This is a genomic window from Enterobacter sp. MGH 33 (genome assembly GCF_000534535.1).
Taxonomy (GTDB): Bacteria; Pseudomonadota; Gammaproteobacteria; order Enterobacterales; family Enterobacteriaceae; genus Enterobacter; species Enterobacter hormaechei_C.
Genome location: NZ_KI973212.1, coordinates 1715181 through 1772079, shown reverse-complemented (window position 1 = coordinate 1772079; position 56899 = coordinate 1715181). Strand labels below are relative to the sequence as shown.

At 57.4% G+C, this 56899-nt stretch carries 53 protein-coding genes, 2 pseudogenes and 1 riboswitch (1 of these 56 running past the window's edge); of the genes and pseudogenes, 29 read left to right on the top strand and 26 right to left on the bottom strand.

Translation table 11 applies throughout. From position 1 onward, the window contains the following. Positions 1-68: 68 nt before the first annotated feature. From glnH to ybiO, 4 genes are all read left to right on the top strand, one after another. Positions 69-812, top strand: coding sequence for a glutamine ABC transporter substrate-binding protein GlnH (gene glnH / locus L379_RS15525; protein WP_003858455.1), 744 nt, complete (start codon positions 69-71; stop codon positions 810-812). A 93-nt stretch (positions 813-905) separates the two neighbouring features. Next, on the top strand, positions 906-1565 hold the full coding sequence (gene glnP / locus L379_RS15530; protein ID WP_003858462.1) for a glutamine ABC transporter permease GlnP: 660 nt from the start codon (positions 906-908) through the stop codon (positions 1563-1565). Continuing rightward, positions 1562-2284 (top strand): glutamine ABC transporter ATP-binding protein GlnQ, encoded by a 723-nt coding sequence (gene glnQ, locus L379_RS15535; protein ID WP_032653044.1) that lies wholly within the window; start codon positions 1562-1564, stop codon positions 2282-2284. The genes glnP and glnQ overlap by 4 nt, the downstream gene beginning before the upstream one ends. A gap of 120 nt (positions 2285-2404) precedes the next feature. Next, positions 2405-4615 (top strand): mechanosensitive channel protein, encoded by a 2211-nt coding sequence (gene ybiO, locus L379_RS15540; protein ID WP_023303335.1) that lies wholly within the window; start codon positions 2405-2407, stop codon positions 4613-4615. 45 nt (positions 4616-4660) lie between these two features. Here the strand turns inward: ybiO and rlmF are convergent, their stop codons facing one another. Further along, positions 4661-5572, bottom strand: coding sequence for a 23S rRNA (adenine(1618)-N(6))-methyltransferase RlmF (gene rlmF, locus L379_RS15545; protein ID WP_017384919.1), 912 nt, complete (start codon positions 5570-5572; stop codon positions 4661-4663). 243 nt (positions 5573-5815) lie between these two features. Here rlmF and mcbA point away from each other — a divergent pair, with 243 nt between their 5' ends. The 3 genes from mcbA (at position 5816) to ybiJ (ending at position 7015) form a co-directional block, all read left to right on the top strand. After that, positions 5816-6079 (top strand): DUF1471 family periplasmic protein McbA, encoded by a 264-nt coding sequence (gene mcbA, locus L379_RS15550; RefSeq protein ID WP_003858470.1) that lies wholly within the window; start codon positions 5816-5818, stop codon positions 6077-6079. A 123-nt stretch (positions 6080-6202) separates the two neighbouring features. Beyond that, positions 6203-6469, top strand: coding sequence for a DksA/TraR family C4-type zinc finger protein (locus tag L379_RS15555; protein ID WP_017693765.1), 267 nt, complete (start codon positions 6203-6205; stop codon positions 6467-6469). A gap of 285 nt (positions 6470-6754) precedes the next feature. After that, entirely contained in the window at positions 6755-7015 is a 261-nt protein-coding gene (gene ybiJ, locus L379_RS15560; protein WP_003858474.1) for a DUF1471 family protein YbiJ, read from the top strand. A gap of 116 nt (positions 7016-7131) precedes the next feature. On the opposite strand, the gene ybiB is transcribed toward ybiJ, so the two are convergent. Beyond that, a complete protein-coding gene (gene ybiB, locus L379_RS15565; protein ID WP_017693766.1) occupies positions 7132-8094 on the bottom strand; it encodes a DNA-binding protein YbiB in 963 nt (320 codons plus the stop codon). Between the two features lie 255 nt (positions 8095-8349). Between ybiB and L379_RS15570 the strand changes: the two genes are divergently transcribed. The 5 genes and pseudogenes from L379_RS15570 to L379_RS15585 all read left to right on the top strand — a co-directional run bounded on the left by L379_RS15570 (position 8350) and on the right by L379_RS15585 (position 13719). After that, complete coding sequence (locus tag L379_RS15570; protein WP_015571068.1) at positions 8350-8886, top strand: fimbrial protein; 537 nt, start codon at positions 8350-8352, stop codon at positions 8884-8886. Positions 8887-8955: 69 nt separating this feature from the next. Beyond that, positions 8956-9629: pseudogene (locus L379_RS0123950) on the top strand (molecular chaperone). A 26-nt stretch (positions 9630-9655) separates the two neighbouring features. Beyond that, complete coding sequence (locus L379_RS15575) at positions 9656-12199, top strand: fimbria/pilus outer membrane usher protein (RefSeq protein WP_139155331.1); 2544 nt, start codon at positions 9656-9658, stop codon at positions 12197-12199. Positions 12200-12220: 21 nt separating this feature from the next. Beyond that, the gene (locus tag L379_RS15580) at positions 12221-13210 is read left to right on the top strand and encodes a fimbrial protein (RefSeq protein WP_017384925.1); all 990 of its coding nucleotides are present in this window, start codon (positions 12221-12223) and stop codon (positions 13208-13210) included. A 5-nt stretch (positions 13211-13215) separates the two neighbouring features. Next, a complete protein-coding gene (locus L379_RS15585) occupies positions 13216-13719 on the top strand; it encodes a fimbrial protein (RefSeq protein ID WP_015571072.1) in 504 nt (167 codons plus the stop codon). On the opposite strand, the gene dinG is transcribed toward L379_RS15585, so the two are convergent. After that, positions 13706-15883: an ATP-dependent DNA helicase DinG gene (gene dinG / locus L379_RS15590; protein WP_032653037.1), complete on the bottom strand. Its 2178-nt coding sequence runs from the start codon at positions 15881-15883 to the stop codon at positions 13706-13708. The genes L379_RS15585 and dinG overlap by 14 nt on opposite strands. 97 nt (positions 15884-15980) lie before the next feature. Then, the gene (rhlE, locus tag L379_RS15595; RefSeq protein WP_017693771.1) at positions 15981-17363 is read right to left on the bottom strand and encodes an ATP-dependent RNA helicase RhlE; all 1383 of its coding nucleotides are present in this window, start codon (positions 17361-17363) and stop codon (positions 15981-15983) included. A 204-nt stretch (positions 17364-17567) separates the two neighbouring features. Here rhlE and cecR point away from each other — a divergent pair. The 5 genes and pseudogenes from cecR to L379_RS15615 all read left to right on the top strand — a co-directional run bounded on the left by cecR (position 17568) and on the right by L379_RS15615 (position 23255). Next, positions 17568-18244 (top strand): annotated as a pseudogene (gene cecR / locus L379_RS0123945) (transcriptional regulator CecR). Further along, positions 18241-19236, top strand: coding sequence for a secretion protein HlyD (gene hlyD, locus L379_RS15600; protein ID WP_023296152.1), 996 nt, complete (start codon positions 18241-18243; stop codon positions 19234-19236). Before cecR ends, hlyD begins: the two are co-directional and overlap by 4 nt. Next, positions 19229-20968, top strand: coding sequence for an ATP-binding cassette domain-containing protein (locus L379_RS15605; RefSeq protein ID WP_032653035.1), 1740 nt, complete (start codon positions 19229-19231; stop codon positions 20966-20968). The genes hlyD and L379_RS15605 overlap by 8 nt, the downstream gene beginning before the upstream one ends. Next, positions 20958-22091: an ABC transporter permease gene (locus tag L379_RS15610; RefSeq protein WP_023296150.1), complete on the top strand. Its 1134-nt coding sequence runs from the start codon at positions 20958-20960 to the stop codon at positions 22089-22091. The genes L379_RS15605 and L379_RS15610 overlap by 11 nt, the downstream gene beginning before the upstream one ends. A 57-nt stretch (positions 22092-22148) precedes the next feature. Next, positions 22149-23255: an ABC transporter permease gene (locus tag L379_RS15615; RefSeq protein ID WP_032653033.1), complete on the top strand. Its 1107-nt coding sequence runs from the start codon at positions 22149-22151 to the stop codon at positions 23253-23255. On the opposite strand, the gene L379_RS15620 is transcribed toward L379_RS15615, so the two are convergent. Beyond that, positions 23217-23627, bottom strand: coding sequence for a YbhQ family protein (locus L379_RS15620; RefSeq protein ID WP_003858499.1), 411 nt, complete (start codon positions 23625-23627; stop codon positions 23217-23219). The genes L379_RS15615 and L379_RS15620 overlap by 39 nt on opposite strands. 133 nt (positions 23628-23760) lie before the next feature. On the opposite strand from L379_RS15620, the gene L379_RS15625 reads away from it, so the two are divergent. Genes L379_RS15625 through L379_RS15635 form a run of 3 tightly spaced genes read left to right on the top strand, consistent with a single transcriptional unit; the run spans position 23761 to position 26719 of the window. Continuing rightward, positions 23761-24522: an endonuclease/exonuclease/phosphatase family protein gene (locus tag L379_RS15625; RefSeq protein ID WP_032653031.1), complete on the top strand. Its 762-nt coding sequence runs from the start codon at positions 23761-23763 to the stop codon at positions 24520-24522. Beyond that, positions 24519-25757 carry a cardiolipin synthase ClsB gene (gene clsB, locus L379_RS15630; RefSeq protein WP_015571079.1) on the top strand — a complete coding sequence of 413 codons (1239 nt, stop codon included), beginning with the start codon at positions 24519-24521 and terminating at the stop codon, positions 25755-25757. Before L379_RS15625 ends, clsB begins: the two co-directional genes overlap by 4 nt. Then, on the top strand, positions 25757-26719 hold the full coding sequence (locus tag L379_RS15635; RefSeq protein WP_015571080.1) for a lysylphosphatidylglycerol synthase domain-containing protein: 963 nt from the start codon (positions 25757-25759) through the stop codon (positions 26717-26719). Before clsB ends, L379_RS15635 begins: the two co-directional genes overlap by 1 nt. A 126-nt stretch (positions 26720-26845) precedes the next feature. Here the strand turns inward: L379_RS15635 and L379_RS15640 are convergent, their stop codons facing one another. The 6 genes from L379_RS15640 to moaA form a co-directional block, all read right to left on the bottom strand. Then, positions 26846-27553 carry a Bax inhibitor-1/YccA family protein gene (locus L379_RS15640; protein ID WP_015571081.1) on the bottom strand — a complete coding sequence of 236 codons (708 nt, stop codon included), beginning with the start codon at positions 27551-27553 and terminating at the stop codon, positions 26846-26848. A gap of 58 nt (positions 27554-27611) precedes the next feature. Beyond that, positions 27612-28064, bottom strand: coding sequence for a molybdopterin synthase catalytic subunit MoaE (moaE, locus tag L379_RS15645; RefSeq protein ID WP_015571082.1), 453 nt, complete (start codon positions 28062-28064; stop codon positions 27612-27614). 1 nt (position 28065) lies between these two features. Beyond that, positions 28066-28311, bottom strand: a complete 246-nt coding sequence (moaD, locus tag L379_RS15650; RefSeq protein WP_003858510.1) for a molybdopterin synthase sulfur carrier subunit — start codon at positions 28309-28311, stop codon at positions 28066-28068. Next, a complete protein-coding gene (moaC, locus tag L379_RS15655) occupies positions 28304-28789 on the bottom strand; it encodes a cyclic pyranopterin monophosphate synthase MoaC (protein WP_006809528.1) in 486 nt (161 codons plus the stop codon). Before moaC ends, moaD begins: the two co-directional genes overlap by 8 nt. 3 nt (positions 28790-28792) lie before the next feature. After that, a complete protein-coding gene (gene moaB / locus L379_RS15660) occupies positions 28793-29305 on the bottom strand; it encodes a molybdenum cofactor biosynthesis protein B (RefSeq protein WP_015571084.1) in 513 nt (170 codons plus the stop codon). A gap of 24 nt (positions 29306-29329) precedes the next feature. Then, positions 29330-30319 (bottom strand): GTP 3',8-cyclase MoaA, encoded by a 990-nt coding sequence (moaA, locus tag L379_RS15665; RefSeq protein ID WP_032653029.1) that lies wholly within the window; start codon positions 30317-30319, stop codon positions 29330-29332. After that, positions 30307-30440: riboswitch (molybdenum cofactor riboswitch) on the bottom strand. It overlaps the preceding gene by 13 nt. Before the next feature lie 226 nt (positions 30441-30666). On the opposite strand from moaA, the gene yvcK reads away from it, so the two are divergent. Continuing rightward, complete coding sequence (gene yvcK / locus L379_RS15670) at positions 30667-31575, top strand: uridine diphosphate-N-acetylglucosamine-binding protein YvcK (protein WP_023299636.1); 909 nt, start codon at positions 30667-30669, stop codon at positions 31573-31575. A 78-nt stretch (positions 31576-31653) separates the two neighbouring features. On the opposite strand, the gene uvrB is transcribed toward yvcK, so the two are convergent. Next, positions 31654-33669 carry an excinuclease ABC subunit UvrB gene (gene uvrB, locus L379_RS15675; RefSeq protein ID WP_015571085.1) on the bottom strand — a complete coding sequence of 672 codons (2016 nt, stop codon included), beginning with the start codon at positions 33667-33669 and terminating at the stop codon, positions 31654-31656. A gap of 748 nt (positions 33670-34417) precedes the next feature. Here uvrB and L379_RS15680 point away from each other — a divergent pair. After that, positions 34418-35140: an ABC transporter ATP-binding protein gene (locus tag L379_RS15680; protein WP_017694112.1), complete on the top strand. Its 723-nt coding sequence runs from the start codon at positions 34418-34420 to the stop codon at positions 35138-35140. Here the strand turns inward: L379_RS15680 and bioD are convergent. From bioD to bioB, 4 genes are read right to left on the bottom strand one after another with little or no spacing between them, the layout of a single operon-like run. Further along, entirely contained in the window at positions 35103-35804 is a 702-nt protein-coding gene (gene bioD / locus L379_RS15685) for a dethiobiotin synthase (protein WP_074174222.1), read from the bottom strand. The genes L379_RS15680 and bioD overlap by 38 nt on opposite strands. Further along, entirely contained in the window at positions 35797-36552 is a 756-nt protein-coding gene (bioC, locus tag L379_RS15690; protein WP_032653025.1) for a malonyl-ACP O-methyltransferase BioC, read from the bottom strand. Before bioC ends, bioD begins: the two co-directional genes overlap by 8 nt. Then, on the bottom strand, positions 36536-37693 hold the full coding sequence (bioF, locus tag L379_RS15695; protein WP_032653023.1) for an 8-amino-7-oxononanoate synthase: 1158 nt from the start codon (positions 37691-37693) through the stop codon (positions 36536-36538). Before bioF ends, bioC begins: the two co-directional genes overlap by 17 nt. Beyond that, on the bottom strand, positions 37690-38730 hold the full coding sequence (bioB, locus tag L379_RS15700; protein WP_017694116.1) for a biotin synthase BioB: 1041 nt from the start codon (positions 38728-38730) through the stop codon (positions 37690-37692). The genes bioF and bioB overlap by 4 nt, the downstream gene beginning before the upstream one ends. A 68-nt stretch (positions 38731-38798) precedes the next feature. Between bioB and bioA the strand changes: the two genes are divergently transcribed. Then, the gene (gene bioA / locus L379_RS15705) at positions 38799-40106 is read left to right on the top strand and encodes an adenosylmethionine--8-amino-7-oxononanoate transaminase (protein WP_047057931.1); all 1308 of its coding nucleotides are present in this window, start codon (positions 38799-38801) and stop codon (positions 40104-40106) included. Between the two features lie 47 nt (positions 40107-40153). Then, positions 40154-40630 carry a kinase inhibitor gene (locus L379_RS15710; RefSeq protein ID WP_003858531.1) on the top strand — a complete coding sequence of 159 codons (477 nt, stop codon included), beginning with the start codon at positions 40154-40156 and terminating at the stop codon, positions 40628-40630. A 103-nt stretch (positions 40631-40733) separates the two neighbouring features. Here the strand turns inward: L379_RS15710 and hutH are convergent, their stop codons facing one another. The 5 genes from hutH to hutI form a co-directional block, all read right to left on the bottom strand. Further along, on the bottom strand, positions 40734-42254 hold the full coding sequence (gene hutH / locus L379_RS15715) for a histidine ammonia-lyase (protein ID WP_032653021.1): 1521 nt from the start codon (positions 42252-42254) through the stop codon (positions 40734-40736). Further along, the gene (gene hutU / locus L379_RS15720) at positions 42251-43939 is read right to left on the bottom strand and encodes a urocanate hydratase (protein ID WP_032653019.1); all 1689 of its coding nucleotides are present in this window, start codon (positions 43937-43939) and stop codon (positions 42251-42253) included. Before hutU ends, hutH begins: the two co-directional genes overlap by 4 nt. A 127-nt stretch (positions 43940-44066) precedes the next feature. Continuing rightward, positions 44067-44801 carry a histidine utilization repressor gene (locus L379_RS15725; protein ID WP_032653017.1) on the bottom strand — a complete coding sequence of 245 codons (735 nt, stop codon included), beginning with the start codon at positions 44799-44801 and terminating at the stop codon, positions 44067-44069. 19 nt (positions 44802-44820) lie between these two features. Continuing rightward, positions 44821-45759, bottom strand: a complete 939-nt coding sequence (gene hutG / locus L379_RS15730; protein ID WP_017384946.1) for a formimidoylglutamase — start codon at positions 45757-45759, stop codon at positions 44821-44823. Continuing rightward, a complete protein-coding gene (gene hutI, locus L379_RS15735; protein ID WP_032653016.1) occupies positions 45756-46979 on the bottom strand; it encodes an imidazolonepropionase in 1224 nt (407 codons plus the stop codon). The genes hutG and hutI overlap by 4 nt, the downstream gene beginning before the upstream one ends. Positions 46980-47202: 223 nt before the next feature. On the opposite strand from hutI, the gene L379_RS15740 reads away from it, so the two are divergent. After that, positions 47203-48486, top strand: a complete 1284-nt coding sequence (locus tag L379_RS15740) for a putative acyl-CoA thioester hydrolase (RefSeq protein WP_023296146.1) — start codon at positions 47203-47205, stop codon at positions 48484-48486. 103 nt (positions 48487-48589) lie between these two features. Here L379_RS15740 and pgl read toward each other — a convergent pair whose 3' ends face one another. Beyond that, entirely contained in the window at positions 48590-49585 is a 996-nt protein-coding gene (gene pgl / locus L379_RS15745) for a 6-phosphogluconolactonase (protein ID WP_015571095.1), read from the bottom strand. Positions 49586-49704: 119 nt separating this feature from the next. On the opposite strand from pgl, the gene L379_RS15750 reads away from it, so the two are divergent. Further along, positions 49705-50523, top strand: coding sequence for a pyridoxal phosphatase (locus L379_RS15750; protein WP_017384949.1), 819 nt, complete (start codon positions 49705-49707; stop codon positions 50521-50523). On the opposite strand, the gene modC is transcribed toward L379_RS15750, so the two are convergent. From modC to L379_RS15770, 4 genes are all read right to left on the bottom strand, one after another. Next, a complete protein-coding gene (modC, locus tag L379_RS15755; protein ID WP_032653015.1) occupies positions 50524-51582 on the bottom strand; it encodes a molybdenum ABC transporter ATP-binding protein ModC in 1059 nt (352 codons plus the stop codon). It abuts the gene before it with no gap. Further along, on the bottom strand, positions 51582-52274 hold the full coding sequence (modB, locus tag L379_RS15760; protein WP_003858545.1) for a molybdate ABC transporter permease subunit: 693 nt from the start codon (positions 52272-52274) through the stop codon (positions 51582-51584). Before modB ends, modC begins: the two co-directional genes overlap by 1 nt. Beyond that, complete coding sequence (gene modA / locus L379_RS15765; protein ID WP_017384951.1) at positions 52271-53047, bottom strand: molybdate ABC transporter substrate-binding protein; 777 nt, start codon at positions 53045-53047, stop codon at positions 52271-52273. The genes modB and modA overlap by 4 nt, the downstream gene beginning before the upstream one ends. A 178-nt stretch (positions 53048-53225) precedes the next feature. Then, a complete protein-coding gene (locus tag L379_RS15770; RefSeq protein ID WP_003858549.1) occupies positions 53226-53378 on the bottom strand; it encodes an AcrZ family multidrug efflux pump-associated protein in 153 nt (50 codons plus the stop codon). Between the two features lie 127 nt (positions 53379-53505). Here L379_RS15770 and modE point away from each other — a divergent pair, with 127 nt between their 5' ends. The 3 genes from modE to galE form a co-directional block, all read left to right on the top strand. Further along, positions 53506-54294 carry a molybdenum-dependent transcriptional regulator gene (modE, locus tag L379_RS15775; protein ID WP_032653013.1) on the top strand — a complete coding sequence of 263 codons (789 nt, stop codon included), beginning with the start codon at positions 53506-53508 and terminating at the stop codon, positions 54292-54294. Between the two features lie 67 nt (positions 54295-54361). Beyond that, entirely contained in the window at positions 54362-55834 is a 1473-nt protein-coding gene (gene modF, locus L379_RS15780) for a molybdate ABC transporter ATP-binding protein ModF (RefSeq protein ID WP_032653011.1), read from the top strand. A gap of 201 nt (positions 55835-56035) precedes the next feature. Next, positions 56036-56899, top strand: the 5' portion of a protein-coding gene (gene galE / locus L379_RS15785; protein WP_003858554.1) for a UDP-glucose 4-epimerase GalE. The gene runs 153 nt beyond the window's last position; 864 of the gene's 1017 nt are visible here — the first part of the coding sequence; its start codon is at positions 56036-56038; its stop codon lies off the right edge, out of view.

Here is a 56899-nt window from a genome sequence, read left to right as displayed (position 1 = left end):
GGCACGATTTTTTCATTGTGCCTGAGGTTCTCGCAGGGGATCGCCCCGTGGATATAAAAGGAAATGCTATGAAGTCTGTATTAAAAGTTTCACTGGCTGCACTTACCCTGGCGTTTGCGGTGTCCTCGCAGGCTGCCGACAAACTGGTTGTGGCGACTGACACGGCGTTCGTACCGTTTGAATTCAAACAGGGTGATAAATACGTTGGTTTTGACGTGGATCTGTGGGCCGCTGTCGCAAAAGAACTCAAACTGGATTACACCCTGAAGCCAATGGATTTCAGCGGCATTATCCCGGCACTGCAAACCAAAAACGTTGACCTGGCGCTGGCAGGCATCACCATTACCGAAGAGCGTAAAAAAGCCATCGACTTCTCTGACGGCTACTACAAAAGCGGCCTGCTGGTGATGGTGAAAGCGGATAACAACGACGTGAAAAGCGTGAAAGATCTCGACGGTAAAGTGGTCGCCGTGAAGAGCGGCACCGGCTCCGTTGATTACGCGAAAGCCAACATCAAAACCAAAGACCTGCGTCAGTTCCCGAACATCGACAACGCTTACATGGAACTGGGCACCAACCGCGCTGACGCGGTGCTGCACGACACGCCTAACATCCTTTACTTCATCAAAACCGCCGGTAATGGCAAGTTCAAAGCGGTAGGTGATTCCCTGGAAGCTCAGCAGTACGGTATTGCGTTCCCGAAAGGCAGCGACGACCTGCGTAACAAAGTTAACGGCGCGCTGAAAACCCTGAAAGAGAACGGCACCTATAACGAAATCTACAAAAAATGGTTCGGTACCGAGCCTAAATAATTTCACCTGACTTCAGGTTTGTAACGCCCGGTGGCGCTTCCGCTTACCGGGCCTACGTTTTTTGTTTTTCACCACGGTATACAGGAATACATCATGCAGTTTGACTGGAGCGCCATCTGGCCTGCCATTCCTCTCTTGCTTGAAGGCGCTAAAATGACCCTGTGGATTTCGGTCCTCGGTCTGGTTGGCGGGTTGATTATCGGTCTGGTGGCCGGTTTCGCCCGCACCTACGGCGGCTGGATTGCAAACCACATCGCACTGGTTTTCATCGAAGTGATCCGCGGCACCCCCATTGTGGTGCAGGTCATGTTCATCTACTTCGCCCTGCCGATGGCCTTCACCGACCTGCGCATCGACCCGTTCAGCGCCGCCGTTGTCACCATCATGATCAACTCCGGCGCCTACATTGCGGAAATTACCCGCGGTGCGGTGCTGTCGATTCATAAAGGCTTCAGCGAAGCCGGCCTGGCGTTAGGTCTTTCCCGTCGCGAAACCATTCGTCACGTGATCCTGCCGTTGGCGCTGCGCCGCATGCTGCCGCCGCTGGGTAACCAGTGGATCATCAGCATTAAAGACACCTCGCTGTTTATTGTTATCGGCGTGGCCGAACTGACCCGTCAGGGCCAGGAGATCATCGCGGGTAACTTCCGCGCTCTGGAAATCTGGAGTGCGGTCGCCGTTGTCTATCTGATTATCACGCTTGTCCTGAGCTTTGTTCTGCGTCGTCTTGAAAGAAGGATGAAAATCCTGTGATTGAATTTAAAAACGTTTCCAAGCACTTTGGCCCAACCCAGGTGCTGCACAATATCGATTTGAACATCAGGCAGGGCGAAGTGGTGGTGATCATCGGGCCGTCCGGTTCCGGCAAATCCACCCTGCTGCGCTGCATTAACAAGCTTGAGGAGATTACCAGCGGCGATTTGATCGTCGATGGTCTGAAGGTTAACGATCCGAAAGTGGACGAGCGCCTGATCCGCCAGGAAGCGGGCATGGTGTTCCAGCAGTTCTACCTGTTCCCGCACCTCACGGCGCTGGAAAACGTGATGTTTGGTCCTCTGCGCGTGCGCGGGGCCAGCAAAGCGGCAGCGGAAGCGCTGGCAAAAGATCTGCTGGCGAAGGTTGGTCTGGCGGAGCGTGCCCACCACTATCCTTCCGAGCTTTCCGGCGGCCAGCAGCAGCGCGTGGCCATTGCCCGTGCGCTGGCGGTGAAGCCAAAGATGATGCTGTTCGATGAGCCAACGTCGGCACTCGACCCGGAGCTGCGTCACGAAGTGCTGAAAGTTATGCAGGATCTGGCGGAAGAAGGCATGACGATGGTGATCGTTACCCACGAAATCGGCTTTGCCCAAAAGGTGGCGTCCCGTCTGATCTTCATTGATAAGGGCCGTATCGCGGAGGACGGGAATCCGCAGGCGCTGATTGCGAACCCACCAAGCCAGCGCCTCCAGGAGTTCCTGCAACACGTCTCCTGATAGCCACACCCAGAGCCGGGCATGCCCGGCTTTTTTACGCCGGATTGTTCCCAAAAACTCCCCTCCGCTCCCCACGCTCTATACTTATCATTTTGCACGATATTTTTGTCGGAGGACGCCGTGCCGTGGATCCTGTTGCTACTGTTTAGCCTGTTTAGCGCGCCATCACTTGCTGTAACCCTTCCCGGCGTTACCACCGGAGCCACCGCCACCCAGCAAAATGCGCCGCCAGAGCCAGACGCTGAAAAGAAAAAAGCCGCCTACGGCGCGCTGGCCGACGTGCTTGAGAACGACACGTCCCGACAGGAGTTGATCGATCAGCTGAGGAAGGTGGCCGCCACGCCGCCTCAGGATCCGGTTCCTGCTATTGCGCCGCCGGAAGCCGAAGAAGAAAAAACGGTGCTGGAAAACGTCACCGACATCAGTCGCCGCTACGGGGAAGCCCTGTCGTCGCGTTTTGCCCAGCTCTATCGCAACCTGGTTGGCACCTCACATAAGCCTTTTAATCCTCACACCTTTTCCGCAGCCGCCACCCAGTTTGCTATTCTGGCTGGCGCCGTCTTCATTTTTTACTGGCTGTTGCGCCTGTCTGTCTGGCCGCTTTACCGGAAAATGGGCCAGTGGGGACGCAAAAAGAATCAGCATAAAAGCAGCTGGCTGCATCTTCCGGCAATGATTACCGGGGCGTTTGTCATCGATTTGCTGCTGCTGGCCCTGACGCTGTTTGTCGGCCAGATGCTGGCCGACCGACTTAATACCGGAAACAAAACCATCGCGTTTCAGCAGGGACTGTTCCTCAATGCCTTTGCCCTGATTGAGTTCTTTAAAGCCCTCCTGCGGTTGATCTTCTGCCCGCGCGTGCCGGACCTTCGCCCCTTCGCCATTTCGGATCAGAGCGCCAAATACTGGGCGGTGCGGCTCAGCGTGCTGAGCGGGTTGATCGGTTATGGCCTGCTGGTTGCCGTGCCGATTATTTCCAACCAGGTTAACGTGCAGTTCGGGGCGCTGGCGAACGTGCTGATCATGCTGTGCATTACCGTCTGGGCGCTGTACCTCATCTTCCACAATAAAAAAGCGATCACCGACAGCCTGCTGCACCTGGCCGATCGCTCCCTCTCCTTTTTCAGCCTCTTTATTCGCGCCTTTGCGCTGGTGTGGCACTGGCTGGCCAGCGCCTATTTTATTGTGCTCTGTTTCTTCTCCCTGTTCGATCCAGGCAATAGCCTGAAATTTATGATGGGGGCGACGTTCAAAAGCCTGGCGATTATCGGCATTGCGGCCTTTGTCTCTGGCCTGCTCTCCCGCTGGCTGTCGAAAACGATCACCTTGTCGCCGCAGGTTCAGCGTAACTACCCGGAACTGCAAAAGCGGGTAAATGGCTGGATGACGGTATCCCTGAAGGTGGCGCGTATTCTGACGGTCTGCGTGGCAATTATGCTGCTGCTGAACGCGTGGGGGCTGTTTGATTTCTGGAACTGGCTGCATAACGGCGCGGGGGAAAAGACCGTTGATATTCTTATTCGTATCGCGCTGATCCTGTTCTTCTCCGCCGTCGGCTGGACGCTGCTGGCAAGCCTTATCGAAAACCGTCTGGTGTCGGATGTCCACGGCAGGCCGCTGCCGAGCGCCCGCGCCCGCACGCTGCTGACCCTGTGCCGCAACGCGCTGGCGGTTATCATCAGCACCATCACCATCATGATTGTGCTGTCGGAAATCGGCGTGAATATCGCCCCGCTGCTGGCGGGTGCCGGTGCGCTTGGGCTGGCGATCTCCTTTGGTTCGCAGACGCTGGTGAAGGATATTATCACCGGCGTTTTTATCCAGTTCGAGAACGGGATGAACACCGGGGATCTGGTGACCATCGGACCGCTCACCGGCACGGTGGAGAGGATGTCCATTCGCTCCGTCGGCGTACGTCAGGATACCGGCGCGTACCACATTATTCCGTGGTCATCGATCACCACCTTTGCCAACTTTGTGCGCGGCATTGGTTCGGTGGTGGCGAATTATGATGTCGATCGTCATGAGGATGCAGATAAGGCGAAGCAGGCGCTGCGGGATGCGGTGAGCGAACTGATGGAGATGGAGGACATTCGCGGGCTGGTGATTGGTGAACCGTCGTTCGCGGGTATCGTCGGGCTGACGAACACTGCCTTTACCCTGCGCGTGTCGTTCACCACCCAGCCCCTTAAGCAGTGGACGGTGCGCTTCGCCCTCGACAGCATGGTGAAAAAACACTTCGATCTGGCGAACGTGAGAGCGCCGGTGCAGACGTATCAGGTATTGTCGCCGCCCGCTTCGCCGCTGCCTCCGCAGGAGCCGACGCTGTAACTGAGCCGGGTGGCGGCTTCGCCTTACCCGGCCTGCGATGGGGGGCTATTTGCGGCGTTTGTTATCGTCCATAAAGGTCCAGGCGATAAAGCGGCTCTGCTTCTGACCCTGCGCCATCTCTTTTTTGACTACCTTCACCGCGCCGACGTCGGTCAGCGCGCGGTAAAGCGGCGGCAGGTTATCGCCGCGGGAGACCAGCGTGGTAAACCATTTCACCTGACGACCGAAGCCCTTACTCTCGGCAATCATGCGCAGAATAAATGCCACTTCCCCGCCCTCGCACCATAGCTCCTGCTGCTGGCCGCCAAAGTTCAGCGCGCCGTCTTCAGCCTGGCCCAGGTTACGCCGCTTGCGTTCACTTCCCGCACGTGCGGAGGCGGCGGAGTCATGGAAGGGCGGGTTGCACAGGGTGGCATCATATTGTTCGTTCTTGTGAATAATGCCGTTGAAAATAGCAGCGGGATCCTTTTGACGACGCAAACGAACGGCCCGGCTTAACCCTGGGTTAGCGTTGATAATGGCCTGTGCGCTGGCGAAGGCTTCGGCGCCGATCTCGCTGCCGGTAAACCGCCACTGGTACTCATGTGCGCCTATCAGGGGGTAGATCAGGTTCGCGCCCGTACCGATATCAAGCACGGTGGCCTGTTTCGGCACCACGCCGCCATTATCATCCGCCAGCAGATCGGCAAGATGATGGACATAATCCGCACGTCCTGGCACCGGTGGGCAGAGAAAGCCATCCGGGATGTCCCAGTGCGTAACGCCATAAAAATGGGCCAGCAGCGCTTTGTTCAGCGTCTTAACCGCCAGCGGATCGGCAAAGTTTACCGACGGTTCACCGGCTGGTGTCTGAACAATAAAATCCTGCAATTCCGGGCAGCTCAGGCACAGGGCTTTCATGTCGTAGCGGCTACGGTGGCGGTTACGCGGGTGCAATCCCGGCTTTTGGGAAGTCATGGCATTCTCCTTTAGACAGCCGCGTAAGATACCCTGTGACGGCGCGGGGGTAAATATCTGTCTGCGCTACACAAAAAACCGACGAAAATCAGCAACCTGTATGTCTATGATCTGTCAGCAAATTGTCAGAATTTATCGTTCAAAAAATAAGCAGATCATCATCAAATTTTTGCGCTAAATCACACGCGTCAGGCTTCTAAACTTAAGAGGAATCACCTGTTGTTTCCCCCTGAGGATGTGATTATGAAAAAGTATCTGACCTTTATTATTGCGGGTGCGCTGGCAGGCGCATCGTTCTCAGCCTGGTCCGTTCAACCTCTGACCGACAGCAACGACACCAGCCAGCTACGTGCGGCCGGGACGGTCTCTGTCAGCCGGGCAAGCAACCTTGATGACCTTCAGGACAAGCTGGCCGAAAAAGCGCGTCAGGAAGGGGCTAAAGGCTTCGTGGTGAACGCCGCCGGTGGCGATAACCATATGTACGGCACCGCGACCATCTATAAATAACGCCCTCTCTTCCCACACTGCATCTGCCAGGCAGATGCAGTTCTCATTTCCTTCCTTCGCCTTGACTGTGCGTTTTTTAACCCCATATTAAGATGAATGGCTTAAACAGATCAGGAGAACATGATGGCTTCCGGCTGGGCGAATGACGACGCCGTTAACGAACAGATCAACAGTACCATTGAAGATGCGGTCGCGCGTGCTCGCGGTGAAATTCCGCGCGGCGAAAGTTTGACGGAATGCGAAGAGTGCGGGGATCCGATTCCTGAAGCACGGCGTAAAGCCATTCCTGGCGTACGGCTATGTATTGCCTGTCAGCAGGAGAAAGATTCAAAAAATGCGGCACATTCAGGATATAATCGCAGAGGATCGAAAGACAGCCAGTTACGTTGACTTTCCTTTACCGAAGTTAACCGCGCCAGCCGTTTACTTTACGCTCACGACTTTTAGCGAAACGCGTAGCAAAACGTGCCCTTCCGATGGCTTCTGTAAAGCGCATCCCCAAGAAATGTCAATTGCGCTTCTGAATTTATTAATAATCAATAAGTTATTTGTCATTCAATTTTTTTGAGCAACCACGTCAATTCTCTTCGATTTTATCTTCCACTAAAAACCGTGATACTTATCACATCGACGGAACATCGTCCCCTTAACAGAATAACCTGCGAGAATTGACCTATGAAAACAATCAAATATGCTGTTGCCGCTGTTGCCCTGTCCGCTCTGTCTTTCGGCGCTTTCGCCGTAGAGCCAGTCTCCTCTACTCAGGCACAGGATCTGAATAAAATCGGGGTGGTGAGTGCTGAAGGCGCGACCACGCTGGACGGTCTGGAAGCCAAACTGGCGGAAAAAGCTGCCGCTGCCGGCGCAAGTGGATACACCATCACCTCCACTAACGGTAATAACAAACTGAGCGGTACTGCGGTTATCTACAAGTAATCGAACGAATTATGCTCCACCCTCACCCTACCCTCTGGTGAGATGCTCCAACCCTCATTGACCCTGTTGTTGTTACCCTTGTTTGCCCGTCCGCCACTGGACGGGCTTTTTTTTGCTTAAAAAGACTGCGCCACGCGCTGCAACCCGGCGTCCACAGACGCCACTTCCCCTGCCGCCAGCAGACAGCAGGCCATTTGCAGCTTGATAGACTGCGGAACCGGCACCTTTCCGGCCAGACACTGTACGATCCAGTGCGCGGTGACTTGCGGATCTTTCGACTCAGGCAGGATCACATCGCTGTTCTCTTCCCCACGTTCCAGCACGACCCGCGTCCCGGCAGGCTCAATCAGCATCAGCTGTGGACAACGCTGCGGGTTGGCGTAAACCTCCCCTTCAGTCCCGTGCATCAGCAGCGCTCGCCCGCCGATTTTGGCAAAGAATTGACCGACCCGCGTCACGTACTCCGGATGGGAGACGCTGGAAAGACGCAGCGCGGCGTCTTCGGCAAACGGCGTCGCCAGCTTCGCCAGGGTGTGGGCGCTGTTACGCACCCCCATGCGCCAGCGCATGTCCAGCTGCTTTTCCAGCGGCGGGCAGAGCGCGCGCACGGGAATATAGACCGGCTGGTTCCCCTCCAGTTTGGCCTGCGCCTGGCCAGCATGGAGAGTAGGTTCGATGCCTAATAATTCCAGAATGGTCTCTGTCAGCACGCGCGTTGGATCTTCGCTCACGCCATGCACCACCACCGGGAAACCGAGTTTCTGCAACAGAATAGCCAGCAGCGGCGTGAGGTTTGCCTGCTTACGCGCGCCATTGTAGGTCGGGATCACAATCGGCATCGGCTTCGTGACGGGCGGGGTTAAACGCATCGTCTGCGACTGCATGGCCTCATAAAAACCGCGCATCTCCGCCTCACCTTCCCCTTTGATGCGCAGCGCAATCAGAATGCCGCCCATTTCCAGATCCGGCACGTCGCCATTCAGCATATGCGTGTACAACGCACGGGCCGTTTCCTGATCCAGATCGCGAGCATGGTTTTTCCCACGCCCTACCTCTTTGATAATTTTGCGGTAATCCACGACATTTCTCCTGACAGCATCATCTTGTTAACAATATAGCCCGATGAACACGCACCCGATAGTGTTTTGTGATCATTATCAACCTGCTGTTTTCAGGTAAAAAAATAAACTCAAGCACTATTTGCATTATTTGTGATTGGAACTAAAGATTCGTACCTGTCCTTTTTTTGATTAAATAAACATCGGAAAGTTATTAAGGGTCAACGGTAAAAACGTCCAGGCAACGTTTTTGCCAGAAACACATTGGGATTTACTATGAACAAGGTTGCATTAGGGTTGTTTATCGCCACAACGGTGGGGTGTTCTGCATCCGCATTTGCGGAAACCAACGGTGAAGGGCAGATTAATTTCACCGGAGAAATTATCGATTCTGCTTGCCAGGTCGTGAATGGATTAAGTAATCCATTAGATGTTCAGTTAGGAAAAGTATCTAAAACGGTATTTACCGGCGCAGGCTCTACCAGCACACTCACGAAGTTTGATATTAAGTTAACCAATTGTCCGGAAACCGTAACCTCGGCTGCGATTAACTTCGGTGGTACCCCGGATGCGGATAATAATGCCACGCTGGCATTAACGCCCGATACCGATGCGGCTACTGGTGTAGCTATTCAGCTAATGGACGCTTCCGGGCAGCCTGTCACTCTGTATACCCCTTCGAAGCAATATCCTTTAGCCTCCGGAACGGAGGTTAACGACCTGGAGTTCGGTGCGCGTTATATTCAAACTCAGGCGGCAGTTACTGCGGGCCCTGCTAACTCTGTATCGACCTTCACCGTTATTTATAACTGATCTTATCAATCCTGAGATATTAATGCTCTTGCGGGCATTAATATCTCATCTTTTTATTGAGAAATCTTTATGCGCCACGGTTATTTACTGAGCACTCTTTTACTGGTAGCAGCCTCGGCACAGGCGGGTGTCGTGATCAATGGCACCCGTCTGGTCTATCAGGGAGATAAAAAGGAATCATCTCTTGGTCTTTCAAACCCAGATACCACGGATTATCTGGTGCAGTCCTGGGTCGATTCCGGCGGTAAAAACCTGGCCAAAGCCCCGTTCCTGATCACCCCCCGCTTTTCCGACTGGATGCGAAAGAAGATAACGTACTACGCGTAGTGCGTACGGGAGGAAATTTACCGGAAGACAGGGAATCTCTGTACTGGCTGAATATTAAAGCGATCCCTTCCTCAAAGCAGGTTGAAGGCGTAAATACGCTGCAAATTGCCATTAACACCCGAATTAAATTGCTCTATCGCCCGTCAGCGGTAAAAGGCAAACCAGAAGATATGGCCGATAAACTTGAATGGCATCGCGAAGGGAATGATTTAGTGGTGAACAATCCCACGCCTTTCTATATGAATTTTCAGGCCGTCACCCTGAATGGTCAGAAAATCACGAAAGCCACCTGGGCTGTGCCAAAAACTGAAACGCATTTTGCTTTACCTGGCAATGTCGGAGGCTCGACCGTCGTGTATTCCATTATTACGGATTACGGCAGCATCAGCCAGACATGGTCTAAACCCGTTCATTAATAATATTGCCCGGTAATAAAATCATCATGTACAGCCATAAAAAGCCGTTCACCTGCCGATTTTCGTCATTGCTGATGACTTTTTGTTGCCTGGCAATGGCGATCTTTGCGCAGCAGGTTTTGGCTGATGATTATTTTAACCCTGCCCTGCTGGACATTGATAACCCGCAGCAGGAAAAGACCGATCTGTCTGTCTATGAAAAAGGTCCCGGTCAGGCGCCAGGTAAATATCAGGTCGCGGTATTTATCAATAACAATAAAATTGATACCCGTGACGTGACCTTTAACGTAGTTAAAGATCCGCAGGGCACCAGCACGCTTCAGCCCTGTTTTACACTGGACGAATTAAAGAGCCTCGGGGTCAAAACCCAAAAATATCCGCAGCTGAGGGCAGAAGGTCAGTGCGCCGATCTACACGCCATCCCTTCGGCATCCGCGACCTTTCGCGTGCGCAATCAGCAGCTGCTGCTGAGTATTCCGCAAAAGGCGCTCGGACAGGTGCCACGCGGTTACATCGACCCGAAAGAGTTTGACGAAGGGATCAACGCGGGCCTGCTTAATTACAGCGTCAACGCCAGCCAGAGCCATGCGCGCCAGCAGGGTGAAGAGGATAGCAGCAGCCAGTACGTTAACCTGCGTCCCGGCTTCAACCTCGGGGCATGGCGCGTTCGTAACTACTCCACCTGGAATCGCAGCACCACGGGCCACGAGGAGGAACAGAAATTCACCTCCGTTTATACCTATGCGCAACGCGATATTGTGGCGATGAAAAGTGACGTGACGGTGGGCCAAAGCACCTCACCTTCCGACGTTTTTGACAGCGTCCCCTACACCGGCGTGGAGCTGAAATCCGACAACGACATGCTGCCGGACAGCGAAAAAGGCTATGCCCCTATTATTCGCGGCACCGCCCACAGCAACGCGCTGGTGATGGTCCGCCAGAACGGGTACGTGATTTATCAGAACACGGTCGCGCCGGGTGCGTTCGAGATTAACGACCTCTACCCCACCGGCAGCAGCGGCGACCTCCAGGTTACGGTGAAAGAAACAGACGGCAGCGAGAGCCATTTCGTGGTGCCGTTTGCCTCCGTGCCGGTATTGCAGCGTGAAAAAAACCTGCGCTACAGCGTAACCGCCGGGCGTTATCGCTCTTATGACAAAGACGTTGAAAAGACCCCGTTTGCCCAGGGAAGCGCCATCTACGGTTTACCCTACGGCTTCACGGCCTACGGCGGCGTGCAGCAGAGCAGCCATTATCAGTCACAGGCGATAGGCGCCGGGAAAAACATGGGCGATCTGGGGGCGTTCTCCATTGATGTGACCCGCGCCAGAGCCCTGCTTAAAAAACAGCAGTCCAGCAAGGGCCAGTCGTGGCGCGTACGCTACAGCAAAGATTTCGCCGGTTCAGGCACCAACTTTTCGCTTGCGGGCTATCGCTATAACAGCAAGGGGTTTTACACCCTGGACGACACCATGGAGTCGTATACCCGCGCCGACGACTGGTCTGCTCCCCAGCAGCGCCGCGCCCGTACCGAAGCCACCGTTGACCAGACGCTGCCAGAAGGCTGGGGGTCGGTCACGCTGAGCATGGTGAAGGAAACTTACTGGAGCCAGAGCCAGAACATGACCTCCCTGAGCGTCAGCTACAACAACAGCTGGCACGGCGTGAGCTACAGCCTCAGCTACAGCATGAACAAAAACACCCACGACAGCGATGAAGACGGTAATGAGGTAACAAACGACAACCAGTTCTCGCTGAGCGTTTCGGTTCCGCTGGATCGCTGGATGCATAATACCTGGGCCACGTACAACCTGAACAACACCAAAGATGGCACCACGCAGAACATCGGTCTTAACGGTACGGCCCTGAAAGAAGACAACCTGAACTGGAATATCCAGGAAGGGCTCAGCAGCACCGGCAGCGGTAACTCCACCAGCATCAACACCGATTACAAAGCGACCTACGGCGAAGTGAGCGCAGGCGTCAGTCAGGATAAGTATCAGCAGACCCTGAACGTCGGTTTGCAGGGCGGCGTGGTGGCCCACGCTAACGGGATAACCCTGAGCCAGCCGCTCGGTGAAACCATCGCGCTGGTGAAAGCGCCAGGTACGCACGGCACCCATATCACCAACCAGACAGGCGTGGAGACTGACTTCCGTGGCTATACCGTCGTGCCGTTCGTGACCGCGTATCGCCATAACACCATCGCACTGGATACCGAAACGCTGCCGGAGGATGCCGACGTCACCCACGCGGCGCAAATTGTGACGCCGACCCGAGGGGCCGTGGTGCGCGCCAGCTTTACTACCCGCGTGGGTAATCGCGTCCTGATGACGCTTACACAAAATGGTAAACCGCTGCCCTTCGGCGCAACGGTCACCACCGGGGATAAGGACAGCGAATTTATTGTCGGAAATGACGGCCAGACTTACCTCTCGGGTCTGCCACAGCAAGGGCATCTCAACGTTTCCTGGGGACAGGAGGCGAGCGAGCACTGCGTCGCTGACTATGCGCTAACGGATGAGAAAGAGAAAACCAGCATCATTAACGCTGCCGCGCAGTGTCATTGATTACCGTTCAGGCTAACGATTATGCAAATGATTAAACAGTGCTTTTTCTTACTGGTTCTGGGAACCGCCGCGTTATTTATGCCGCATGCGAAGGCGACCTGCACCACGCCGGATCTGCCCAAAATGATTAACGTGGCCTCCATCTCTGTCCCGACGACGCTGGCCGTTGGCGCAACTATCCCGGGTACAGAGCAAAGCGTTCATGTTGCCGGGCACTGCGATCAGAGTATTGACAGCGGTCTGGAAATTGTTTCCTGCTACTACGGCACCGGCGCGGAAATTCCTGGGCTCAGGGGCGTTTATGATTCCGGCGTACCGGGGATTGGGGTCGCACTAATGAACGATCAGGGTCAGCGAATCAGCGGAGCAGGCGGAGTACAGTGCGATTCACGCGGAACGCCTGTTGCCTATGTTTCTACCGATGGCACACAGTCGTTTAACTTTGACGTCACGCTTGAACTGGTGAAAACAAGCGACGCCGTGACATCCGGCACGCTGGTGCAGTCTCAGACCGAATTCGGCATTGGCGTTTTTGGCCATGAAGGGATCGGCAGCCCTAATCATATTGCGTATGCAGGTAACGTCATTTTGCATCAGGTCACCTGCTCTGTTTCGCCAAAAAATCTCACCGTTAATTTGGGCGATTTTCCCGTCAGTGATTTTATGAGCGTGGGGTTTTTATCCAGCCCCGCTCAGACGTTTAATATCACCGTTAACTGTGACACAACCGTTCAGCCTGAGCTAAAAATCACCAGTGCAAACGGGTACGAAACGGCATTTGAGGGAGTGATCAAACTGACGAAGCAGACGGGCATGGCAAGGGGCGTCGGGGTAAGAATGCTGTTTGATGACCATATCGCGACCTTTGACTCCTACGTCAACACCCAAAGCCAGGCCGTTGCCAATGAAACGCTGGATATCCCCTTTCAGGTTCGCTACGAGCAGACCAGCGATGTGGTGACGCCCGGCCCCGCCAACACCGTAGCAACCATCACTCTCGCCTATAAGTGACAAACATGAAAAAGACAATCGCGTTTCTGGCGGTGGGCTTACTGGCCCAGGCTCACGCAGACGACATTCAGATCCAGATGACGGGAAATATTTACGCCAATACCTGCGTCATTGACAGCGCCAGCCGCAACCTGACGGTGGACTTAGGCCAGGCGGTGTCGGGCAGTTTTAGAGACGTGGGGGATACCGGCGAGTGGAAAGACTTTTCCCTGTCAGTATCGCACTGCCCAGCCACGCTGGCGCTTGCCACGGCCTTTTTCTATGGCCAGGCAGACAGCGTGCATCCGACCAAATTTGCCAATATCGGTAGCGCAAAGGGACTGGCGCTGGAGCTGGCAGACCGACAGGACAAAATACTGATTGCCCCGCAGGCCGCCTTTAACGCCGCCATCAATCCGAGCGACCACACGGCAACCTTTCCTCTGTCCGCACGCTACTACGCCACCTCAATGCCCGTCACTGCCGGGACGTTCAGCAGCGTGATTCAGGTGACATTCACTTACCAGTAGGACCGCGCCTCTTTGCACGGATGCTTTTTGTACGCCCGGCAGAGGGTTTTGCCGGGCGTTTTTTTACCTCCGGCACTTCTGGCTGCTCAATCGGGAAGATCGGCAGCGCATTCAGCAGCCGCTGGCCATAGTTTTTGGTAAGCAGGCGTTTGTCATAAATCACCACCTCGCCCCAGCAGCCGTGGCTACGGATCAAGCGCCCGACCTGCTGGATCAGGTTAAACGACGCCGCAGGCAGGCTTTGCACTTCAAACGGATAACGGTTAAGGCTTTTCAGCCATTCGCCTTCGGTGATCACCACCGGGCTGTCGATGGGCGGGAAGGCAATTTTATGGATATGCACCTGCGTCAGGTAGTCGCCTTTTAAATCCAGCCCTTCCGCAAAGGACTGTAGCCCCACCAGCACGCTACGCTCGCCGTTATCAATGCGTTTACGGTGCGTTTCCACCAGCCGATAGCGCGGCTGATCGCCCTGCACCAGCAGGAGTAAGCGCAGATCGGTGACGTGCTCCAGGAAGCGTTGCATCGCGCGGCCGCTGGCAAACAGCACCAGCATACCGGGGTATTTTTTACTCTCAACCTGCTCGCGGAAGTAGGCCGCCATTTCCGCAATATGCTGCTCTTCGTTATCGATAAGCGGCTCATAGTTCATGCGCGGGATCACCAGCTTGCCCTGCTCACAGTGGTTGAACGGCGAGTCCAGGGCCACAAAACGGTCCCCCGCTTTCTCTTTCAGGCCGCTCATTTCCTGTAACCTTGAGAAGCTGTTCAGTGAACGCAGGGTTGCGGACGTCACTACCACGTGCGGCACGCTGCGCCAGATCAGCTTTTCCAGCTGATCGGCCACGCGGATGCCCACGCAGTGGAAGAACAGATGTACCTGCCCGTCTCGCACTTCGCGGGTGGCCCACTTTGTCACTGGCGCCCCGGACGCCTGCGCCATCGAGGCCAGCCGCCAGAGTTTGCTCTGCGCCTCAAACATGCCCAGCGCGCGGTTCATTTGCAGCAGAATGCGGTGCAAGCGCACCACGTCATGGGTACCGGTTTTCTCGCTGAGATCGTTGAGGAACATCTCCGCCAGCCCGCGCAGCTTTTCAAGGTGCTTCGCCAGCTGCTGGCAAATCTCCATCACTTCCTGTGGCAACTCACCCATCGCAAAGCGGTGTTCCGCTTCCTGGGTGGCGGAGAGATACAGGTTGAGAATGTTATTCAGCGAGGCGATGAGGCCGTACACCTCTTCACAGTGCTCGCTCAACCGCTCCGGGACCGCCAGCGGCGGCGTGGTTTTCGGGCGGAACTGCTCCATGCAGGTTGCCACCAGCTTGCAGAACAGATCGAGTTGCAGGCGAAACCACGGGGCGGTAATTTCCGCACTCATCTCCAGCGCATCCCGCGCCACGTCGGGCAGATGATGACCTTCATCCAGCACCAGCAGCAGGTTTTTGGGCTCCGGCAGGACCGCTTCACTCTCCAGGGCAGCCATCACCAGCGCATGGTTGGCGACAACCACCTCCGCTTCCTGAATCTCACGCCGGGCGACAAAGAACGGGCACTCGCGATAGTAATGACAGTTGCGGTTCAGGCAGCTCGCTTTATCGGTGCTGAGCCTGCGCCACAGGTCGTCGCCGATCGCCTGGCTGGTGTGATCCCGCAGGCCGTCCCACCTGTAGCCGTCGAGATCGGCCTTTAGCTTTGCGCACTGCTCCTGCTCCGCCTTGTTGTTTGGCGTCAGCTCGTCATCAAGAAACGCGAGCAGATCCTGCTGGGAGGGTTCACTGCTGGCCAGCGCCGCCAGATTGCGCGGGCAGACGTAACGCCCGCGACCAAAGGCGGCGGTGAAGCGTAAATCCGGGATAATTTTGCGCAGCAGCGGCAAATCTTTGCTGAAGATCTGATCCTGCAAGGCCACGTTAGCGGTACTGACCACCAGCGTTTTGTCTTCTTCCCGCGCGATGGCAATGCCGGGAATGAGATACGACAGGGTTTTCCCGACGCCGGTCGGGGCTTCAATCGCCAGATGTCGTCCGTCGTCCCCGGCGAGCGTTTTTGCCACGTCGGCAATCATCTGCCGCTGCGGGGCTCGGGGGATAAAGTCGGGGATCTGCTGTTGTAGCGCCTTATACCATGCGCCAATTTGCGCCTTGAGCGCAGCGGTTAAAGCCATCGGAAAACCTGAAATACTGTATAAACAGCCACTATTGTGGCACTTTCTCTCCGCTGCCGCAAAAAGAAAAGCCCGGCTTTACGACCGGGCTTCCAGATTACTGCGGGTTAGCAGGTTTACGCGGGCGGCGTCGGCGCTGCCCCTCGCCTGCCGGTTTCCCTTCGCCGCTACGCCACGGGTTTTCACCGGCTGGTTTGCTGTCGTTATTACGACGCGGCGGTTTGCCCGAAGATTTCGGCGCGCCACCTTCGGCACGACGCGGCTGCTGACCGCGACCGCCGCCGCCCTGACCGCGACCGCCGCCCTGACGACCGTTCTGAATTGGCTCGGCTTTGATCGACGGATCCACTTCATAACCCGGGGTCTCAATGCGCGGGATCTCTTTCTTCAGCAGGCGTTCGATGTCGCGCAGCAGCTTGTGTTCATCCACGCAGACCAGAGAGAGCGCTTCCCCGGTTGCCGCCGCACGGCCGGTACGGCCGATACGGTGCACGTAGTCTTCCGGCACGTTTGGCAGCTCGTAGTTCACCACGTGCGGCAGCTCTTCAATGTCCAGGCCACGGGCGGCGATGTCGGTTGCCACCAGCACACGTATGTCGCCGGATTTAAAATCAGCCAGCGCGCGGGTACGCGCACCCTGACTCTTGTTGCCGTGGATCGCCGCGCTGCGAATACCGTCTTTATTGAGCTGTTCCGCCAGGTGGTTAGCGCCGTGCTTGGTGCGGGTAAAGACCAGTACCTGCTGCCAGTTGCCCTGGCCGATCATCTGGGAGAGCAGTTCCCGCTTGCGCTTCTTATCCACAAAGTGCACGTGCTGCGTCACCTGCTCGGAGGCGGTATTGCGGCGCGCGACTTCCACTTCCAGCGGGTTATGCAGCAGCTTTTCCGCCAGTGCCTTGATCTCGTCGGAGAAAGTCGCGGAGAAGAGCAGGTTCTGACGACGCGTCGGCAGCTTCGCCAGCACGCGGCGAATGTCGTGGATGAAGCCCATATCCAGCATACGGTCGGCTTCGTCCAGCACCAGAATTTCGATGTTATCGAGCTTCACCGCGTTCTGGTGTTCCAGATCCAGCAGACGCCCCGGCGTTGCCACCAGCACGTCCACGCCGCCGCGCAGCTTCATCATCTGTGGGTTAATGCTTACCCCGCCGAAAACCACCAGCGAACGAATGTTGAGGTAGCGGCTGTATTCACGCACGTTCTCGCCAATCTGGGCCGCCAGTTCGCGGGTTGGGGTGAGGATCAGCGCACGCACCGGACGACGGCCTTTGGCGTGCGGCTGGTTTTTTACCAACAGCTCCAGCAGCGGCAGGGTAAAGCCTGCGGTCTTACCGGTACCGGTCTGCGCGCTTGCCATCAGGTCACGGCCCTGCAAAACGGCCGGAATGGCCTGCTGCTGGATAGGGGTTGGCTCAACGTAGCCCTGCTCTGCGATGGCGCGCAGAATTTCCGGGTTCAGACCAAGGGAATCAAAAGACATAAAAACTCCGAACCGCCCCGACCATCACAGGTGTAGTTTTCAGGGAGATATAACGAATAGAAGGACAAAAACCACAATGTCGCGAAGGAGCGGAGTGTAGCAGCTTTTGTGACGTGGCGCATAAAATATCCCCGGCGATGACTCGACGTTTGCGCAAATCAGGCATAATCTTAATCAATCGATTGATTAATTTTTAATGCTGCTATGAATACAACCCCAACGACAACCAAAGGCGAACAGGCGAAAAGTCAGCTTATCGCCGCCGCGCTGGCGCAGTTTGGCGAGTATGGTCTGCATGCCACCACACGGATATCGCCGCTCAGGCCGGACAGAATATTGCGGCCATCACCTACTATTTTGGCTCAAAAGAGGATTTATACCTTGCCTGCGCCCAGTGGATCGCGGATTTTATCGGCACCAGCTTTCGCCCGCACGTGGAAGAAGCCACCGCGCTGTTCAGCCAGCCAGAGCCTGACCGGGCTGCCATCCGCCAGCTGATCCTTAACGCCTGTCACAACATGATCCGCCTGCTGACGCACGACGATACGCTGAACCTGAGCAAATTTATCTCCCGCGAGCAGCTCTCCCCCACTGCCGCGTACCAGCTGGTGCACGATCAGGTGATCGCCCCGATGCACAGCCATCTGACCCGGCTGATCGCCGCCTATACCGGACGGGACGCCAGCGATACCGACACCATTTTGCATACCCACGCCCTGCTGGGCGAAGTGCTCGCCTTCCGTCTGGGGCGTGAGACCATCCTGTTACGTACGGGCTGGACACAATTCGATGAGGATAAAGCCGCGCAAATTAGCCAGGTCATTACCTGTCACGTTGATCTGATCCTGCAAGGCTTAACGCAAAGGAGCCAGAAGTCATGAAAAAACCTGTCGCCATCATTCTGGTGGTTGTTGTGTTACTTGCTGCGGGAATCGGTGGCTGGCTGTGGTATCAGAGCCAGCAGGATCGTGGCCTGACGCTGTACGGCAACGTGGATATCCGCACCGTGAACATGAGCTTCCGCGTCGGCGGGCGGCTGGCCTCGCTGAACGTTGACGAAGGCGATGCCATCAAAGCCGGGCAGACGCTGGGAATGCTGGACAAAGCCCCGTTTGAGAACGCGCTGATGCAGGCAAAAGCAGGCGTCTCCGTCGCACAGGCGCAATACGACCTGATGCTGGCGGGCTACCGTGACGAAGAGATCTCCCAGGCGGCCGCTGCCGTTAAGCAGGCAAAAGCCGCCTATGACTATGCGCAGAATTTCTATAACCGTCAGCAAGGCTTATGGAAAAGCCGTACTATTTCCGCCAACGACCTGGAAAACGCGCGCTCATCCCGCGACCAGGCACAGGCGACGCTGAAATCTGCCCAGGATAAGCTAAGCCAGTACCGCACCGGTAACCGTGCGCAGGACATTGCCCAGGCGAAGGCCAGCCTTGAGCAGGCGCAGGCGCAGTTAGCCCAGGCGGAGCTGGATCTGCACGACACCACGTTAGTCGCCCCGTCTGACGGCACGCTGATGACCCGCGCCGTGGAGCCGGGCAGCATGCTCAGCGCGGGCAGCACCGTGTTAACGCTCTCCTTAACCCGTCCGGTGTGGGTGCGCGCTTACATTGATGAGCCAAATCTTGGCCAGATGCAGCCGGGCCGCGAACTGCTGCTCTATACCGACGGTCGCCCGGACAAGCCGTATCACGGCAAAGTGGGCTTCGTCTCCCCTACCGCCGAGTTCACGCCAAAAACCGTTGAAACCCCGGACCTGCGTACCGACCTGGTGTACCGCCTGCGCATCATCGTCACCGATGCGGACGACGCGCTGCGTCAGGGCATGCCTGTTACCGTGACCTTAAACGACGGGGAACGACATGAATGATGCGGTTATCCAGCTCAACAATCTGGTCAAACGCTTCCCGGGAATGGCCAAACCGGCAGTCGCACCACTGAATTGTACGATTCAGAAAGGCTATGTGACCGGGCTGGTGGGGCCGGACGGCGCGGGTAAAACCACGCTGATGCGGATGCTGGCGGGATTGCTGAAGCCGGATGAAGGCAGTGCCAGCGTGCTTGGCCTCGATCCGATCAAAGACGACGCGGCGCTCCACGGCATGCTCGGCTATATGCCGCAGAAGTTTGGTCTGTACGAAGATCTGACGGTAATGGAAAACCTCAACCTGTATGCCGATCTGCGCAGCGTTACCGGCGAAACCCGGCAGAAAACCTTCCAGCGTCTGCTGGCGTTTACCTCCCTCGGCCCGTTCACCGACCGGCTGGCGGGCAAACTTTCCGGCGGGATGAAGCAGAAGCTGGGGCTGGCCTGCACGCTGGTGGGCGAACCGAAGGTGCTATTGCTGGATGAACCCGGCGTGGGCGTGGACCCGATTTCCCGCCGCGAGCTGTGGCAGATGGTGCACGAGCTGGCGGGTGACGGCATGCTGATCCTCTGGAGTACCTCTTACCTTGATGAAGCAGAGCAGTGCCGCGACGTGCTGCTGATGAATGAAGGCGAACTGCTCTATCAGGGCGAACCCACCGAGCTGACGCAAACCATGGCCGGGCGCAGTTTTCTGCTGCACAGCGCGCAGGAGTCCAACCGCAAGCTGCTGCAACGGGTACTGAAGCTGCCGCAGGTGAGCGACGGGATGATTCAGGGCCGTTCGGTGCGCGTGATCCTCAAAAAAGAGACTACCGCCGACGATATCCGCCGTGCGCAGGGTATGCCTGAGATCGACATGACAGAGACCGCGCCGCGCTTTGAAGATGCGTTTATCGATCTGCTGGGCGGGGCGGGAACCTCAGAATCACCGCTTGGCGCCATCCTGCACACGGTGGAAGGCACGCCGGGCGAAACGGTCATTGAAGCAAAATCGCTCACCAAAAAATTCGGCGATTTCGCCGCCACCGATAACGTCAATTTTGCCGTGAAGCGCGGCGAGATATTTGGCCTGCTCGGGCCGAACGGCGCGGGGAAATCCACCACCTTTAAGATGATGTGCGGCCTGCTGGTGCCGACGTCCGGCAAGGCACTGGTGCTGGATATGGATCTGAAAGTCAGCTCCGGCAAGGCGCGCCAGCACCTGGGCTATATGGCGCAGAAGTTTTCGCTCTACGGCAACCTGACGGTGGAGCAAAATCTGCGATTTTTCTCCGGCGTCTACGGCCTGCGGGGACGGGCGCAGAACGAGAAGATCGGCCGCATGTGCGACGCCTTCGGCCTGACCGATATCGCCTCACACGCTACCGACGCGCTGCCGCTTGGCTTCAAACAGCGGCTGGCGCTGGCCTGCTCACTGATGCACGAGCCGGATATCCTGTTTCTTGATGAACCGACTTCAGGCGTGGACCCCCTCACCCGCCGCGAATTCTGGCTGCATATCAATAGTATGGTGGAAAAAGGCGTGACCGTGATGGTCACCACCCACTTTATGGACGAGGCAGAGTATTGCGACCGCATCGGGCTGGTCTATCGCGGCAAGCTGATTGCCCACGGCACGCCGGATGACCTGAAAGCGCAGGCCGCCGACGACGCGCAGCCAGACCCGACCATGGAGCAGGCGTTTATCACCCTCATCCACGACTGGGATAAGGAGAATACTCATGCGCAGTAACACCCTTTCCTGGCGCCGGGTGCGCGCCCTGTGCGTCAAAGAGACGCGGCAGATTGTGCGTGACCCCAGCAGTTGGCTGATTGCGGTGGTGATCCCCCTGCTGCTGCTGTTTATTTTCGGCTACGGGATTAACCTCGACTCCAGCAAGCTGCGGGTCGGGATTTTGCTGGAGCAGCAGAGCGAAGAGGCGCTGGACTTCACCCACGCCATGACCGGCTCGCCCTACATCGATGCCACCATCAGCGACAACCGGCAGGAACTGATCCAGAAAATGCAGGCCGGAAAAATTCGCGGTCTGATCGTCATTCCGGTCGATTTTGCCGCCAATATGGCACGCCCGGGCGCCGATGCGCCAATTCAGGTGATCACCGACGGCAGCGAGCCGAACACCGCCAACTTCGTGCAGGGCTACGCGGAGGGTATCTGGCAGCTCTGGCAGATGCAGCGCGCCGAAGACCGGGGGGAGGAGTTTGAACCGCTGATTGACGTGCAGACGCGCTACTGGTTTAACCCCGCCGCCATCAGCCAGCATTTTATTATTCCGGGGGCGGTCACCATCATCATGACGGTGATTGGCGCGATCCTCACCTCGCTGGTGATCGCCCGCGAATGGGAGCGCGGCACCATGGAGGCGCTGCTCTCGACCGAAGTAACGCGCGTCGAGCTGCTGCTCTGCAAGCTGATCCCCTACTACTTCCTCGGCATGCTGGCGATGCTGCTGTGTATGCTGGTCTCGGTATTTATTCTTGGCGTGCCGTACCGCGGCTCGCTGGTGCTGCTGTTCTTTATTACCAGCCTGTTTTTGCTCAGCACGCTGGGGATGGGACTGTTAATTTCCACCATCACCCGCAACCAGTTTAACGCCGCGCAGGTGGCGCTTAATGCCGCCTTCCTGCCGTCGATTATGCTCTCCGGCTTTATCTTCCAGATAGACAGTATGCCGGCGGTGATCCGCGCCGTGACGTACATCATTCCGGCGCGCTACTTTGTGAGCACCCTGCAAAGCCTGTTCCTGGCGGGAAATATTCCGGTGGTGCTGATTATCAACACCCTGTTTTTGCTGGCGTCGGCGGTGATGTTTATCGGGCTGACGTGGATGAAAACGAAAAGAAGATTAGATTAGCCATCGGATTTTGTAGGTCGGGTAAGCGCAAGCGCCACCCGACAGGAGGACGACGCGATGTTTCACCGTTTATGGACATTGATCCGCAAAGAGCTGCAATCCTTGCTGCGCGAGCCGCAGACCCGCGCCATTCTGGTGCTGCCGGTGCTGCTTCAGGTTGTACTGTTTCCGTTTGCCGCCACGCTGGAGGTCACCAACGCCACCATCGCCATTTACAACGAAGACAACGGCAAGCATTCCGTCGAGTTGACGCAGCGTTTCGCCCGCGCCAAAGCCTTTACCCATGTCCTGCTTCTGGAAAGCCCGCAGGCGATCCAGCCCACCATCGACACGCAAAAAGCATTATTGCTGGTACGCTTCCCGGCGGACTTCTCCCGCAACCTGGACACATTCCAGACCGCGCCGATGCAGCTGATCCTCGACGGACGTAACTCCAACAGCGCCCAGATTGCGGCGAACTATTTGCAACAGGTGGTGAAGGATTACCAGCAGGAGCTGATGGCGGGCAAACCCAAACCCAACAACAGCAAGCTGGTGGTGCGCAACTGGTACAACCCGAACCTGGACTACAAATGGTTTGTGGTGCCGTCGCTGATCGCCATGATCACCACCATTGGCGTGATGATTGTCACCTCGCTGTCCGTGGCGCGCGAACGTGAGCAAGGTACGCTGGATCAGCTGCTGGTCTCACCGCTCGCCACCTGGCAGATATTTGTCGGCAAGGCGGTGCCGGCACTGATTGTCGCGACGTTCCAGGCCACCATCGTGCTGGGGGTGGGAATATGGGCGTACCAGATCCCGTTTGCCGGATCGCTGGCGCTGTTTTACTTCACGATGGTGATTTACGGCCTGTCGCTGGTGGGGTTTGGGCTGCTGATTTCCGCGCTCTGCTCAACGCAGCAGCAGGCGTTTATCGGGGTGTTTGTCTTTATGATGCCGGCGATCTTGCTTTCAGGGTACGTTTCGCCAGTGGAGAACATGCCGGTGTGGTTACAGGATTTGACGTGGATAAACCCGATTCGTCACTTCACGGATATCACCAAGCAAATCTATCTGAAGGATGCGAGTCTGGATATTGTATGGGGAAGTTTGTGGCCGCTACTGGTCATCGCGGCCACAACGGGCTCAGTGGCCTATGCGATGTTTAGACGAAACATCGCGTAGTTTTTTCTCTTTGGTGAGCAATGACACCACCGCAGGCCCTGCGAGGATAGCCAGACCCGCCAGGGCCAGCAGCAGGTTGTTTTGCAGCACGCGTGACAACAGCCACAGGACGATCATTGCCGCACCAAAATACCAGGTGGTGGTGAGCTCTTCGAGCACATCACCCACTTCACGCCAGCGCGCGTCGTGGTGACGCTGTAAAAACAGCATCGACAGCACGGTCACGCCGTAAACCACGCATAACCCTAAGCCGACACGCACCAGCGTGCCGCTCATCCAGCCCATCACCAGTACGGCCACGACCAGTAAATGCAACATTATCTGCCAGCAACTCAAACCGGTTGCGACACGAACGCGTTGTTGCCACTTCATGGCTTCTCTCCTGAAGGATTTTTCTCTGCTAATTCAGACTACCGCACTTTACGGAAAATTCCGTAACGCCGCATCTTTTTGTGACGCCTACTACACTTTATTTTCATCGGGATAGTCACCCAGGAAGGTGTTTATGAGCAAAAAAACGCAGCATTTCTCGCTTAATGTGCTGACGATAAACATTCATAAGGGCTTCACAGCATTTAACCGCCGCTTCATTTTACCGGAGCTGCGCGACGCGGTGCGCACCGTCAGCGCCGATATTGTCTGCCTCCAGGAGGTCATGGGCGCGCACGAAGTGCACCCTATGCATTTCGAAAACTGGCCCGACACGCCCCACTACGAGTTTCTGGCGGATACCATGTGGAGCGATTACGCCTACGGGCGCAATGCGGTCTACCCGGAGGGGCATCACGGTAACGCGGTGCTGTCGCGTTTTCCTATCGAGCATTATGAGAACCGCGACGTCTCCGTTGGCGAGAGCGAAAAACGCGGGCTGTTATACTGTCGTATCACCCCCCCGGCGCTCGATTTTCCCATTCATGTGGGCTGTGTTCATCTTGGCCTGCGTGAAGCCCACCGTCAGGCCCAGCTACAGATGCTGGCAGACTGGACCAATGCGCTGCCGGAGGGCGAGCCCGTCGTGGTGGCCGGTGATTTCAACGACTGGCGACAGCGGGCCAACCATCCGCTGAAGGTGAAGGCGGGGCTGGAGGAGATCTTTACCCGCTCACGCGGTCGTCCCGCGCGGACGTTTCCGGTGCGCTTCCCCCTACTGCGCCTTGACCGCATTTACGTAAAAAATGCCCACGCCAGCAGCCCGACTGCGCTGGCTTTACTCAACTGGCGACATCTCTCCGACCATGCCCCACTCAGCGCGGAGATTCACTTATGAAATGCACATGGCAGGAAGGTAACCGTATTACGCTGCTGGAAAATGGCGATAACTTTTATCCGGCGGTTTTTGAGGCGATTAGCCACGCACAGCAGAAAGTCTTTCTCGAAACGTTTATCTGGTTTGAAGACGATGTGGGCAGGCAGTTGCACAGCGCACTGCTGCATGCCGCCCGTCGCGGTGTAAAAATCGAGGTTCTGCTCGACGGATATGGTTCGCCGGATCTCAGCGACGAATTTGTTAACGAGCTCACCGCCGCAGGTGTGGTGTTCCGCTATTACGATCCCGGCCCGCGTCTGTTCGGCATGCGCACCAACCTGTTCCGCCGAATGCACCGCAAAATTGTGGTGGTGGATGAAACGGTGGCCTTCGTTGGCGGCATTAACTACTCCGCCGAGCATATGTCGGATTACGGTCCCGAAGCTAAACAGGACTACGCGATCCGTATCGAAGGACCGGTGGTTCAGGACATCCAGCTGTTCGTGCTGGAAAACTTACCCGGCAAAGAGGCCGCTCGCCGCTGGTGGCGACGCCGTCATCGCCCGGAAGAGAACCGCAAGCCCGGCGAGGCGCAGGCGCTGTTCGTCTGGCGGGATAACGAGGAGCACCGGGACGATATCGAGCGTCATTACCTGAAGATGCTGGCGAATGCGAAGCGTGAGGTGATTATCGCCAACGCCTATTTCTTCCCCGGTTACCGGATTTTGCACGCCATGCGCAACGCGGCCCGACGCGGCGTGAGCGTGAAGCTTATCGTGCAGGGTGAGCCCGATATGCCGATTGTGAAGGTCGGCGCGCGTCTGCTCTATCGCTATCTGGTCAAAAGCGGCGTGCAGATCTATGAATATCGCCGCCGCCCGCTGCACGGCAAAGTCGCCGTGATGGATGACCACTGGGCGACCGTTGGCTCCAGCAACCTCGATCCGCTGAGCTTATCGCTCAATCTGGAAGCGAACCTGATCATCCACGATCGCCAGTTTAATCAGACCCTGCGCGATAACCTTCAGGGACTTATCAATAAAGACTGCGTGCGTGTGGATGAGTCTATGGTGCCAAAACGGAGCTGGTGGAACGTGGGCATCGGCGTGGTGGTGTTCCACTTCCTGCGCCACTTCCCGGCCATGGTGGGCTGGCTGCCCGCGCATACGCCGAAACTGGCGCTGGTGGATCCGCCTGTGCAACCCGAAATGGAAACCCAGGACCGCGTAGAGGCGGAAGATGGAGGGAAAACCTGATGTCGAAATCTCATCCTCGCTGGCGGCTGGCGAAAAAAATCCTGACCTGGCTGTTCTTCATTGCCGTCGCGGTCCTGCTGGTGGTGTATGCCCAAAAGGTGGACTGGGAAGAGGTGTGGAAAGTTATTCGCAACTACAACCGGACAGTCCTGCTGGGGGCCGTTGGGCTGGTGATTGTGAGCTACCTGATGTACGGCTGCTATGACCTGCTGGGACGTGCCTACTGCGGACATAAGCTTGCCAAACGGCAGGTTATGCTGGTGTCATTCATCTGCTATGCCTTTAACCTGACGCTGAGCACCTGGGTGGGCGGGATTGGTATGCGCTATCGCCTGTACTCCCGCCTTGGCTTACCGGGCGGCACCATCACGCGTATTTTCTCCTTAAGCATCACCACCAACTGGCTGGGGTATATCCTGCTGGGCGGGGTGATTTTCACCATCGGCGTGGTGCAGCTGCCTGCGCACTGGTACATCGATGAGGCTACCCTGCGCATCCTGGGCATCGTACTGCTGCTGATCATCGCCGCCTACCTGTGGGCCTGCGCCTTTGCCAAACGTCGTCATATGACCATTAAAGGCCAGAAGCTGGTGCTGCCGTCATGGAAGTTTGCCGTCCTGCAAATGGTGGTTTCCAGCGCTAACTGGATGGCGATGGGGGCCATTATCTGGCTGTTGATTGGCGAAGATGTGAACTACTTCTTCGTGCTGGGCGTGCTGCTGGTAAGCAGTATTGCCGGGGTGATTGTGCATATTCCGGCGGGTATTGGCGTACTGGAGGCGGTGTTTATCGCGCTGCTTGCGGGGGAGCATGTGTCTCACGGGACGATTATCGCCGCCCTGCTCGCGTACCGCATGATCTACTACTTCCTGCCGCTGGCGCTGGCAACGGTCTGTTATCTGGTGCTGGAGAGTCGGGCGAAGAAGCTGCGCGCGAAGAACGAGAGGATGTTGGCGAAGTGAGTTGTGTCGGGTAGCGCTGCGGTCTGATGCCCTCACCCCGGCCCTCTCCCACGGGGAGAGGGAGAAAAGCCCGCACCGTGCAATCCCCTCTCCCTGAGGGAGAGGGTTAGGGTGAGGGGGAAATAACTAGCGACGGTTGCCGAAGATACGCAGCAGCATCAGGAACAGGTTGATGAAGTCCAGATAAAGCGTCAGCGCGCCCAGAATCGAGTATTTGCGCAGGTTTGAACTGTCGCGAACATCAATTTGTTCACCGATGTTTTTCAGCTTCTGGGTGTCGTAAGCGGTTAAGCCCACGAAGATCACCACCCCGATATAGGTCACCGCCCACATCAGCGCGTCACTCTTCAGCCACAGGTTCACCAGCGACGCCAGCACAATCCCAATCAGCCCCATAAACAGCATGTTGCCGAAGCCGCTCAGGTCACGTTTGGTGGTGTAACCGTACAGGCTCATCACACCGAACATCCCGCCGGTCACCACAAACGTGCTGGCGATGGAAGAGTAGGTGTAAACGATGAAAATACTGGAAAGCGTCAGCCCGGTCAGCGCCGAATAGAGCATAAACAGCGTGGTCGCCATACCCGCACTGAGCTTGTGCACCAGCCCGGAGAGCACGAACACCAGCGCCAGTTGCGCAATAATCAGCCCAAAGAAGGTGATTTTGCTTGAGAAGATAAACATCATCAGTTCAGGCGTGTTTGCCGCATACCACGCGATAAACGCGGTAAGCAGCAGGCCAACCGTCATCCAGCCATACACCTGAGCCATGTAGGTTTGCAGCCCGCTACGGGTCTGCTGAACTATCGAATCGGAACGCGGAAATCGGTCCATGATTCACTCCTGATTAAGTAAACACACACGTTAAGAGTAACACATCCGCGTAAACCAACTACCAACGGCTGGCGGCATGTTTATCGCTGTCGCGTGATTCCACCCAGCGCTCACCTTCCGGCGTCGCTTCACGCTTCCAGAACGGCGCTTTGGTTTTAAGGTAATCCATGATGAACTCCCCCGCCGCAAAAGCACTCCCGCGATGGGCGCTGGTGACGCCGACAAACACAATCTCTTCGCCGGGCCACATTTCGCCGATGCGATGGATAACCGTAACGCGCCCTAGTGGCCAGCGGCCTCGCGCCTCTTCCACAATGGCCGCCAGCGATTTTTCGGTCATTCCCGGATAGTGCTCCAGCGTCAGCGCTTTTACGCTGTCCCCGAGATTATGATTACGCACTTTCCCGGTAAACGTCACGACCGCGCCGTCTTCGTCGCGCCCGGCCAGCCAGTCATATTCCGTGCCCACGTTAAAACGCTCATGGCCGACCAGAATTCGGGTTTCCGTCATCTTAACCCCCTGTGACCGGCGGGAAGAAGGCCACTTCGTCCCCATCGGCCAGCGGGTGGGTTAACTCCACCAGCGTCTGGTTCACGGCGGCCAACAGTTTGCCTTCGTCCAGCGCCAGCGCCCAGCGGTCGCCTTGCGCCGCCAGATGCGCACGCAGGGCGGCGACATTTTCGAAAGAGCCGTCCAGCGTCAGGCTGTCGGTATTGACCAGCTCACGGACCTGGGCAAAAAAGAGCACCTTAATCATGGCTTTCCACCTTAAAATCACCGGATTTGCCGCCGCTTTTTGCCAGCAGACGCACCGGGCCAATCACCATATCTTTCTGCACCGCTTTACACATGTCGTAGATGGTCAGCGCCGCCACGGAGGCCGCCGTCAACGCCTCCATCTCCACGCCGGTTTTCCCGGTCAAGCGGCACAGGGACTCGATACGCACGCGGTTATGCTCCGGCTGCGCCTGCAAATTTACCTCCACTTTGCTGAGCATCAGCGGATGGCAGAGCGGGATGAGGTCCCAGGTACGTTTAGCGGCCTGAATACCGGCGATGCGGGCGGTGGCAAATACATCACCCTTGTGATGGCTACCGTCGATAATCATCGCCAGCGTCTCCGGCAGCATGGTGACGAACGCTTCAGCACGCGCCTCGCGCACCGTTTCGGCTTTGGCGGAGACATCCACCATATGCGCTTCGCCAGCGGCGTTAATGTGGGTCAGTTGTGACATAGCTTATTTCTTTAAATGGGGATGGAAATTACATGGACGGGTACGGGCATCCAGCTGCGGGGCAATAATGTTTTCCCACGCGGTGCGGCAGGCTTTGGTCGACCCCGGCATGGCGAAGATCAGCGTCTTATTCGCCACCCCCGCGACGGCACGGGACTGAAGCGTAGAGGTGCCAATCTCTTCAAAGGAGAGCATGCGGAACACTTCGCCGAAGCCTTCCACTTCGCGATCGAACAGCGGGAGCAGCGCTTCCGGCGCCTGGTCGCCTGCGGTAAAGCCGGTGCCGCCAGTGATCAGCACAACCTGGACGTCATCGCCCGCAATCCACTGTGAGACCTGAGCGCGAATGGCGTAACGGTTTTCTTTGACGATCGCTTTATCAACAATCTGGTGTCCGGCTTCGTGTGCCGCCTCGCGCAGCCAGTGGCCAGAGGTATCATCCTCTTCACCACGACGTTCGGAAACGGTAAGAATAGCAATGCGTGTCGGGATAAATTCCGCGCTTACCTGACTCATCTTCTGGTTCCTTCTAAAGCCTGATTACCCGCCGATATAGGACAGGTTCTGAGTAATGCCGGTGTTGCCCTGATGCAGGAAATGGGTCTGCTTTTTGTGCGTCAGCGCCTCGGAAATACGTGCTTCAAGCGCGTCCTGCTGGGCGTCATCTTCCAGCAAATCGCGTAGATCGACGCCGCCATCCCCGAACAGGCAAAGATGGAGCTTGCCGACGGAGGAGACGCGCAGGCGGTTGCAGCTGGCACAGAAGTCTTTTTCATAGGGCATGATCAGGCCGATTTCGCCCTCATAATCCGGATGACAAAAGACCTGCGCCGGGCCATCGCTGCGCTGGCGGATCTGGTGGATCCAGCCGCGTTTCAGCAGTTCGTCGCGCAGAACCATGCCGGAGATATGATGGCGACGGAACAGCTCGCTGCCCTCCCCGGTCTCCATCAGCTCAATAAAACGCAGTTGAATGCGGCGCGGTTTGATCCACGCCAGGAAAGTGTCCAGCTGATGGTGGTTCACATCACGCATCAACACGGTATTGACTTTGACCTTGTCGAAACCGGTGGTGAACGCGGCATCGATGCCGTCCATCACCTGCTGGAACTTATCCTGGCCGGTAATGGCGTGGAACTGACGGGCGTCCAGGCTATCGACGCTGACGTTGATCGCCGTCAGCCCCGCATCGCGCCAGTTCGCCACGTCACGCGCCATGCGGTAACCGTTGGTGGTCACCGCGATCTGGCGGATACGTTCGTTTTCACGCACGGCGGCAATGATGTCAGGGAAATCACGGCGCAGGGAGGGCTCTCCCCCGGTAAGACGCACTTTTTCCGTGCCAAGTTCAGAGAACGCGCGCGTGACGCGGCGTACTTCATCCACGGAGAGAAAGCCGTTATTGGTGACGCTGCCCGGCTTGTAGCCATCGGGCAGGCAGTAGGTGCAACGGAAGTTACACACGTCGGTAATCGACAAACGTAAGTAGAAAAACTTACGCGCGAAAGCATCAGTAAGTTGTGAAGCCATGTACACCTTTCCAGATCGGGAGGCACAGTCATTTCTTTCTGTACCCTGGTGGCAAATCCGCCACGGCCAGGGCGCCATATCTCTCGACACAGGCGCCAGGGCTAGAGTGTATGTTTTCAGTTTTGAAAACGTGGTTATGGCGATAGTAGCGTGGAAATCGCCACTTCGCCATTGTCGCTTTTCGCTATATAAATTTATATATAACGATGTTATCGTGCATTTTCACTACAGAATACGCAAAAACAGCGCTTTCGCATTGATATACGTCATTATGGTTTGTGAGAGGCATCGTCTTTTAGGAGTAGTTGCGTTACTGTGACGCAAGCTTAACAGGATAAGGAATAGGTATGCGCAATCGCACTTTTGCGGATCTGGACCGCGTGGTCGCTCTTGGCGGAGGTCACGGTCTGGGACGAGTGATGTCGTCGTTATCGTCACTGGGCTCGCGCCTGACGGGCATCGTGACAACAACGGACAACGGCGGCTCAACCGGGCGGATCCGACGCGCTGAAGGCGGGATTGCCTGGGGTGACATGCGCAATTGCCTCAACCAGCTTATCACGGAGCCTAGCGTGGCCTCGGCGATGTTTGAGTACCGTTTTGGCGGAAATGGTGAACTTTCAGGCCATAACCTTGGAAATCTGATGTTAAAGGCGCTGGATCACCTGAGCGTGCGTCCTCTGGAAGCGATCAATTTAATTCGTAACCTGTTAAAGGTGGATGCATTCCTGATCCCGATGTCTGAACAGCCGGTGGATTTAATGGCGATCGATGCCGACGATCACGAAGTGTATGGTGAAGTGAATATCGACCAGCTTCTTCTTCCGCCAAAAGAGCTGATGACCTACCCCAGCGTACCCGCAACGCGTGAAGCGGTAGAAGCAATTGGCGAGGCCGATCTGATCCTGATTGGGCCGGGAAGTTTTTATACCAGCCTGATGCCGATCCTGCTGGTGAAAGAGCTGGCGCAGGCGCTGCGCAGAACGCCTGCGCCCATGGTCTATATCGGTAATTTAGGCCGCGAACTCAGCCCGGCGGCGGCAAGCCTGTCGCTGGCGGATAAGCTGGACCTGATGGAACAGTACGTTGGTAAGAAAATTATCGATGGTGTCGTGGTCGGGCCGAAAGTGGATGTATCGGGGATTGGCGATCGCGTGGTGGTGCAGGAGCCGCTGGAAGCCAGCGATATTAAATATCGCCACGACCGCCATTTGCTGCGCGAGGCGCTGGAGAAGGCGATTCAGGCATTAGGTTAGGTTCGTTTTGTGCGGCCTGATGCCCTCACCCCGGCCCTCTCCCACAGGGAGAGGGAGAAAACGCCACCGGGCAAAAAACTACGATGCCGCAATAAACAGATCCCGCAGCTGATGCAGCTGATCGCGGATTTGCGCGGCCTCTTCGAACTCCAGGTTCTGCGCGTGCTGCATCATCTGCCCCTCCAGCTCGTGGATCTTCTGCTGCAACGCTTTCGGCGTCAGCGCGACGGTATCCTCTTCCACCACGGAACGGGCCTTGCCGCGGCCTTTCGCTTTGGTCTTCGCAATGTTCTGACCCAGCGCCAGGATATCCACCACCTTCTTGTTCAGCCCCTGCGGCGTGATGCCGTGCTCTTCGTTGTAGCGCTGCTGCTTCTCGCGACGACGTTCCGTTTCGCCAATCGCTTTGGCCATCGACGGGGTGATTTTATCCCCGTACAGGATCGCCTTCCCGTTGACGTTACGCGCGGCGCGGCCAATGGTCTGGATCAGCGAGCGCTCGGAACGCAGGAAGCCCTCTTTGTCCGCGTCCAGAATCGCCACCAGCGACACCTCAGGCATATCCAGCCCTTCTCGCAGAAGGTTAATACCGACCAGCACGTCGAACTCGCCCAGACGCAGATCGCGGATGATCTCCATACGCTCCACGGTATCGATATCCGAGTGCAGATACCGCACCTTCTCGCCGTGTTCTTCCAGATACTCCGTCAAATCTTCCGCCATACGTTTGGTGAGCGTGGTAACCAGCACGCGCTCGTTGATGGCGGAGCGGGCACGTATTTCCGAGAGCAGATCGTCCACCTGCGTCGCCACCGGACGCACCTCGATAATCGGATCCAGCAGCCCGGTCGGACGCACCACCTGGTCCACCACGTCATCACCGGATTTTTCCAGCTCGTAGTTGCCCGGCGTGGCCGATACGTAGATGGTCTGCGGAGCAAGCGCCTCAAATTCTTCAAACTTCATCGGACGGTTGTCCAGCGCTGACGGCAGTCGGAACCCGTACTCCACCAGCGTCTCTTTACGCGCGCGGTCACCGCGGTACATCCCGCCGATCTGGGGGATCGTAACGTGGGATTCGTCGATCACCAGCAGGCCGTCCGCCGGAAGGTAGTCAAACAGCGTCGGCGGCGCTTCGCCCGGCCCGCGCCCGGAGAGGTAGCGCGAGTAGTTTTCGATGCCGGAGCAGTAGCCCAGCTCGTTCATCATCTCCAGATCGAACTGGGTACGCTGGCTCAGGCGCTGCTCTTCCAGCAGCTTATTGTTCGCCAGCAGCACCTTGCGGCGGTCCGCCAGCTCGGTTTTGATCTCTTCCATCGCCTGCACAATACGCTCGCGCGGCGTTACATAGTGCGTTTTCGGGTAGATGGTGAAGCGCTGGATCACCGACTCGACGTGACCGGTCAACGGATCGAACAGCGACAGGCGTTCAACCTCTTCGTCGAACAGCTCCACGCGCAGCGCCATATCGTCCGACTCCGCCGGGAAGATATCAATCACCTCGCCGCGCACGCGGAAGGTCCCGCGCTGGAACGCCTGATCGTTACGGGTGTACTGCAACTCCGCCAGACGGCGCAAAATCGCACGCTGATCGATGATCATCCCCTGCGTCAGGTGCAGCATCATCTTGAGATAGAGATCCGGATCGCCCAGGCCGTAGATCGCCGACACCGAGGCCACCACCACCACATCACGACGCTCCAGCAGCGCCTTGGTCGCCGACAAACGCATCTGCTCGATATGTTCGTTCACCGAGGCATCTTTCTCGATAAACGTGTCGGAGCTGGGAACGTAGGCTTCCGGCTGGTAGTAGTCGTAGTAGGAGACGAAATACTCCACCGCGTTTTCCGGGAAGAACTCTTTCATCTCACCATACAGCTGCGCCGCCAGCGTTTTGTTCGGCGCGAGAACCATCGTCGGACGCTGGAGATCGGCAATGACGTTGGCAATGGTGAAGGTTTTGCCCGAACCGGTAACCCCCAGCAGGGTCTGGTGCGCCAGCCCGTCCTCCAGCCCCTCTTCCAGGCGACGAATAGCCTCGGGCTGATCCCCGGAAGGACGGAAAGCAGAATTCAGTTTAAACGGTTTACTCATGGGCGACGACCTGATGACAGAATAAGCGGCAGGTGAGTAATTTTACTCGTTGTGGCCAGGATTGCCAGTAAAAAACACTGGATGAAAAACCAGTATCGTGTCAGGATATTTAGCGTAGCGCAGAGAGGATTAGTGCGTTCGCGAGCCAAATTTCGACTGTGACAAAATAAAACACCAGCCTCAGGGGGTTATCCCCAGAACTATTACTTTTTTAACATTTGTCAAGGGCGGTTATGAAAGTTTTATGGCAACAGGTCTCGCTGGCGTTGAGGGAATTGCTTTTATCTAATTCGTTAAAAAATAAAGACTAATTTATTAAGCCGCGTTTCGCATCAATTTGGTTGTAACCCGCGTATTCTCTCGCTTATCGCGGGTTTTCTAACTCTAATGCACAAGGTTATCCACAGGAATAGTGGATAACTGCCTCCAGCCCGTACAGCATGCACTCCAGCAAATTCCCGGTTTTTCCCACGAAGCGGCAGTAAAAAATTTTTATCACTCTTTTTTGCCTGGAAAACGTTCATTTTTTCATAAGCGACTGGCGAGATCTTAATCACAATTCTGTCATTTCTCCTGCACCACAATTCGACATACGCAGCACCGGGAGTGTGCAATTCGTATAAACGTTCAGCTTTTGATAGTGAGTTATTCCTAAAAATGGCCTTTTTTTAATCATTATGAAGTTCCTGGCAGGCGTTTTGCAGACATCACTCTGTGCATCACCCCACACATTTTTAAGGAGAGAAAGATGTTGAGTCTGCGTGCTGTAAATCAGTTTTACGGAAGCCAACATACGCTATGGAACGTGAATATCGATTTCCCGCAAGGCATCTGTACGGGCATTGTTGGCCTGCCTGGCATGGGCAAATCCACGCTTATGAACTGCATTACCGGAAAGGTGCCCGTCGAGAGCGGCACCATCATCTGGCATGAGGCTGGCGCGCCGCCGCATAACTTGCTCAACCCTGCGTCAGCATTCCCGGCGCCGCCGACGATAGGCTACGTCCCGCAGGATCGGCGGATATTTTCCCAGCTGACCGTCGATGAAAATCTGCATATCGCTATGCGGGCGACGGGGAAACCCGATCCGGCATCAAAAAGTGACGTGTATGCCCTGTTTCCGGAGCTCTATCCGCTGCGACAGAGCCGTGCCTCTGCGCTGTCCCCTGACGACCAGTATCAGCTGGCCCTCGCCAGTGCGCTGGTTAATCGTCCGCGCGTGTTGATTCTGGATGAGCCCATGCATGGCGCAGGGCACGGTTTCGCGCGCAGGCTGGGGCAGTTGCTGGTGCGGTTGAATCGGGAGCTGGGAATGACGGTGCTGTTAGCGGAGCAACAGCTGTCGTTTATCCGCCGGGTAGCGGAGCGTTTCTGCATGCTCTATCGCGGACGTAACGTGGCACAGGGCCACGTTAACGAGCTGGATGACGACCTTATTGCGCACTGGATGGCGCGGGACATAAGGCGCTGAGGTCGAGATAGCGTCCGGTTTCCGCCTGCTCTGCGCCGTCGGCAAGCCACAGGATCTCGCCGAGAAACGGCGCAGGCAGCACCCGCTTCAGCGTCGCCAGATACTCAGCATGACGTTTACCCGGCGCTACCACGTCATTGGCAATCCACCCTGCCAGACGCAACCCGGCCTGCTGCACGGCCTGGGCGGTCAGCATGGCGTGATTGATACAGCCAAGCTTCACACCAACCACCAGAATGACCGGAAGCTGCTCGGCCTGCACCCAGTCAGCAAATGTCTGCTCGTCGGACAGCGGGGTAAACCAGCCGCCAGCCCCCTCCACCAGCACCCAGTCGGCCTGCGTTTCCAGGACGCGTAACCCGGAAGAGAGCACCGAAAAATCAATCGGACGATCTTCATCGACGCTGACGATGTGCGGCGAGGTGGGTTCAGCAAAGGTATAGGGGTTCACCGCAGAATAGGCCAGCGTAAGGCTGCTGTTACGCTGTAGCGCCAGCGCATCGGTATTACGTAAGCCTTCCGGCGTCATCTCGCTGCCGGAGGCTACGGGCTTATACCCGGCCGTTGTTTTCCCCAGCAGACGCGCCGCCTGCAACAGCGCGGCGCTGGCAACCGTTTTACCGACTTCAGTGTCAGTGCCGGTAACAAAATAACGTTCAGTCACGTTCAATAATCCCATGAAAAAGATGATAAGAGAGCGGGAACCGGCCCCGCTCCTGCGGCCAGGCCAGCTCGAGACGCTGGAGTTGGCCACGGGTAAGGGGTTTCTTCTCCCGTCCGGCGTGCAGGTGCGTCGCGCCTATGCCCTTAAGCGATCGCATGGCGCTTAACGCATCGCTAAATTCGAGGGTGACGGTCTGGACCACGCTGCGATAGCGCCAGCCTGCCAGCGCCTGAGTGACCTGTTGGTGCGAGAGAAACCGGTTGGCGTGCGGCTGCGCATCCACTGCCCTCCACGCCTGATTCAGCTCTGGCAACGAACTTTCCAGCAGGGTGGTAAAGGCCACCGCTCCGCCGGGCCGCGCCACGCGGTATAGCTCGCGTAGGGCCTGCGGCAGGCTGGCGCACCACTGCACCGCCAGATGGCTCCAGACGAGGTCAAACAGCGCATCCTCCAGCGGGATGGCCTCGATATCGGCCACCAGATAACGGTCTGCTGACTGCTGCTGGCGGGCCTCATCCAGCATCTGCACGGATAAATCCAGCGCCGTGACGTGGCTACCCGTTGCGCGCCAGTAGCGGCTATTGCCGCCAGGCCCGCAGCCAGCGTCGAGCACCTGCGCAAAACGCCCCTCACCGAGCGCGGCCAGCAGCCCGCGGGCGCTCAGGCGTTGCAGCTCATCGTGCTGTGAATAGCTTTGCGCTGCCCGGCCAAACGCGGCGGCAACGGCCTGTTTATTGACAGGAGACATACAGTGCCTCCAGAAGCGTATCGATATCCTGCGGCTCGTGCGCTGCCGTGAGCGTCAGACGCAAGCGCGCGGTGCCTGGCGGCACGGTGGGTGGGCGGATCGCCGTGACCCACTGCCCGCGTTCTCGTAGCGCCTGTGCCAGCATCAGCGCCCGATGGTTTTCACCCACAATCACGGGCTGAATGGCGCTGTGCGAGTCGGTAAGCCGGTAAGGCAGTGCGCTTACCCCCCGGCGAAAACGCTGAATATGGTCGGCCAGGCGCGCCCGGCGTTCAGCGCCGTCTTCGCCGCGGATCACCGCAAGCGACGCAGAGAGCGCCACGGCCTGCGCCGGGGGCATGCTGGTGCTGTAGATCAGGTGCCGGGCGAACTGCACCAGGTAATCGGCCACCGGCTCGCTGCACAACACCGCGGCGCCGCTGACGCCAAAGCCTTTGCCGAAAGTGACTACCAGCAGTTCCGGCCTGACGCGTTGCTGGTGCGCGCTTCCGCGCCCCTCCTCGCCGGTGACGCCAATGCCGTGGGCATCGTCGACCAGCAGCCAGGCGTTCTGCTGTTTTGCGACGTCATGCAAGGTGGCAAGCGGCGCGCTGTCGCCGTCCATGCTGAATACCCCTTCCGTCACCGCCAGCTGAAGCCCTGAACAGGGTTTACCCAGCAGGACGTTCAGCTGAGAGGCATCGTTATGGGCAAAACGCCGCAGCTGCGCCGGGCTGAGACTGGCCGCTTCAAGCAGGGACGCGTGGCTCAGGCGGTCCGCGGTGATGCGGTCGTCTTTGCCCATCAGGGCGGCAATCACCGCCTGATTCGCGGCAAAACCGGAGATAAACAGCAGCGCCCGCGGGTAGCCCAGCCAGTCGGCCAGCTCTTCCTCCAGCGCCTGATGCGCCGTGGTGTAGCCGCTGACGTGCCCGGAGCCACCGCTGCCCACGCCGTAACGATCCGCGCCCTGCTGCCAGGCGCGAACGATCTGCGGGTGCTGGCTCAGGCCCAGATAATCGTTGCTGGAGAAATTACAGAACCGCTCTCCTTCCCGGGAGAGAAAACGGCCTGCACCGTTTTCCACTACCCTGCGCACCCGAAACGCATCCGCCGCCCGCCGCTCGTCGAGCGCGGTCCTGATACGTGCCTGCCAGGTCATACGGCTGCCGCGTTGTAGAACTGGTCGGTGTCGGCGTTAAAAATCTGCTGCTCCAGCTGCTGCTGTTGCTCGTTATCCCCCGCCTGTACCTCGGTCTGGTGTGGGTTCAGCCCCAGCTTGCGGAACAGCTGGACATCTTTGTCCTCTTCCGGGTTTGGCGTGGTCAGCAGTTTGCAGCCGTAGAAGATAGAGTTGGCCCCGGCCATGAAGCACATCGCCTGGGTCTGCTCGCTCATCTGCTCGCGACCGGCAGAGAGGCGAACATAAGAGGTCGGCATCATGATGCGCGCCACCGCGATGGTGCGGATGAAATCGAAGGCATCCACGTCCTCGTTATCCGCCAGCGGCGTGCCTTTTACCTTCACCAGCATGTTGATGGGCACGCTTTCCGGCGGGGTCGGCAGGTTTGCCAGCTGTAACAGCAGGCCGGCACGATCTTTTACCGTCTCGCCCAGTCCCACGATCCCGCCGGAACAGACCTTGATCCCCGCATCACGCACTTTATCCAGCGTGTCCAGACGCTCCTGATAGGTGCGCGTGGTGATGATGTTGCCGTAGAATTCCGGCGAGGTATCGAGGTTGTGGTTATAGTAATCCAGCCCCGCCGCCGAGAGACGCTGCGCCTGCTCTTCGTTCAGCGTACCCAGGGTCATGCAGGCTTCAAGCCCCATCGCCTTCACCCCCTTCACCATCTGCTCCAGATAGGGCATGTCGCGGTCATGCGGATTTTTCCACGCCGCGCCCATGCAGAAGCGGGTCGAGCCAGCGTTTTTGGCCTTGCGCGCGGAGTCGAGCACTTGCTCGACTTCCATCAGGCGCTCGGATTCGAGACCGGTTTTATAGCGCGCGCTTTGCGGGCAATATTTGCAGTCTTCCGGGCAAGCCCCGGTTTTGATCGACAGCAGCGTGCTGACCTGAACATGACGCGGATCGAAGTGCTGGCGGTGCACCTGTTGCGCCTCAAACATCAGCTCTAGGAAAGGTTTGTTGAATAATTCAGTGACTTGCGACATCGTCCAGCGTGCGTGGTGAGCCATCGGGCTTCTCCAAAGGGTTTTGTTAATTGTCGGTTCGGTTTATACTTGTAAACCTAAAACTTTTCAAAATGGTTTACAAGTCGATTATGACCCAGGACGATCTCGCCTTCGACAAGCAGCATATCTGGCACCCTTACACCTCCACGACCCGCCCCCTTCCCGTCTATCCGGTAGCCTCGGCCCACGGCTGCGAGCTGCATCTTGCCAGCGGCGAGCGGCTTGTTGACGGGATGTCCTCCTGGTGGGCGGCGATCCATGGCTACAACCACCCGCGACTGAACGCGGCGATGAAAGCGCAGATTGACCAGATGTCACACGTGATGTTTGGCGGGATCACGCATCAGCCCGCGGTGGATTTATGCCGTCGCCTGGTAGCGATGACGCCTGAATCGCTGGAGTGCGTTTTCCTGGCCGACTCCGGCTCGGTGGCCGTGGAAGTGGCGATGAAAATGGCGTTGCAGTACTGGCATGCGAAGGGCGAAACGCGCCAGCGGTTCCTTACCTTCCGCAACGGCTATCACGGCGACACTTTCGGCGCGATGTCGGTATGTGATCCGGACAACTCCATGCACAGCCTGTGGAAAGGCTATCTGCCGGAAAACCTGTTTGCGCCAGCCCCGCAGAGCCGCTTCGACGGCGAATGGGACGAGATGGACATGGTGGGCTTCGCGCGGCTGATGGCGGCCCATCGCCACGAGATTGCCGCCGTTATTCTCGAACCGATTGTGCAGGGCGCGGGCGGAATGCGGATGTACCATCCCGAGTGGCTGAAGCGCATTCGGAAGATGTGCGACCGCGAAGGGATCCTGCTGATTGCCGATGAGATCGCCACCGGCTTTGGCCGCACCGGGAAATTGTTCGCCTGCGAGCATGCGGGGATCGCGCCGGATATTCTGTGCCTGGGGAAAGCGCTCACCGGCGGCACCATGACGCTCTCCGCCACGCTTACCACCCGCCAGGTTGCCGATACCATCAGCGACGGCGACGCGGGCTGCTTTATGCACGGCCCGACGTTTATGGGCAACCCGCTGGCCTGCGCCGTGGCAAGCGAAAGCCTCGCCATTCTGGAAAGCGGCGCATGGCAGACGCAGGTGGCGGCGATTGAGGCGCAGCTGAAGCAGCAGTTAAGCGCGGCGGCGGAGGCGGAATACGTCGCGGACGTCCGCGTACTGGGCGCCATCGGGGTAATCGAGACAACGCATCCGGTGAACATGGCCGCGTTGCAGCGCTTCTTCGTTGACCAGGGCGTGTGGGTGCGACCTTTCGGTAAGCTGATTTACCTCATGCCGCCGTACAGCATTTCTGCGGATCAGCTCCGCAAGCTGACCGGGGCAGTGGTTGAAGCCGTTAACACTTCAGCGCATTTCGCGATTTAACCCCATGCGTTACACTTTCTGAATGAGTGAGTAACGAGGGAAATCGGATGAAAATCATCAGTAAAGATTTGCGCGACGGCGAAAAGCTGCCGGAACGTCACGTGTTTAACGGGATGGGTTATCAGGGGGATAATATCTCTCCCCATCTGGCGTGGGACGATGTGCCAGCGGGAACCAAAAGTTTTGTCGTGACCTGCTACGATCCGGATGCGCCAACCGGGTCGGGCTGGTGGCACTGGATCGTGGCAAACCTGCCCGCCGACACGCGCGTGCTGCCGCAGGGCTCCGGTTCCGATCTGGTCGCTCTGCCTGACGGTGCGATTCAGACGCGCACTGACTTTGGCAAAGCGGGCTACGGCGGCGCGGCGCCGCCAAAAGGGGAAACGCACCGCTATATCTTCACCGTGCACGCGCTGGATGTGGACAAGATTGAGGTCGACGAAGGGGCGAGCGGCGCGATGGTAGGCTTTAACGTGCATTTCCATTCGCTGGGCAGCGCGTCGATTACGGCGATGTATTCGTAATCGTGCGGGCTGATGCCCTCACCCCGGCCCTCTCCCACAGGGAGAGGGAGAAAACCTAACAATTCCCTCTCCCTGTGGGAGAGGGTTAGGGTGAGGGTAAAAATCACAGCACCGAAGGTAACAGCCCCACCAGCCGTCCTTCCTCCAGAAGCTGCATCGCCTTATCAATATCCGGCGCAAAGAAGCGGTCGTCATCGTAGTGCGTAACGTGCTCGCGCAGTTCCTGGCGCGCCTGCTCCAGCAGCGGGCTGGATTTTAGCCCTTCGCGCAAATCAATACCCTGACACGCCGCCAGCCACTCCACCGCCAGCACGCCGCGGGTGTTAGAGGCCATCTCCCAGAGGCGACGCCCGGCAGCCGGGGCCATCGAAACGTGATCTTCCTGGTTGGCTGAGGTTGGCAGGCTGTCCACGCTGTGCGGATGCGACAGGGCTTTGTTCTCGCTTGCCAGTGCCGCGGCGGTGACCTGGGCTATCATGAAGCCCGAGTTCACGCCGCCGTTGCGCACCAGGAATGGCGGTAGCTGGGACATGTGCTTATCCATCATCAGCGCGATTCGACGCTCAGACAACGCCCCGATTTCGGCAATCGCCAGGGCGATATTATCTGCGGCCATCGCCACCGGCTCGGCGTGGAAGTTACCGCCAGAAACCACCTCGTTTTCCTGAGCAAATACCAGTGGGTTATCGGACACCGCATTGGCCTCCACCAGCAGCACTTCTGCCGCCTGGCGCAGCTGCGTCAGGCATGCGCCCATCACCTGCGGCTGGCAGCGCAGGGAATACGGATCCTGCACCTTCTCACAGTTGTGATGCGAATCGGCAATGTCGCTGGTATCGGTAAGTACGTGGCGGTACATGGCAGCGGCATCAATCTGCCCGCGCTGGCCGCGCACCTCGTGGATGCGGGCATCGAACGGACGACGCGAGCCGAGCACCGCCTCAGTGGTCAGTGCACCGCACACCACCGCCGAGGCGAACAGATCTTCCGCTTCAAACAGACCGCGCAGCGCGAAAGCGGTCGACGCCTGCGTGCCGTTGAGCAGCGCCAGCCCCTCTTTTGCCGCGAGGGTGATCGGCGTTAAGCCAGCTTTTTTCAGCGCCTCTTTCGCAGGCAGCCACTCCCCTTGCCAGCGCGCCTGGCCTTCACCCAGCAGGAGCAGCGACATATGCGCCAGCGGCGCCAGATCGCCGGAGGCGCCGACGGAGCCCTTCGCCGGGATCCACGGATAAACTTCCGCATTGACCAGCGCCATCAGCGCCTGGATCACGTTCAGACGAATGCCGGAAAACCCACGCGCCAGGCTGTTGATTTTCAACACCATCATCAGGCGGACGATCTCATCGTCCAGCGGCTGGCCAACCCCCGCCGCGTGCGACAGCACCAGCGAACGCTGTAAATTCTCCAGATCGTGCGTGGCGATGCGGGTCTGCGCCAGCAGGCCAAACCCGGTGTTGATGCCGTAGGCGGTGCGCCCCTCCGCCACAATCGCCTCCACGCAGGCCACGCTGTCGTTAATGGCACGGTGGGCGCTTTCATCAAGGGAGAGTGTCACCGGATGACGCCAGACGTGACGCAGCTGTTTGAGCGTCAGCGAGCCGGGAGTAAGTGTTAACGCGTTCATGCAGGCTTTCCTTGTGTGGCGGAGATCATCGGCAGGTTCAGGCCCTGCTCTTTGGCACAATCAATGGCAATCTCGTAACCCGCATCCGCGTGACGCATCACGCCGGTTGCCGGGTCGTTGTGCAGCACGCGAGCGATACGCGCGGCCGCTTCATCAGTTCCGTCACAGACGATGACCATCCCGGAGTGCTGGGAGAAGCCCATCCCGACGCCGCCGCCGTGGTGCAGCGACACCCAGGTCGCGCCGCTGGCGGTGTTCAGCAGGGCATTCAGCAGCGGCCAGTCGGAGACCGCATCCGAGCCGTCGCGCATGGCTTCAGTTTCACGGTTCGGACTGGCGACAGAGCCGGAGTCCAGGTGGTCGCGGCCAATGACGATCGGCGCGGAGACTTCGCCGCTGCGCACCATTTCGTTAAAGGCGAGGCCGAGTTTTTGCCGCCACTCCAGCCCGACCCAGCAGATACGCGCCGGCAGGCCCTGGAAGTTAATGCGCTCGCGCGCCATATCCAGCCAGCGATGCAGGTGTTCGTCATCGGCGACAATCTCTTTCACTCTGGCGTCGGTTTTGTAGATATCCTCCGGGTCGCCGGACAGGGCAACCCAGCGGAACGGCCCAATGCCGCGGCAGAACAGAGGACGAATATAGGCGGGCACGAAGCCGGGGAAGTCAAAGGCGTTATTCACCCCCATCTCTTTCGCCATCTGGCGGATGTTATTCCCGTAATCAAAGGTCGGAATACCCATCTTACTGAAGGCCAGCATCGCGGAGACGTGTTCCGCCATGGCGCGTTTGGCCGCCAGTACCGTGCCCTCAGGATCGGTTTCCGCTTTTTGCTGGTAGTCTTCCCACGTCCAGCCTTTTGGCAGATAGCCGTGGAGCGGATCGTGAGCGCTGGTCTGGTCGGTGACCAGATCCGGACGCACGCCGCGCGCCACCAGTTCCGGCAGAATATCCGCCGCGTTGCCGCACAGGGCAACCGACACGGCTTTGCCTTCAGCGGTGTACTTTTTGATGCGCGCCAGCGCGTCATCGAGGTTGTCGGCCTGCTCATCAACATAGCGGGTACGCAGACGGAAATCGATGCGGCTCTGCTGGCACTCAATGTTCAGGGAGCACGCGCCCGCCAGCGTCGCGGCCAGCGGCTGCGCGCCGCCCATGCCGCCCAGTCCGGCGGTGAGCACCCAGCGGCCTTTCAGTGATCCGTTATAGTGCTGACGGCCCGCTTCCACGAAGGTTTCATACGTGCCCTGCACAATCCCCTGGCTGCCGATGTAGATCCAGCTACCCGCGGTCATCTGGCCGTACATGGCCAGCCCTTTTGCGTCCAGTTCGTTGAAGTGTTCCCACGTCGCCCAGTGCGGCACCAGGTTGGAGTTGGCAATCAGCACGCGGGGCGCATTTTTATGGGTTTTGAATACGCCAACCGGTTTGCCGGATTGCACCAGCAGCGTTTCGTCGTTTTCGAGATTCGTCAAAGACTCGACAATCGCGTCATAGCACGCCCAGTTGCGCGCGGCGCGGCCAATGCCGCCGTAGACCACCAGCTCGTGGGGATTTTCTGCTACCTCAGGATCAAGGTTGTTCATCAACATGCGCAGCGGTGCTTCGGTGAGCCAGCTTTTTGCGGTGAGCGTGGTGCCGCGCGCGGCGCGGACATCCTGCTTGCGGTATTTATCTGACGACATTGTGTGTTCCTCATAAGGGACAGGTGATGCATTTAGATATACTTGTATAGACAAGCACACACAAGGTCGGGTTTAACAAAAAAGATACAATTTTGCTATATTGCGTTAGCGATCACGCTTATAAAACTTATGACATAAAGTGGCCCTGCAACCGGTAGCGATTCCCCGGGAATAGCAGCTTCGCATGCGACACAATTTGCGAGGACGACCAGGTACGACGGCGGATCAGCAGACAGGGATCGTGCTCTTTAATACGCAACAGCTCGCACTCCTGCGGCGTGGCGCGCACGGCTTCCACGATATGCTCCCCTTCCGTCAGCGGGGCGACGAGCGAGAGATACGCATGCGGTGTGGTTTGGGTGTAATCCTGGCTCAGGTAGTCCGGTATCCGCTCCGCGTTGACGCAGCGATCTTCAATCTGGACCGGAATGTCGTTCTCATAATGCACCATCACCGAATGGAAAATCCGGGTGCCCTCGGTAACGTTCAGCTCGATGGCCTGTTCGGTGCTGGCCTGCGTCTCCTCAAGCACCAGCACCTCGCAGTGGTGCTGATGGTTGCGGGCGGCAATTTCATCGGCAATGCTGCGGATTTCAAACAGCGCCGACTGTCCTTTTGGCTCGGCGACAAAGGTTCCGACACCCTGCAAACGCACCAGCAACCCTTCATCGGTCAGTTCACGCAGTGCGCGGTTGATGGTCATTCGGCTAAAGCCAAACTGCGCCACCAGCTCGGCCTCGGACGGAATGCGGTCGTGCGGGCGCCAGACGCCGGCGGCGATTTTTTCGCTGATCGCCTGCTTCACCTTTTCGTAAAAAGGCGCGGGAGGGCTCGGCTGCGGCAGGGGCGAGCGTGAAAACATCATGACTCCTTGAATGTTGTTATGCCCACCAGTGAGCAATTTGCCAGGCCAGTCGGGCGGCGAGCTTAGCGCCCTGTCCGTCCCGATCGTAGTGCGGATTAAATTCCACCAGATCCGCCGCCTGTAGTTTACCGCTTCGGCAGATACGCTCAATCACCGGGAACAGATCCAGCGCCGGGATCCCCAACGCCGCAGGGGCGGACACGGCGGGCATTTCTGCGGCAGGCAGCACATCAAGGTCAACGGTGAGATAAACCCGGTCTGCCTGCGCAAGCACGCTATCCAGCACGGATAGCGCATCCCGGCGAAAATCGAGATCTTCAACCAGCGTCACGTTCAACCGCTCAGCTTCCTCCCACAGCGCCTGAGTATTCGCCGCACAGCTTACCCCCAGGCAGGCGTAGTGAAACACCCGCGACTGAGACGCGCAGTAGTGCGCCAGCTGGCGGAACGGCGTGCCGGACGTTGCCCGTTCGGCCTTGCGTAAATCGAGGTGCGCATCCAGGTTGATCACCGCAAGGCGATCGTTCGGAAAGGCGTCCAGCACGCCGCGCCCGTGCGCCCAGGCGGTTTCATGTCCACCGCCGAAAACCAGAGTACGCATCCCGGATTGCTGGCACGCGGTTATGGCCTCGCTCAGCGCCTGCTGTGCCGCCTCCAGCGCGTGGCCTTCAACATAAATAGCGCCCATATCCACGAGGCGCGCATGACCCTGATGGCTCGCCATATTCGCCAGCGCGCCACGCAACACATCGGGCGCCTGTGCAGCACCGGGCCTGCCCTGGTTACGCTTAACCCCTTCATCACATTCAAAGCCCAGCAGGGCGATGCCTGACGGCGCGGGAGAAAAGTGTTCGCGCTGTTGTATGGTCTGGAAGAGACGTTTCGCGGTGCTGGACTCGGCGCTGTCGTCACGACCCTGCCAGACCTGCGGAGAGACGGGATGCCACAGTTTCATGCTACCTGCCCCCGAAACACGCGTTGATACATAGGATTCCGCCCCGGCTCGTAAACCATCTCAACCGGATGATTCGCCTCCCAGACGACGAAATCAGCCACATAACCGGGCTTTAACTGCCCGTGCGTCGCACCACGTCCTAGCGCCTGCGCCGCATGCCGCGTCACGCCAGCCCAGGCCTCTTCCGGCGTGAGGCCAAACTGGACGCAGGCCATGTTCATTGCCAGATGCAGGCTGGCAAACGGGCTGGTGCCCGGATTGTAGTCGGTAGCCACCGCCATCGGCACGCCCTGCTCTCTCAGCTGCGCCACCGGCGGACGCTGGCGCTCCTGAAGAAAATAGAACGCGCCGGGGAGCAATACCGCCACCGTGCCGCTTTGCGCCATCGCCTGAATACCTGAATCATCGAGATACTCAATATGATCGGCCGACAGCCCTTTATACTGGCTGACCAGCGCCGCGCCGCCGAGATTCGACAGTTGTTCTACATGCCCTTTTACCGGGATCCCGAGCGCGGCGGCGGCCCGGAACAGGCGCTCGGTTTGCGCCGGGGTAAAGCCGACGTTTTCACAAAACACGTCCACCGCTTCAAATAACTCTTTTTGCCACAGCGTGGGCATGATCTGCTCACAGACCAGCGCCAGATAGGCATCCGGATCCTGTCGGTACTCGGCAGGAACGGCGTGCGCGGCCAGCAGCGTCGGGCTGATATCGACCAGATTATTCAGGCTGAGCTGGCGGGCAACCAGCAGCATTTTCTCTTCGGCTTCGGCATTCAGTCCGTATCCCGATTTGATTTCAACGGTCGTTACGCCTTCATTCATCAGCCGCTGGAGTCGCTGCTGCGCCACCGTCAGGAGCGTTTCCGGCGAACTGTTGCGGGTGGCCGTGACCGTGGCGTTAATTCCGCCGCCCTGCGCGCTAATGGTCTGATATGACACGCCGTTAAGCCGTTGCTCCCATTCCGCTGCGCGATCGCCGCCGAACACCAGATGGGTGTGGCAATCGATCAGGCCGGGGGTAACCAGACGCCCGTCGAGATCGACACACTGACGATGCCCGGAGGGGATCTCGGATTCAGGAATAATGGCCAGAATCGTCTGGCCGCGCACAACGAGGGCATGTTGTTCTCTCAGGCCGTAGGGGTCCGCCTCACCTGTCGCCAGGGTTGCCAGTCGCGCATTTCGCCATATCACATCATCGGGATGAAGCTGCTGCATGTGCCTTCCACTTGTCATGGGTTGTATAGACATTTATTTTCATCTGCCGCCTGCTGTCAACCGCATTGGGGGAAAATGTTATTTATTTGTGATGACTTTCCCGTCGCCTGCGGGCAAAAATGCAACTTTTCCGGTTTTTATCTTCCCGTTTCGCTCAACTTAGTATAAAAAAGCAGGCTATTTCGTCTATCCAGATAAGACTTGCATACCCAGGAGCATTACCTTGAATATTTCCAGGATTTCCCGTCTGGCGTTGGCACTCGCCTTTGGCGTGACTTTATCCGCTTGCAGTTCAACACCACCGGATCAGCAACCTTCTGAGCAGGTTGCTCCGGGCACCGCTTCCCGTCCGATCCTGTCAGCGGCTGAAGCGAAGAACTTCACCCGTGCGCACTATTTCTCGGCGATGGATCCCAATGCAGCCCCGTGGACGCCTTCTTCTATTAACCTGCCGAAACAGCCAGACTTCGTTGTCGGCCCGGCCGGGGCAGAGGGCGTTACACACACCTCTATTCAGGCAGCCGTTGATGCCGCAATTACCAAACACAGCGCATCTCGTCAGTACATTGCCATCCTGCCGGGTGAATACGAAGGAACCGTTTATGTTCCGGCGGCACCGGGAAGCATTACGCTTTACGGCCTGGGCGAAAAAGCGGTCGACGTAAAAATTGGCCTGGCGATTGATTCAGAGATCGACAGCACCACCTGGCGCCATCTGGTGAACCCGGCCGGTAAATACATGCCAGGTAAACCGGCGTGGTATATGTTTGATAACTGCCAGCGCAAGCGTGCCGCCACCATTGGCGTGATGTGTTCGGCGGTATTCTGGTCACAGAACAATGGCCTGCAATTGCAGAACCTGACCATTCAGAACACCCTGGGCGACAGCGTTGACGCAGGTAATCATCAGGCCGTGGCGCTGCGTAGCGATGGCGACAAGGTACAGATTAACAACGTCAATATCCTGGGCCGCCAGAACACCTTCTTCGTGACCAACAGCGGCGTGCAGAATACCCTTCAGAACAACCGTCTGACGCGTACTCTGGTCACCAACAGCTACATTGAAGGCGACGTGGATATGGTCTCTGGCCGCGGCGCGGTGGTATTTGATAACACCGACTTCCGCGTGGTGAATTCACGTACGCAGCAGGAAGGTTACGTCTTTGCCCCGGCCACGCAGTCTAACCTGTTCTATGGCTTCCTGGCCGTGAATAGCCGCTTTACTGCTGCTGGCGATGGCGTGGCGCAGCTTGGTCGCTCTCTGGACGTGGACTCCGCCACTAACGGCCAGGTCGTGATCCGCGACAGCGTGATTAACGAAGGCTTTAACATGGCAAAACCGTGGGCGGATGCGGCGATCTCGAAACGTCCTTTCTCCGGCAACACCGGCACGGTGGATGAGAAAGACAACGTGCAGCGTAACCTGAATGACGCTAACTTTAACCGTATGTGGGAATATAACAACCGCGGTCTGGGTAGCAAAGTGGTTGCTGAGCCGAAGCAGTAAAATGCCTGCTGCCGGGTGGCGGCTGCGCCTTACCCGGCCTACCTCATGCATTAACCGCGCATAAAAAAACCTCGCATTTGCGAGGTTTTTTTTCGTCTACGGATCAATGAGCGTTAATCACAACCCACATCGGCCCTTGTCCGACCGCATAGCGTCCTTTCTCTTCCAGTAGACCCTGCACGCCCTGGATTTCATAGAGCGCAATGTGGTGGGATTTCTGCCCCGCCGCAATCAGGTATTTGCCGCTGTGATCGACATTAAAGCCGCGCGGCTGGGTTTCTGTCGGCTGGAAGCCTTCAACTGCCAGAACGCTGCCGTCTTCAGAGACGCTGAAGATGGTGATCAGACTGGAGGTACGGTCACAGGCATAGAGGTGACGGCCATCCGGCGTAATGTGAATGTCTGCCGCCCAGCGTGTGTCGGAGAAATCAGATGGCATCATGTCCAGCGTCTGTACGCACTCGATCTGTCCATTAGGATCGTTCAGTTCCCACACGTCTACCGAGCTGTTCAGCTCGTTAACGACATAGGCATACTGCTGATTCGGGTGGAAGACCATGTGGCGCGGGCCTGCGCCTTCCACGGTGGTGACTTCCGCCGGGCTCTGCGCGACCAGATGGCCGTCATCGCTCAGGGTGAACAGGCAGATGCGGTCCTGCTTAAGCGCTGGCACCCACAGCGTGCGGTTATCCGGCGAAATGTTGGCGGAGTGGCAACCTTCTAGCCCTTCTACCACGTCGACGGTTTCAACGGGAATACCGTCTTCCAGGCGGGTGACGCTCACGCAGCCTGCATTGTAGGAGCCGCTGAAGATAAAGTTGCCTTTATGGTCAGTGGAAATATGGGTCGGGCTGCCCGGCAGCGGGGCTTCTGCGGTATAGGTCAGCGCGCCGTCATCCGGGGAGATACGGTATGCCAGTACGCGGAATTCCGGGCGTACGCCGACATAAAGAAAACGTTTATCCGGGCTGACGACCATCGGCTGCACCTGGCCTGGCACATCAACAACCTGAACCAGCGTAAGCGAACCTTCTGTATTCAAACGCCAGACATGGATCTGCTGACTTTCAGGACTGGCGGTATAAACGGTTTGTTTCATGAATACTCCTGATTATTTTTAACGGTGAATGCTGAATTGTAGTCCGGGATTTTGCAGGGTTCCGCTCTCGGTGTACCATCCCGACAGACCTTAAATTCAACATTAACCCGGAAGAAAAAATGACCTCGCGAGTGATTGCCCTGGATTTAGACGGAACACTGCTTACCCCTCAGAAAACCCTGCTCCCCTCTTCTCTTGAGGCCCTCAAACGAGCCCAGGAAGCGGGGTATCAACTTCTCATCGTAACGGGTCGACATCACGTAGCCATTCATCCTTTTTATCAGGCACTGGGCTTAGATACACCTGCAATTTGTTGTAATGGCACCTATTTGTATGATTATCAGGCAAAAAAGGTTTTAGCCTCCGATCCGCTTCCCGTTACGCAGGCGCTGCAATTGATTGATTTACTGGATGAGCATGCCATTCACGGCCTGATGTATGTGGACAACGCCATGGTGTATGAACGCCCTACCGGCCATGTGATCCGCACCAGCAACTGGGCTCTGTCTCTGCCGGAAGCGCAGCGTCCGGTGTTCACTCAGGTTTCCTCCCTGCGCCAGGCGGCGGAAGACGTCGACGCAATCTGGAAATTTGCCCTGACCGATGAAGACACCGCCAAACTGAATACTTTCGCAAAACATGTCGAGCATACGCTGGGTCTGGAATGTGAATGGTCCTGGCACGATCAGGTGGATATCGCCCGCAAAGGCAACAGCAAAGGAAAGCGTCTGACCCAGTTCGTCGAATCGCAGGGCGGATCAATGCAGGACGTAATTGCCTTCGGCGATAACTATAACGACATCAGCATGCTGGAAGCGTCCGGAACGGGCGTGGCGATGGGTAATGCCGATGACGCGGTGAAAGCGCGCGCTGACGTGGTGATTGGCGATAACACCACCGACAGCATCGCGCAGTATATTTATACCCACCTGCTGTAATCAGGCGGTGATAGAAACGCTCTTGATTTGCGCGTAAAGCCACAGGCCAGGCTTGATGCCTAGCTCATCCCTGGCCCACGGGCTGATGCGCGCCCACAGCGTTCTGTTGCCTACTTCCAGCTGCACTTCCACCTGGCCGTTATCATCAAAACACTGCGCCACTTTTGCGCGCAAAATATTGCGGATACTGGTTTGCAGCGGCGGTTGCAGGACCAGGGAGACATCCGACGCCTGAATGCGGATCCGTAACGTGGACTGAATCGGCGTATCGATTTTATTCACCCACAAATGCTGATCGCCCAGCGCCAGCGCGGTCATCGTGTAGTGCGGATGGTGCTCCAGCACGCTCACCTTCAGAATGCTGCTCTGCTGCTCCTTTGGCAGCCATGGATGCATAACGCTGCTGCCCCACACCTCCTCCAGATTGCCGAATGCCTTCACCCTGCCCGCTTCCAGCACCAGCACTTTGTCGGCCAGATGTAAAATCTCATCCAGCGAATGGCTGACGTAGAGCATTGGCACATTGATTTCCCGCGCCAGACGTTGCAGATACGGCAGCAGCTCGCGCTTGCGCGGAATATCCAGCGAGGCCAGCGGCTCATCCAGCAGCAACAGTTCCGGCGCGGTTAACAGGGCGCGGCCAATCGCCACGCGCTGTTTTTCACCACCCGACAGCGACGACGGCAGACGATCCAGCAGCGGTTCGATGCCCAGCAGCGCCACCAGCTTATCGAACTGTCCGGCCATGTTTTTTGCCATGCCGTAACGCAGGTTCCCGCGAACGCTGTAGTGCGGAAACAGGCGCGCATCCTGAAACACATAGCCGATACGGCGTTTGTCCGGTGACAGGCAGACCTTCTTCTCCGCGTCATTCAAGACGCGGTTATTTAACACAATACGGCCAGACTGGGGACGCGTCAGGCCGCTAATCGCATTAATCAGCGACGTTTTCCCCGCCCCGGACACGCCAAAAATGGCGGTGATACCGCTGGCAGGCAGCGTTTCGTTCAGCGTCAGGGTGTGGCTGCCCAGGGTTTGCGTAAAGTTGAGTTCCAGCATCACGATTTCCCCATCCGTTCACGGCTGAGGCGCGCCAGCCACTCAGACACCAGCAGCGAGACCAGAGCGAGCACAATCGAAATAATACACAGCCGGGCCGCCGCACCTTCGCCGCCCGGGGTCTGAATCAGGGTATACATGGCCGACGGGATGGTCCGCGTCTCGCCGGGAATGTTCGACACAAAGGTGATGGTCGCGCCAAACTCACCCAACGAGCGGGCGAAGGCTAACACCGTACCGACAATAATGCCCGGTAACGTGAGAGGAAGCGTAATGGTCAGGAATACCCGCCAGCGGCCTGCGCCCAGCGTGCGGGCGGCCTGTTCTAACCGGATATCCACCCCTTCCAGCGCCAGGCGGATAGCGCGCACCATCAGCGGGAAGGACATTACTGCCGCGGCCAGAACCGCGCCGCGCCAGCTGAAAGCAAAGGTCAGTCCGAACCAGTCGTACAGCCATTCGCCGATAAAACCGCGTCGCCCCATGGAGATCAGCAGCAGATATCCGACCACCACAGGCGGTAAGACAAGCGGAAGATGGAGAACACTGTCGAGCAGGGCTTTGCCTGGAAACTTCACGCGAACCAGTAACCAGGCAAAGAACACCCCAAAGGGCAAACTCAGCGCAACCGCCAGGGAAGAGACTTTCAGGCTCAGCAGCACGGCCTGCCATTCAGGTTCGGTCAATATCATTCGTGAGTCGTAAATCCGTAACGTTTAAAGATCGCGGACGCTTCCGGCCCCTTCAGGTAGTCAACAAAGGCCGTCACGGTCGCATTTTTATGTCCATCAACTATCGCAACAGGATATTCTACTTTCTTATGCGAGTCTTCCGGGAAGGTGCCCACCACCTTCACACCTTTACTGGCGACGGCATCGGAGCCGTAAACGATCCCGAGTGGCGCTTCGTTACGCTCCACCAGCGCCAGCGCGCCACGCACATCTTCTGCGGGAGCCAGCTTCGGCGATAAGGTCTCCCATGCACCCAGTTTTTGTAGCGCTTCTTTCGCATAAATCCCGGCAGGAACATGCTCCGGATCGCCTACCGCCAGACGGCCACCGTTGAGCAGACGGGTCCAGTCCGTCTGTTTGTTGATGGCGATGTCGTCCTGCTTGCTGTTTGTGGGCGCGACCACCACCAGGCTATTTCCCAGCAGCGTTTCGCGGGTAGCCGTATCAACAGATTTTTTCTCCACCGCGTAATCCATCCATTTCTGATCGGCAGAGATGAACAGATCCGCGGGTGCCCCCGCTTCAATCTGGCGGGCCAGCGTGGACGAGGAGGCAAACGACGAGACCACCTCGACGTTTTTCTCTTTTTTGTATACCGCAGCAATATCCTGCATCGCGTTAGTCAGCGACGCCGCCGCAAAGACCGTGATTTTTCCTTCATCCGCCAGTGCGTGGGCGGTGAGTGAGAGAGTCAGCGTTGCCCCTGCGAAAAGGCGTACCCATGAACGTGCCATTTGAAGCTCCTGTGCGTGTCGTTATATACAAATAAATATAACGACATATCGCAGGCGTTCCTAGCGCTAAATCGTACCCATTAATGCGTAAACTCAAGGAACGTTGTAAAAGATATCGGCGGGAAAGGAATAAACTTGAGAGCAAAACGCCCGGGCTGGCCGGGCGTTTTGGAGGAAATCATTGCTGCTTTTTAGGCTGGTCACGACGATGACCAATGTTCGAAAAGACGTTGAACACTTCACCCAGGCCGTAGATGGCACCGAGGATGATAGCCATCACTACTGGCACCATGATTACCGCGAATACCAGACTTTTCAACAACTCTAACATGGTTTTCTCCAGATCTTGTGAACGGCTTATTCTACCCTGAAAAGTAAGAAAAACATCCCCTTTTGTGCGGTGCGCTTTCCGCCCCCGGGCATTTGGGTCACAATAGCCTTTTTACCGGGACACTGTTATGCAGGCCGAAATTCTCCTCACCCTACGACTTCAGCAGAAGCTTTTCGCCGATCCGCGACGCATCGCCCTGTTAAAACAAATAGAACAAACTGGCTCGATTAGCCAGGGCGCCAAAAACGCCGGTATCAGCTATAAAAGCGCCTGGGATGCGATTAACGACATGAACACCCTGAGCGAACACACGCTGGTTGAGCGCGCCACCGGCGGGAAAGGCGGCGGCGGCGCCGTGTTGACGCGTTACGGGCAACGTCTGATCCAGCTCTACGATTTACTGGCGCAGATCCAGCAAAAAGCATTTGATGTGCTGAGCGATGACGACAACCTGCCGCTTGACAGCCTGCTGGGCGCCATCTCCCGTTTCTCTTTGCAGACCAGCGCCCGCAACCAGTGGTTTGGTACGGTGACGGGGCGCGATCATTCGCAGGTGCAGGAGCATATAGAGATCCTGCTTGCGGACGGTGCGACGCGCCTGAAAGCCGCCATCACCGCGCAAAGTGGTCAACGCCTTGGGCTGAACGAAGGACAGGAGGTGCTGGTATTACTCAAAGCGCCCTGGATCAGCATCGCACTCAACCCTGAGCAGGCCGCAGAGGCCGACAACCAGCTACGCGGGTGTATCAGCCACATCGAGCGCGGCGCAGAACAATGTGAAGTGCTGATGACCCTGCCGGATGGACAGTTGCTCTGCGCCACCGTTCCGGTGAACGACGCGACCGAATTAGACGAAGGTGCTGTGGTGACCGCATATTTCAATGCAGACAGGGTAATTATCGCCACATTGTGCTAAGCGCATTGACAACCCTGCTTACACTGAGTATCCCTGACATCTGTTGCTGCAAAAAATGGGATAACACATGTCATCATTGCATATTTCGCAAGGCACGTTTCGTCTTAGCGATACCCGTACCTTATCGCTGCCAGAGTTAACCCTTCGCGCCGGAGAAAGCTGGGCGTTTGTGGGCACGAATGGCAGCGGAAAATCCGCGCTGGCCCGCGCTCTGGCAGGCGAATTAACCCAACTGAAGGGTGAACGTCGGTGCACCTTTACCCGGCTGACGCGCCTTTCCTTCGAACAGCTGCAAAAGCTGGTCAGCGATGAGTGGCAGCGTAACAATACCGATTTGCTCAGCCCCGGCGAAGAAGATACCGGCCGCATGACGGCGGAAATTATCCAGGATGAGATAAAAGATCCTGCCCGCTGTCAGCAGCTGGCGGAGCAATTTGGCATTACCGCCCTGCTTAATCGCCGCTTTAAATACCTTTCAACCGGTGAAACGCGCAAAACGCTGCTGTGTCAGGCGCTGATGAGCGAGCCGGAACTCCTGATCCTGGATGAACCGTTTGACGGACTGGATGTGCAATCCCGCGCGCAGCTGGCAGCGTTGCTGGCGTCGCTTAACCAGCAGGGATACACGCTTGTGCTGGTTCTTAACCGCTTTGATGAAATCCCGGATTTCGTACAGTATGCGGGCGTGCTGGCGGACTGTAGCCTGACCGAAACCGGCGAGAAAGCCGTACTGCTTCGGCAGGCGCTGATTGCGCAGCTGGCGCACAGCGAGAAACTGGACGGTATTGCCCTGCCGGAGCCGGATGCGCCTTCAGCACGCCACGGGCTGGACCCTGACCAGCCGCGCATTGTGCTGCGCGATGGGGTGGTTGCTTACGACGATCGCCCTATTCTTAATCACCTCAGCTGGACGGTTAATCCTGGTGAGCACTGGCAGATCGTCGGCCCCAACGGAGCGGGTAAATCCACGCTGCTGAGCCTGATCACCGGGGATCACCCGCAGGGATACAGCAACGATCTCACCCTGTTCGGCCGTCGCCGCGGCAGCGGGGAAACCATCTGGGATATCAAAAAGCACATCGGCTATGTCAGCAGCAGCCTGCATCTGGACTACCGGGTGAGCACCACGGTGCGAAACGTGATCCTCTCTGGCTTCTTCGACTCCATTGGTATTTATCAGGCGGTATCCGACAAGCAGCACAAGCTGGCGCAGCAGTGGCTGGATATTCTGGGTATGGATAACCGGGTCGCCGATGCGCCATTCCACAGCCTGTCGTGGGGGCAGCAGCGGCTGGCATTGATCGTCCGCGCGCTGGTCAAGCATCCTACGCTGCTGATTCTTGACGAACCGTTGCAGGGGCTGGATCCGCTCAACCGTCAGCTGATCCGCCGCTTTGTGGATGTCCTGATTAGCGAAGGTGAAACCCAGCTGCTGTTTGTGTCCCACCATGCTGAAGATGCCCCGTCCTGCATCACCCATCGGCTGGAATTTGTCCCTGACCGCGAGCAATACCGCTACCTGCTGAGCAAAATCGATTAACGCGTGGAGGGCGCTGCCCTCCGCTTTTCAGACAACCTGCAACAATACATCTCTATCTCTTTGATCTACAATGCTCTCAGTCTGAGAAAAAGCGCGTGTGAAAACCAGTGTAAACGATACCAATATTTTATCCCATGTCACACTTTTCGCGTCTCTGATATGCTATGGTTAATTCATACCATAAGCCTAATGGAGCGAAATATGCGAGTTCTGGTAACAGGTGGTAGCGGTTACATAGGAAGTCATACCTGTGTGCAACTGCTGCAAAGCGGCCACGATGTCGTCATTCTTGATAACCTGTGCAACAGTAAGCGCAGCGTGCTGCCGGTCATTGAACGTCTTTCGGGCAAACAGCCGACTTTCGTGGAAGGCGACATCCGCAATGAAGCGTTGATGACTGAAATCCTTCACGATCACGCGATTGAAACCGTTATCCACTTCGCTGGCCTGAAAGCGGTTGGCGAATCGGTGGCAAAACCGCTTGAGTACTATGACAACAACGTCAACGGTACCCTGCGTCTGATCTCCGCCATGCGTGCGGCCAACGTTAAAAACTTTATCTTCAGCTCCTCCGCGACCGTCTACGGCGATCAGCCAAAAATTCCTTACGTTGAAAGCTTCCCGACCGGTACGCCGCAAAGCCCGTATGGCAAAAGCAAGCTGATGGTAGAGCAGATCCTGACCGACCTGCAAAAAGCCCAGCCTGAATGGAGCATCGCATTGCTGCGCTACTTCAACCCGGTTGGCGCGCATCCGTCAGGGGATATGGGCGAAGATCCGCAGGGCATTCCTAATAACCTGATGCCGTATATCGCGCAGGTTGCCGTAGGGCGCCGCGATTCCCTGGCGATTTTTGGTAACGATTATCCCACCGAAGATGGCACCGGCGTGCGCGATTACATTCACGTCATGGATCTGGCCGACGGCCACGTGGCGGCGATGCAGCAGCTGGCGGATAAACCGGGCGTGCATATTTACAACCTCGGCGCCGGGATCGGCAGCAGCGTGCTGGACGTGGTGAATGCCTTCAGTAAAGCCTGCGGCAAGCCGGTGAAGTATCACTTC

What these genes read in the sequence shown, in the direction of transcription:
- glnH (WP_003858455.1), top strand. Translation starts at nt 69, where the DNA reads ATGAAGTCTGTATTAAAAGTTTCACTGGCTGCACTTACCCTGGCGTTT.
- glnP (WP_003858462.1), top strand. Translation starts at nt 906, where the DNA reads ATGCAGTTTGACTGGAGCGCCATCTGGCCTGCCATTCCTCTCTTGCTT.
- rlmF (WP_017384919.1), bottom strand. Translation starts at nt 5,572, where the DNA reads ATGACTTCCCAAAAGCCGGGATTGCACCCGCGTAACCGCCACCGTAGC.
- mcbA (WP_003858470.1), top strand. Translation starts at nt 5,816, where the DNA reads ATGAAAAAGTATCTGACCTTTATTATTGCGGGTGCGCTGGCAGGCGCA.
- L379_RS15555 (WP_017693765.1), top strand. Translation starts at nt 6,203, where the DNA reads ATGGCTTCCGGCTGGGCGAATGACGACGCCGTTAACGAACAGATCAAC.
- ybiJ (WP_003858474.1), top strand. Translation starts at nt 6,755, where the DNA reads ATGAAAACAATCAAATATGCTGTTGCCGCTGTTGCCCTGTCCGCTCTG.
- L379_RS15570 (WP_015571068.1), top strand. Translation starts at nt 8,350, where the DNA reads ATGAACAAGGTTGCATTAGGGTTGTTTATCGCCACAACGGTGGGGTGT.
- L379_RS15575 (WP_139155331.1), top strand. Translation starts at nt 9,656, where the DNA reads ATGTACAGCCATAAAAAGCCGTTCACCTGCCGATTTTCGTCATTGCTG.
- L379_RS15580 (WP_017384925.1), top strand. Translation starts at nt 12,221, where the DNA reads ATGCAAATGATTAAACAGTGCTTTTTCTTACTGGTTCTGGGAACCGCC.
- L379_RS15585 (WP_015571072.1), top strand. Translation starts at nt 13,216, where the DNA reads ATGAAAAAGACAATCGCGTTTCTGGCGGTGGGCTTACTGGCCCAGGCT.
- dinG (WP_032653037.1), bottom strand. Translation starts at nt 15,883, where the DNA reads ATGGCTTTAACCGCTGCGCTCAAGGCGCAAATTGGCGCATGGTATAAG.
- rhlE (WP_017693771.1), bottom strand. Translation starts at nt 17,363, where the DNA reads ATGTCTTTTGATTCCCTTGGTCTGAACCCGGAAATTCTGCGCGCCATC.
- hlyD (WP_023296152.1), top strand. Translation starts at nt 18,241, where the DNA reads ATGAAAAAACCTGTCGCCATCATTCTGGTGGTTGTTGTGTTACTTGCT.
- L379_RS15605 (WP_032653035.1), top strand. Translation starts at nt 19,229, where the DNA reads ATGAATGATGCGGTTATCCAGCTCAACAATCTGGTCAAACGCTTCCCG.
- L379_RS15610 (WP_023296150.1), top strand. Translation starts at nt 20,958, where the DNA reads ATGCGCAGTAACACCCTTTCCTGGCGCCGGGTGCGCGCCCTGTGCGTC.
- L379_RS15615 (WP_032653033.1), top strand. Translation starts at nt 22,149, where the DNA reads ATGTTTCACCGTTTATGGACATTGATCCGCAAAGAGCTGCAATCCTTG.
- L379_RS15620 (WP_003858499.1), bottom strand. Translation starts at nt 23,627, where the DNA reads ATGAAGTGGCAACAACGCGTTCGTGTCGCAACCGGTTTGAGTTGCTGG.
- L379_RS15625 (WP_032653031.1), top strand. Translation starts at nt 23,761, where the DNA reads ATGAGCAAAAAAACGCAGCATTTCTCGCTTAATGTGCTGACGATAAAC.
- clsB (WP_015571079.1), top strand. Translation starts at nt 24,519, where the DNA reads ATGAAATGCACATGGCAGGAAGGTAACCGTATTACGCTGCTGGAAAAT.
- L379_RS15635 (WP_015571080.1), top strand. Translation starts at nt 25,757, where the DNA reads ATGTCGAAATCTCATCCTCGCTGGCGGCTGGCGAAAAAAATCCTGACC.
- L379_RS15640 (WP_015571081.1), bottom strand. Translation starts at nt 27,553, where the DNA reads ATGGACCGATTTCCGCGTTCCGATTCGATAGTTCAGCAGACCCGTAGC.
- moaE (WP_015571082.1), bottom strand. Translation starts at nt 28,064, where the DNA reads ATGACGGAAACCCGAATTCTGGTCGGCCATGAGCGTTTTAACGTGGGC.
- moaD (WP_003858510.1), bottom strand. Translation starts at nt 28,311, where the DNA reads ATGATTAAGGTGCTCTTTTTTGCCCAGGTCCGTGAGCTGGTCAATACC.
- moaC (WP_006809528.1), bottom strand. Translation starts at nt 28,789, where the DNA reads ATGTCACAACTGACCCACATTAACGCCGCTGGCGAAGCGCATATGGTG.
- moaB (WP_015571084.1), bottom strand. Translation starts at nt 29,305, where the DNA reads ATGAGTCAGGTAAGCGCGGAATTTATCCCGACACGCATTGCTATTCTT.
- moaA (WP_032653029.1), bottom strand. Translation starts at nt 30,319, where the DNA reads ATGGCTTCACAACTTACTGATGCTTTCGCGCGTAAGTTTTTCTACTTA.
- yvcK (WP_023299636.1), top strand. Translation starts at nt 30,667, where the DNA reads ATGCGCAATCGCACTTTTGCGGATCTGGACCGCGTGGTCGCTCTTGGC.
- uvrB (WP_015571085.1), bottom strand. Translation starts at nt 33,669, where the DNA reads ATGAGTAAACCGTTTAAACTGAATTCTGCTTTCCGTCCTTCCGGGGAT.
- L379_RS15680 (WP_017694112.1), top strand. Translation starts at nt 34,418, where the DNA reads ATGTTGAGTCTGCGTGCTGTAAATCAGTTTTACGGAAGCCAACATACG.
- bioC (WP_032653025.1), bottom strand. Translation starts at nt 36,552, where the DNA reads ATGTCTCCTGTCAATAAACAGGCCGTTGCCGCCGCGTTTGGCCGGGCA.
- bioF (WP_032653023.1), bottom strand. Translation starts at nt 37,693, where the DNA reads ATGACCTGGCAGGCACGTATCAGGACCGCGCTCGACGAGCGGCGGGCG.
- bioB (WP_017694116.1), bottom strand. Translation starts at nt 38,730, where the DNA reads ATGGCTCACCACGCACGCTGGACGATGTCGCAAGTCACTGAATTATTC.
- bioA (WP_047057931.1), top strand. Translation starts at nt 38,799, where the DNA reads ATGGTTTACAAGTCGATTATGACCCAGGACGATCTCGCCTTCGACAAG.
- L379_RS15710 (WP_003858531.1), top strand. Translation starts at nt 40,154, where the DNA reads ATGAAAATCATCAGTAAAGATTTGCGCGACGGCGAAAAGCTGCCGGAA.
- hutH (WP_032653021.1), bottom strand. Translation starts at nt 42,254, where the DNA reads ATGAACGCGTTAACACTTACTCCCGGCTCGCTGACGCTCAAACAGCTG.
- hutU (WP_032653019.1), bottom strand. Translation starts at nt 43,939, where the DNA reads ATGTCGTCAGATAAATACCGCAAGCAGGATGTCCGCGCCGCGCGCGGC.
- L379_RS15725 (WP_032653017.1), bottom strand. Translation starts at nt 44,801, where the DNA reads ATGTTTTCACGCTCGCCCCTGCCGCAGCCGAGCCCTCCCGCGCCTTTT.
- hutG (WP_017384946.1), bottom strand. Translation starts at nt 45,759, where the DNA reads ATGAAACTGTGGCATCCCGTCTCTCCGCAGGTCTGGCAGGGTCGTGAC.
- hutI (WP_032653016.1), bottom strand. Translation starts at nt 46,979, where the DNA reads ATGCAGCAGCTTCATCCCGATGATGTGATATGGCGAAATGCGCGACTG.
- pgl (WP_015571095.1), bottom strand. Translation starts at nt 49,585, where the DNA reads ATGAAACAAACCGTTTATACCGCCAGTCCTGAAAGTCAGCAGATCCAT.
- L379_RS15750 (WP_017384949.1), top strand. Translation starts at nt 49,705, where the DNA reads ATGACCTCGCGAGTGATTGCCCTGGATTTAGACGGAACACTGCTTACC.
- modC (WP_032653015.1), bottom strand. Translation starts at nt 51,582, where the DNA reads ATGCTGGAACTCAACTTTACGCAAACCCTGGGCAGCCACACCCTGACG.
- modB (WP_003858545.1), bottom strand. Translation starts at nt 52,274, where the DNA reads ATGATATTGACCGAACCTGAATGGCAGGCCGTGCTGCTGAGCCTGAAA.
- modA (WP_017384951.1), bottom strand. Translation starts at nt 53,047, where the DNA reads ATGGCACGTTCATGGGTACGCCTTTTCGCAGGGGCAACGCTGACTCTC.
- L379_RS15770 (WP_003858549.1), bottom strand. Translation starts at nt 53,378, where the DNA reads ATGTTAGAGTTGTTGAAAAGTCTGGTATTCGCGGTAATCATGGTGCCA.
- modE (WP_032653013.1), top strand. Translation starts at nt 53,506, where the DNA reads ATGCAGGCCGAAATTCTCCTCACCCTACGACTTCAGCAGAAGCTTTTC.
- modF (WP_032653011.1), top strand. Translation starts at nt 54,362, where the DNA reads ATGTCATCATTGCATATTTCGCAAGGCACGTTTCGTCTTAGCGATACC.